A 55,692-nucleotide genomic window follows, 5' to 3' on the forward strand; every position below is an offset into this window, starting at 1 on the left:
TGCTCCATCAGCTGGCGCTCCGAGCGGATCGAGTAGAAGGCCTGCAGCAGCAGCGCCCGCAGCAGCTTCTCCGGCGCGATCGACGGCCGCCCGATCCGCGAATAGAGCTCATCGAAACGCGGCGAGAGAACCTCCAGCGCCTCGTCGACGATCGCCCGGATCCCCCGCAGAGGATGATCCGACGGCACCCGAGCTTCGCAGCTCACGTAAGAGAACAGCTCGCCCGAACCCGCATCCCCGCCGCGCATGCCAAGCCTCCCTCGGCAACACCATGACGGAATCGAATCACCTCCCGCACAGAGCCGGAAGACACTTTTTCAGCAGCCTGCTAGCGGACCAGCGCCAGCGTCCGGTCGTGCGCGGCGGCGAAGCCCTTCAGCGGCACCAGGAAGGCGACCGGATGCCCGGTGTCGCTGGAGGCGACGGTCAGCCTCAGCGTCGTGCCGGCGCGCAGCCTGGCGACGACGTCCTTGCCGAGCATCAGCGGCACCAGGCAGCCGACCGGCAGGCAGGTGCGGAAGGTCAGCGGCTCGCCGACCGGCCTGTCGTCGACCTGCGCCGCAACGCCGCGCCCGAGCAGCAGGCCGAAGGGCAGGACCAGCGTCCCGGCGAGCCCCCCGTCCTCGGCGGGACTCAGCTCGACGAGGAGCAGGCGCTGCCCGTTCTTCGCGACCTGCTGCTGGCTGAGGCTGCAGTGCTTGGCGCCGTCCTTGGTCTGGCAGCCGACCTGCCAGCTCTCGTAGGTCTCGCTCAGCGAAGAGGCGCCGCCCGGCAGGCCGCCGCTGCCGGCGGTCTCGGCGAAGCCGGCGCGCAACGGCAGGACGAGCAACAGGAGGACGATCGCCGTGATCCGGGACACCATTCTGCCGCTAGCCTCCCGCGCAATGTCTTGCCGCCACCGTCGCGGCCGTCATAGCAGAGATGGACGTCGGCTTGATCCCCGGGTCCGCCCTCACGCGGCCAGCAGCCCGACCAGCAGGGTCAGCGGGGTCAGGATGTCCCACCAGAAGATCGGGCCGCAGTTGTTGATCGCGAAGTTGCGCTCCTGGACCATCTCGCGCAGGTGGCCGATCGCCGCACCCCAGAGGAAGCAGGCCGAGACCAGGAAGACCGCCCAGGCGGCCGGCGCGCCCAGCCAGGTCGCGGCGATCGCCGCCGTGCCGATGCCGAGGTTGGCGACGCCGACCTCGTACTGGAAGGGGCTGGTCTCCCAGCCGATCGACCGGGCGACCTGCTCGGCGACGAAGACGTGGCCGAGGAAGGCCCAGAGGCTCATCAGGCCGAGCGAGACCAGCAGCATCCACTGGGCCAGCGGCGCCAGGCCGGGATCGGCGGCCGGCACCCCGACGCCGAGGAGGGCGAGGACCAGGGCGATCGCGTAGAGGATCGCCGGCACGAAGGCCATGATCGGGTTCACGGTGGCGGACTCCTGCCTGGACGAGCGACCGCAACTAGATCGCGCCGCGGCTGTTTCGGCAAGACGCGCCGGCGGCCCGGCAATAACCAAAGGCTAACCCCTCGCCGCTAGACTGCCGGCCAGTGCGCCGCGGCCGGACCCCGCGACGCCGTTCGGTTCCGGCGAACAGCGAGAAAGGCCGACCATGGCGGACAGCGCCCCGTCGATCAGCTCCCCCGGCAAGTCCGCCGCCAAGCCCTCCGGCGGCGGCCGCTCGAAGGCGCAGGCCGAATCGGCCCGCCTGGCAGAGCTGACGCTCGCCTCGATGAAGGAGCGCGGCATCCCCGCCGACCCGATGAACTACGCCGTCTGGTACGCCTACCATTCGGGCCGCCGGCCGGAGCTGAAGCGCGCCATCGACGCGCTGATCGAGAAGGGCGAGCGCTTCACCGCGACGCGCAACGAGGAGCTGTTCTCCGGCTTCTTCAGCGCCGACCGCCAGAGCGAGACCTTCGGCGCCACCGGCATCAAGCTGGAGGCGGCGATGGCGCGCATCCTCGAGCTGGTCAGCGACGCCAGCGGCAACGCCGAGCGCTACGGCGAGCGACTGGAGAACTTCAGCGGCGCCATCGAGCGGGTCGGCGAGCGCAGCGGCGGCGCCGACGGCCAGGCCGACGGCGAGCTGGCCGTGCTGATCCAGGGCATCGTCGAGGAGACCCAGGGCATGCTGGAGCGCTCGCGGGCGCTCGAGACCCGGCTGGCGAGCTCGTCGGAGGAGCTGGCCGAGCTGCGCCACACCCTGCAGGAAGTGCGCATCGAGGCGACGACCGACGGCCTGACCGGCCTCGCCAACCGCAAGCAGTTCGACCTGTCGCTGAAGCTGGCCGCCACGGCAGCCGAGGAGAGCGGCAAGCCGCTCTGCCTGCTGATGACCGACGTCGACCACTTCAAGCGCTTCAACGACTCCTTCGGCCACCGCATCGGCGACCAGGTGCTGAAGACCCTGGCGCACATCCTGAAGAGCGGCGTCCGGGACACGGATACGCCGGCGCGCTACGGCGGCGAGGAGTTCGCCGTGATCCTGCCGGAGATCGACCTGGACGACGCCATCGCCCTGGCCGACCGCCTGCGCCAGGCCCTGGCCGGCAAGCGCCTGACCAACCGCACGACCGGCGCCGACTACGGCACCGTCACCATCTCGGTCGGCGTCGCGCGGCTGCGCCGCGGCGAGACCCTCGACGACCTGATCGCGCGCGCCGACAGCGCGCTCTACCGGGCCAAGGGCGCCGGGCGCAACTGCATCGTCGACGAGCGCGACCAGACCCGGCGCGGCGGTCCCCAGAGAAGCGAGGCGAAGGGCGAGGCGCCGCGGGCCGCCGGCTGAAGCGCCGACGCTGCCGGGACGAACGGCACGACTGACAAGCCGCGGCCACCTCGCCAATATGCGCGCCATGACGATACCGCCCTACCTGCCCTTCACCGACGGCCCCTGGCGCATGACCATGGGCTTGATGGCGATGAAGCCGCGCGACTGGATCGAGATCGACGAGGAGTACGACTTCTACGTCGCCGAGAAGCGCCGTCTGCTGAGCGAGCGGCGGGCCGCGATCTTCGCCGCCCGGCCCGGCTCCGAGGCGGCCTGCCGAGAGCTGCAGGACAACCTGGCCGGCTTCCTGGCCGAGCGCTTTCCCGAGCGCTTCGCGCTCGAGGGCCGGACCCTGACGCGCCTCGCCGACGGCACGGCCTGGGACCTCGACGACGGCCCGGAGAAGGGGGGCGAGCACCCGCTGGCCCGGGCCGGCCTCTGGGTGCAGGAGGACTTCTGCCTGCTGCAGTCGGCGGGCGAGGACGAGCCCTACCTGCTGACCGCCGCCACGCTCTCCTTCCCGACCCGCTGGAAGCTGGCCGAGAAGGTCGGCGTGCCGCTGCTGGCGATCCACGATCCCGTGCCGGGCTACGGCGAGCGGCTCGGCCGGCCGGTCGACCGCTTCTTCCAGAAGCTCTCGCCCGACCGCCCGGTCTGGCGCGCCAACTGGTCGCTGATCGACGAGCCGACGCTGTTCGTCCCCGAGGGCCACGGCCGCAAGGACCGGGATCCCGCGATCACCGCAGAGAACGCCGGCGAGCGGGTCTGGCTGCGCGTCGAGCGCCAGACCCTGCGGCGCCTGCCGGAGAGCGGCGCGGTCGTGTTCGGCATCCGGGTCTACCGCCATCCGCTGTCGAGCCTGGCCGAGGCGCCGGAGGCGGCCGGCCAGCTGGCGCGCTGGCTCGGCGAACTGCCCGAGGACCTGGCCCGCTACAAGTCGCTGCCGGTGTTCGGCGAGGCGGTGCGCAGCTATCTCCAGAAACTGGCTTGTGTTGCAGCGTGACGATTTCCAGGGCCGGAAATGGTCGTTTTCTGGGGATAACCTGCGGGATAAGTTAAAAAGCTCGGGATAAATCGACCGATCCGAGCCGCCCGCGCTCAGGTGTCCGGGCTATTTCGGCGGCATCTTGGCCGCCGCCGCGGCGCTCGCACGCTGCGCGTCGGTCAGCAGCGGCGCGATCTCTGCGACCAGGCCCGTGGCCTCGGCGACGCCGGCCTCGCGGGCCCGCAGCAGCCAGAGATAGGCGGTCTCGGCGTCGGGCGGGCTGCTGCGCAGCGCCAGCAGGCCGCGATTGAGGGCGGCCCGCGCGATGCCGCCGCGGAAGGCCTGCTCGTAGAGCCTGGCGGCCTCGGCATCGTCGGGCGCGACGCCGCGCCCGGCCTCGTAGAAGACCGCGAGATTGTAGGCGGCCTGGGGGATGCCGGCCGCGGCCGCCGCGCGATACCAGTGCGCCGCCCCCGCATCGTCGGGGGGGTCGGCCCGGCTGAGCAGGGCGCCGAGCCGGAACTCGGCCGCCGGCTGGCCGTTCCCGGCAGCCAGCTCGTACCAGTGCTTCGCCTTCGCCAGGTCGACCGGCGTGCCGATGCCGCGCTCGTACATCGCGCCGGCGATCGCCTGGGCCTGGACGTCGCCGCGCTCGGCGCGGTGCACGTACCAGTCGACGCCGAGCCGCTCGTTCCAGGGCAGCAGCTCCCACAGGGGATCGCGTGCGGCACCGGGATCGGCCCGGAACAGCAGGACGAGCAGCGCCAGCGCGCCGAGCAGCCAGCGCCTGGTCAAGGCCGTGCGAAACTCGAAGAGGGTCGGACAGGCTCTCGCGACGCGCGGCCTCTGCCGCCTCCGGACGCCGAATCCGTCAAGCTGGATCGCAATCGAACCCCCATGCCCACCAGTGCGACTTATGCCCCATGCGGCACTTGTGTGACAAGACGGGGCGGCGGGATGCGCGAAAGCGCGCTCTTTCGCGCGCGAGCGGGGGGTCAGCGCCGCCGGAAGGCCTCCGAGCAGCGCAGCGGGCGCAGCACCCGGGCGGGGTTGCCGGCGGCCAGGACGCCCGGCGGGATCGCGGCGGTGACGACCGAGCCGGCACCGACCACCGAGTGGTCGCCGATGGTCACGCCCGGCAGCACGACGACGCCGCGGCCGAGCCAGACGTTGCGGCCGAGGCGGACCGGCGCGACGCCGACCTCGGCGCCCTCCTCGATCTGGTGGAAGTTCGAGTCGTAGAGGGCGGTCATATCGCCGATCTTGCAGTCGTCGCCGATCTCGATCGAGCGCTGCGCCGAGACCACGACGCCACTGTTGAGGAAGACGCGCTCGCCGAGGACCAGCCTGCCCTCAGGCCCGGTCGAGAGGTGCACCGGGACGGTCGTGGCGCGGACGAACAGGCCGCTGCCGACCCGCAGGGTGCCGCGGTTGGTGATCAGGGGCGGCGGACCGTCGACCCGCACGGCCTCGGCGCCGAGCGCGCCGGCCCGGCGGAACAGCCGCGCCGCCCGGCGCGCGCGCAGCCGACGCGCCAGGCGCTCCGCCAGGCCCAAGCCCGGCCCGGGCGGCGGCGTCTCCGCCGCCACCGGTTCGTCGATCACTGCGACCATCGGCCGAGGCTAGCGCCTGCGCCGCCTCCGGCCTGTGACCAAGGCGTGAGAAGAAGCGGGCAGCCCCATACCGCCGGACGTCGATGACCTTTCGGCCCTGGATCTGCCCCGCCAGGATCGCGTCGGCCAGGGCCGGCAGCTCGCCGAGGCCGGCCTCGGAGGTCATGGCCTCGAGCCTGTCGAGCGGCAGGTCGGCGACCAGGCGCTGCCAGGCGGCGACCCGGTCCGCATAGGGCCGGAGCACCGAATCGATGCCGAGCAGCTTGACCCCGCGCAGCAGGAAGGGCAGCACCGTGGTCTCCAGCCTGTTGCCGCCGGCGAGGCCGACCGCGGCAATCGAGCGGCCGTAGCCCATCTGGCTCAGCACATGGGCCAGGGTCGTGCCGCCGACCGCGTCGACGCAGGCGGCCCAGCGTTCCTTGTCGAGCGGCCGGCTCGGCGCCTCGGCCAGCTCGGCGCGCTCGACGATCTCGGCGGCGCCCAGGTCCCTCAGGTAGCCGTGGGTCTCGGCCCGCCCCGTCGAGGCGGCGACCCGGTAGCCGAGCGTCGCCAGGATCGCGACGGCGACCGAGCCGACGCCGCCGGCGGCACCGGTGACCAGCACCGGCCGCTCCTCGCCGGGCGCCAGGCCGTGGCGCTCCAGGTCGAGGACCGCCAGCATCGCCGTGAAGCCGGCGGTGCCGATCGCCATGGCCTGCCTCGTCGTCAGGCCCGCGGGCAGCGGCACCAGCCAGTCGGCCTTGACCCGCGCCTTCTCGGCGTAGCCGCCCCAGTGCCACTCGCCGACCCGCCAGCCGGTCAGCACGACCTTGTCGCCGGCCTTGTAGCGCGGGTCGGAACTGGCCTCGACCGTGCCGGCGAAGTCGACGCCGGGCACGTGCGGATAGCTGCGCACCAGCCGGCCGATGCCCTTGAGCACCATGCCGTCCTTGTAGTTGAGGGTCGACCACTCGACGGCGACCGTGACCTCGCCTTCCGGCAGGCGCGACTCCTCGAGCTCGACCAGGCCGCCGGCGACCTTGCCGTCCGTCTCTTCCAGCAGGTGCGCCCTGAAGCTCATGGCCGGTCCTCCGTTCCGCTCTCGTCGTCCTCCGGCAGCCACTCCTGGAGCACCAGCTCCAGGGTGATGCCGATCGGGTTGGCGCCGCGCACGAAGCGGCCGCCGTAGAGGACCGCGTCGCCGTCGGCGACCGTGCCCTGCAGATGGGCGCGCGGCCGGCCCTCGCGGTCGGCGCGCAGCTCGCCGCTCAAGGTCAGGATCTCGATGCCCGGACCCTCGACCGTGGTGACGCCGGCATGCTCGTCGGCGCCGTAGCCGAGCGCCGCGTCGACCAGCGAGCCGACCGCCGAGCGCACCGTGGCGTAGCCGAGGCCCGCCTCGGCGGCGGCCAGCTCGATGCCCTCGACCAGGTCCTGGTTCGGCTTCAGGCGGATCGCGACCAGGCGGCCGGGACGCCCGGCCTCGAACAGCGTCTCGTGGCTCATGCCTCGCCTCTTGCCGTCTGGGTCCGGGGAATCAGCAGGGTCTCGCCGGTCTCCTCGTCGTGGCCCTCGACGAAGCCGGCGCCGGCCAGGCCGGCCACCATCGCGACCAGACCCTCGGCGCCGGCCCGGACGCTGCCGGCGACCGGGCGGCCGCCGCGCAGCCGGCCGGCGGCGTCCAGAGCGACGATCCGGCAGTCGAAGAGCGGCCCGCCGGCGGCGTCGCGGCCGACCAGGCCGCTGCCGCCGATCAGGGTCAGCGGTCCCTCGAGGGCCTTCGGCGGCGCCTCGCCGAGCGGCCCGCCGCGGCGCAGCTCCAGTCTCTCCAGGCCGCCGCTCAGCAGCTGCACCGCGGCCTGCTCGACGCCGCGGGCGGCCAGGCCCTCGAGCAGCGCGGCGGCGAGCTCGCTGCCCGGCGCCAGGGTGACGCGCCACTCGCCGGCCGAGCGGCCGACGGCGATCTGCCGTCGCGGCTGGGTCGGCCGGCCGGGATGCTTGATCAGCCTCACGGGCGGGCCTCGCCGACCGCGCCTACTTCAGCGGCTCGAGGATCGAGACGTAGTTGGCGACGGCGGCGCCGCCCATGTTGAAGATGCCGCCCAGCGTCGCGTCCCTGACCTGCATGCCCTCGGCCTTGCCGGTCAGCTGCATCGAGGTCATGACGTGCATCGAGACGCCGGTCGCGCCGATCGGGTGGCCCTTGGACTTGAGGCCGCCGGAGGGATTGACCGGCAGCCGGCCGTCCTTCTTCGTCCAGCCCTCGAGCGCCGCCCTGGCGCCCTGGCCGCGCGGCACCAGGCCCATGGCCTCGTACTCCAGCAGCTCGGCGATGGTGAAGCAGTCGTGGGTCTCGACCAGCGACAGGTCGGCGAGGCTGGTGCCGGCCTCGGCATGGGCCTTCTTCCAGGCCTGCTCGCAGCCCTCGAACAGCACGATGTCGCGCTTGGAGAGCGGCAGGTAGTCGTTGACCTGGACGGCGGCGCGGAACTTCACCGCCTTGTCCATCGCGGCCGCGGTCTCCTCGTCGGCCAGCACCAGGGCGGCGGCGCCGTCGGAGACCAGCGAGCAGTCGGTGCGCTTCAGGGGACCTGCGACGTAGGGGTTCTTCTCCGAGACGGTCCGGCAGAAGTCGTAGCCGAGGTCCTTGCGCATCTGCGCCCAGGGGTTCTCGACGCCGTTGGCGTGGTTCTTGGCGGCGATCGCGGCCAGCGCGTCGGACTGGTCGCCGTGGCGCTGGAAGTACTGGTTCGCGATGACGCCGAACACGCCGGCGAAGCCGCCGTCGATCTCGCCCTCCTCCTTGAGGTAGGAGGCCTTGAGCAGGGTCTTGCCGATCTCCGGGCCCGGCAGCGCGGTCATCTTCTCGACGCCGACGACCAGCACGAAGCGGCCCTTGCCGGCGGCGATAGTCTTGAGGCCCTGGTGGATCGCCGCCGAGCCGGTCGCGCAGGCGTTCTCGACGCGCGTCGCCGGCTTGAAGCGGAAGTCCGGCGAGGTCTGCAGCACCAGGGAGGAGGGGAAGCCCTGGGGCGAGAAGCCCTCGTTGTAGGTGCCGAGCACGATCTCGTCGATGTCCTTCGGCTCCAGGCCGGCATCGGCGACCGCCTGGGTCGCGACCTTGCCGATCAGCGATTCGACGTCGTCGTTCTCGTGCTTGCCGAAGGGCGTGTGCGCCCAGCCGACGATGCAGGAGCTGGTCATGGTTCCGGCTCTCCCTCGGGTGTTGGCGTTGTTGCTGTCCTGGCCCCTGATATAGCCGCGCCCGGCCCCGACCGCCAGCCGCGGCACGGTCACAGCTGCGGCGACCGGCGGGCGCGGGTGGGAGGTGACGGGCCCTCACGCCCCTCGACAGGCTCGGGACGAAGCGGACCGCGAGGCAAGCCCCCACCCGGGCTTCGTCCCGAGCCTGTCGAGGGGCGTGGGAGCGCGGACTGCGCCCTACCCCTGCCCGAGCAGCGTCCCGAGGCGCCGGATCGCCATCTCGTAGCCCTGGATGCCGTAGCCGGCGATGACGCCGGTCGCGACGCCCGAGACGTAGGAGTGGTGGCGGAAGGGCTCGCGCCTGTGGACGTTGGAGATGTGCACCTCGAAGACCGGGACCTCGAGCGTGTTGAGCGCGTCGAGGATCGCGACCGAGGTATGGGTGTAGGCCGCCGGGTTGATGACCAGGCCGCTCGCCGTCTCGCGCGCCTCGTGGATCCAGTCGATGATCTCGTGCTCGGCGTTGGACTGGTGGAAGCGGATGTCGAAGCCGAAGGCGCCGCCGGTCTGGCGGCACAGCGCCTCGACGTCGGCCAGCGTGTCGCTGCCGTAGATCTGCGGCTGGCGCTTGCCGAGCAGGTTGAGGTTCGGGCCGTTCAGCACGAAGACGAGCTTGGGGGTGAGCCTGGTCATGACGCCTTTCCGCGGTCGCTGGGGGTTTCCTCGGCTGCCGTTCTACGCGCTGCGGCGCGGCGGCGCGAGCCGCCGCGTGCGCTGCAGCCACTGGCAGAGCATCGCGGCTCGTGCCATCGTTCGTTTGAGAGCGCGGTTACGCGCCGTCACGCAAGGGGGAGGAAAGTCGATGACCCAGTTCGTTACGCGCCGGGCCTTCCTGGCCTCGACCGCGGTCGCCGCCGCGGCCGCTTCCGTCGCCGGCCGGGCCCGGCCGGCCTTCGCCGCCGACAAGGTGACCCTGCGTCTCTCCTCGCCGGCGACCCCGACCGACCAGCGCGCCGTGGCGCTGACCGAGGTCTTCGGCCCCGCCGTCGCCGGCTTCGCCAGCTTCGAGCCGCACTGGAACGCCAGCCTGTTCAAGCAGGGCACCGAGCTGGAGGCGATCGCCCGCGGCAACCTGGAGATGTCGATCACCTCGGCCCAGGAGCTGGCGACCCTGTTCCCCGAGTGGTCGATCTTCACCGCCGGCTACCTGCACCGCGACGCCGAGCACCAGAAGAAGGTCTTCGCCGCCGCCTTCATGGACCCGATGAAGCAGAAGGTCGAAGAGCAGCTGGGCGTCAAGCTGCTGACCGTCATGTACCTCGGCCGCCGCCAGCTCAACCTGCGCATCGAGAAGCACATCGAGACGCCGGCGGACCTCGCCGGCGTCAAGCTGCGCATGCCCGGCACCGACGCCTGGCAGTTCCTGGGCAGGGCGCTCGGCGCCAACCCGGTGCCGATGGCCTTCACCGAGGTCTACACCGGCCTGCAGACCGGCGCGATCGACGGCCAGGACAACCCGCTGCCGACCGACAAGGACTCGAAGTTCTACGAGGTCACCAGGCAGATCGTGCTGACCAGCCACCTGGTCGACCTCAACTACCTCGCCTTCTCCAAGCAGGTCTGGGACGGCCTTTCGGCCGAGCAGCGGGCGACCGTCCAGAAGGCCGCCGACGACGCCGCCGAGCTCGGCCGCAAGCGCCAGCTCAAGCTCGAGGACGAGCTGGCCCAGTTCTTCAAGGACCAGGGCCTGAAGGTCTACGAGCCGAACGTCGAGGCCTTCCGCAAGCACGTCCAGAAGGCCTACCTGGAGTCCGACTTCGCCAAGGACTGGCCGAAGGGCATGGTCGACCAGATCAACGCGCTGTAGCGGGCGGATCATGCGCGGCCCTGCCCACGCGCCCTCCCTCTCCGCCCCGGGGGGCGGAGAGGGCCGGGGAGAGGTGGGGGTCGCGCCCTTGCCGTTCGCGCCGGCGCCGGCCGTTCCGCCCGGATCCCCCACCTCTCCCTGCCCTCTCCCCCCCGAGGGGCGGAGAGGGAGCCTTGAGGGGCAGGAGGCGCCGTGAGCGGACCCCTCGCCCGCCTGCGCGGCGCCGCCGACCGCGCGGCCGAGGCCGTCTCGGTCGCGCTGCTGGCGGCGATGTTCGCGGCCTTCGTGCTGCAGATCGTCTCGCGCTACCTCTTCGACGCGCCGCTCGGCTGGACCCTGGAGCTCTGTCTCACGACCTGGCTCTGGCTGGTCTTCTGGACCTCGGCCTTCGTGCTGGGCGAGCGCGACCACGTCCGCTTCGACGTGCTCTACCTCTCGGGCGGCCGGCGCCTGAGGCGGGCCTTCGCCCTGGCCGCGGCGCTGGCGATCCTGGCGGGCTTCCTGGCCAGCCTGCCGGCGACCCTGGACTACATCACCTTCTACCGGATCAAGCACAGCGCGACCCTGCACATCCGCCTCGACTGGGTGTTCTCGGTCTACGGCCTCTTCGCCGTGGCGATGGTGGTGCGCTACCTGGTCCGGAGCTGGCGGCTGGTCAGGGGCGAAACGACGGACGAGGACGCGGAGGCGGGGGCGTGACGGCGGCCGCCCGCTCCCTTCCTTCCCCTCTCCGCCCCCGGGGGCGGAGAGGCCGGGAGAGGTGGGGGACCGGCCCTGCCGGACCGGCAGCGCCGGCGCCGGCGGCATCGCCCCCACCTCTCCCCGCCCCTCTCCCCCCCGGGGGGCGGAGAGGGAGGACTCGGAAGGCCCCTCCGCCATGACCCTCGGCTTCGGGCTCTGCCTGCTGGCGCTCTTCGTCCTGGCCGGGATCGGCGCGCCGATCGCGCTGTCGATGATCGTCGCGGCGGTCGTCTACCTGGCGCTCAGGGGCCAGGACCTGGGGCTCGCCGCCGAGCAGATCATCCAGGGGCTCTACGACTCCTTCATCCTGCTCGCGGTGCCGCTGTTCATCGTCGCCGCCAACATCATGAACGCCGGCACGATCAGCGAGCGGCTGCTGGCCTTCTGCATCGCCCTGGTCGGCCGCTTCCGGGGCGGCCTCGGCCACGTCAACGTCGTCGCCAGCCTGATCTTCTCCGGCATGTCGGGCTCGGCGGTCGCCGACGCCGCCGGCATCGGCAAGATCGTCATCGAGATGATGACCAGGGACGGCCGCTACCCGCCGGGCTACGCGGCGGCGATCACCGCGGCCTCCTCGACCATCGGGCCGATCATCCCGCCCTCGATCCCGATGGTCATGTACGCCCTCGTCTCGGATTCCTCGATCGGCTACCTGTTCCTCGGCGGCATCGTGCCGGGCCTGCTGATGGGCCTGGTGCTGATGGCGATGAACGCCTGGATGGCGCGCCGCCGGAACTTCGCGACCGACGCGCCGGTCCCGATCCGCGAGCTGCCGCGCCTGACGGTGCGCGCCTTCCCGGCCCTCCTGATGCCGGTCATCCTGCTCTACGGCATCTACGGCGGCGCCACCACCCCGACCGAGGCGGCGGCGGTCGCCGCGGCCTACGCCCTGGTGCTGGCCGCCCTGTTCTACCGGGCGCTGTCCTGGCGCGCGCTCTACGACATCCTGGCCGGCAGCGCCCGCTCCTCGGCCGCGGTCGGCCTGGTCATCGGCGGCGCCCTCATCTTCAACTACATCGTCGCCAGCGAGAACATCCCGGGCCGGGTCGCCGGTGCGCTGGCCGGCCTCGAGATGGACCCGCTGGTCTTCCTGATCGCGGTCAACGTCCTGTTCCTGCTGCTCGGCTGCATCCTCGATGCCACGACCATCATCCTGGTCATCGTGCCGCTGTTCGTGCCGGCCTGCCGCCAGCTCGGCATCGACCTGGTGCACTTCGGCGTGGTCACGGTGGTCAACGTGATGATCGGCCTGATCACCCCGCCCTACGGCATCCTGCTGTTCGTGATCAACGCCACGACCGGCATCCCGCTGCGCGCCATGATCCGCGAGATCGGCCCCTTCCTCGCAGTGCTGGTCCTCGCGCTCGTCGTGATGATCCTCTGGCCGGAGCTGGTACTCTGGCTGCCGCAGCAGTTCGGCTACAAGGGCTGAACGGCCCCGCTTTCGCGAAGGACCCCGACACCGTGACCAGCCAGCTCGCCCCGCACCCCGCCACCCGCAACCGCGTCAAGGCGCTGATCGGCACCAGCGCCGCCCTGGTCACCCCCTTCGAGGCCGGCGGCGCCGTCGACTGGCACCGCTTCGCCGGCCACGCCAAGCACCTGCTGGACCAGGGGCCGCAGGGCGGCGGCATGACGGTGGTCACCGCCTTCGGCACGACCGGCGAGGGCGTCTCGATCCCGCGCGAGGCCCGCGCCGACCTCTACGAGCGCATGGAGGAGCACGGCGTCGCCGCCGGCCAGCTGGTCGAGGGCGTCTACGGGCCGGTCTCGGCCGAGGCCGGCCGCCACCTCGGCCGCTCCCTGGCCGCCGGCGCCGCCGCGATCCTGCTGGCCCCGCCCTTCTACTTCAAGGGCGTGCCGGACGAGGGCCTCTACCGCTGGTTCGCCGAGGCCTTCGAGGCCGCCGGCGGCGCCGCGCGCGACGTCATCCTCTACAACATCCCGCAGCTGACCGGCGTGCCGCTCGGCCCGGCCCTGGTCGGCCGCCTGCGCGACGCCTTCCCCGAGGTCGTCGCCGGCGTCAAGGACAGCGCCGGCGACTGGCCCGCGACGCAGGCCCTGCTCGCCGAGCACCGCGACCTCGCCATCCTCGTCGGCCACGAGGGCCACCTCGCCCAGGCCGTGCGCGCCGGCGCCAGCGGCGCGATCAGCGGCCTCGCCAACGTCGCGCCGGGGCTGGTGGCGAAGCTGGTGAGCGGCGAGGAGGACCCGCGGACGGAGAAGCTGCTGGCCCGGATCCTGGCCCTGGCGGTGGTGCCGGCGGTCAAGGCGCTGACGGCCGGGCAGACCGGGGACCACGGCTGGCTGGCGGTCAGGGCGCCGCTGGTGGCGATGGATGCGGGGGACGCGGAGGGGCTGTGGCGGGAGCTGGGGGAGATGCTGCAGTAGGGCCCCGGACAGAAGGCGGCCATCGCGCGCGCCGATCCCAAGACTACGGACCCCACGTTTCGGAGGCGGAGACAACCGTTAGTGCACTCTTTGGTCCATGGAGAGTGTGCCGTCAGCATAGCCGCCCACGCGTAGCAACATTGAGATGTCGCAATCCCTCATTAGATGTGGCAACCTAAACTGATGAGTTCACTTGACGCGTCGCAGACCTCAGCAATCTCACGCCTATTCTCTTCGGCCGTATTCCGTGAGATGGCCAAGAGGGGTCGCTCTGCCACGTTTGCGCGGCTGTTCGCCCAGTGCGGTATTGAAGGGGCCTGTCCGGCAAACGCAACCGTGGGAGAGGGGTTCGATCGAGCCTTCGCTGTGCTTAAGAAGGCTGGGCTGCGCGACGAGTACATTTACCGGGCCGCCGTTACGCACAAGATCCTGTTGGGCAAGCACTCGCTTAACACAGCGTGCATGCTCACCGAATTTCGTGCCGGCAAGAGCAAGGCGGACCTTGTCATCCTGAATGGCACTGCCACGGTATTTGAAATAAAATCTGAACGAGATTCTCTGGCTCGGCTCGCGAATCAGGTCGAAAACTATAAGAAGGTGTTCGCGGCCGTGAATGTGATCGCGAGCGAAGCCCACGTTGGCGGTGTGCTCGCAACAGTTTCGGACGATGTCGGCGTAATGTGTCTCTCTCGACGCTACAGCATTTCGACCATCCGCGACGCAAGCGACCGACCCGATCGGATTAGTCCTGTAATTGTGTTTGAGTCACTTCGATCAGGAGAGGCACGCAATATTCTCAGGAAGCTTGGAGTGCATGTTCCCGACGTTCCAAACACGATGATGCACGTAGCGATGCGTGAAGCGTTTTCCCACCTTGAGCCAATAGCCCTGCACCGCGCGATGGTAGATGTACTTAAGGGCACTCGAAACCTAGCGCCACTTGGCCGTCTGGTGGATAGACTCCCGCCCTCATTGCATGCAGCCGCACTCTCGATTCAGGTTCGGCCCAGGGAGCACGAACACTTGGTCCAAGCTGTCTCTACACCGCTCCCTAGTGCAATGCTGTGGGCCTAGCGGCACATGTACCATCCGTATTTTCGCGGCAAGCAGTTCGAGCTTCTAACGATCCGAGAGTCGGCGAACGTGCTGGCCAATTCGGGCTTCACTCCCATCATAGAACCAGTCAAAGAATCTCTCGGCGGCCTCCGGCGAACGCTGCAGTCTATCTGCGAAGCTGGCGGCAAAGCGATCGTAGTCGTAAACCCATACCATGGGGACCATCGCGAAGATGGTGGCGGAATATCGGCTCTGCTGAGGGAAGAATATCTCGGGAATGATGCGATTTCCGCTGGCATTCTGCTAAAGAAAGACATGCAAATAGAAGAGGCGCTTGATTCTTGTGGTCAGCACGAGGATCACAATCCAACTCTCATTCACGCTGGTTTTGCCGAGGCGAGAGCACTGGCCGTGGAGCTCGGAGAAGATCTCAATGGGGTTCGGAACATATTTTTCGAGCAGCATTGCGGTAAGCTCTACCGAAGGCACTTCAACAGAGGCGAGCGAGTTTTACTTCGGGACGGTTTCCAACGTCGTCGGAACCGTGACCACCCTTTCCTTGAACCCTTCTCTGATCTACATGTGACGTTTGAAGACGAGGGGATGACAGGCTTTGGAGATTTTCTCGTGGTTGGTGACGATTTTATGGAGTCGGGAGGTCCGGCCTATGCGGTAGCCATTCACTTAACATTCATTGACCCTGACAAAGATGATGAAATGTTGATTTATCATTTTATTTCTAAGCGCCGCGACACCCCTACCGATCCGGCCGGCAAATTCGGAGAGGCCCTTCACAAGATGATCGAGACAATCGACTTGCCTGATTCCAAAGTCCTAGATACTGACGCCGTTAGGGAATTTCGCAATCTCTATGCGCAGAGGCATTTTCCGGGCCTTGGCTATGTCAAGAAGCTCTCAATGAAGCATCATATCGAAACGTTCGCTCATTTCTTTTCCTAGAGATATGCCCTCGCTCTGCTGCCCAGAATGCTTTCGAGATCGAGGCCTGACGAAGAGCATCATCCCAGCATTGTCAAAAGTTCGGGGAAAGTGTTCTTTTTGCGAAACAGACGATATGAATCTAGTCGAACCCGAAGACTTGAGGGAGTACTTCCAGCTTCTAATTAACATCTATGAGCCGAATCCAATCGGAAGATTCTTGGTCGAGTGGCTCAAAGATGACTGGCATCTTTTTACACATCCGCGCATGGATTTGGCCAATGCGAAAGAACTCTTGAGCGAGATCCTCAACGACGGAGATATAGTTCAAAAACCGTTTGCACCCTCTCCATCCTATAGAAGCGAAGCCCTTATTCGGTGGGAAACACTTCGCGAAGAGCTACTTTACAAAAATCGGTTCTTCCTGGATGAAGCGCTGGATACGGATCGCTTGACAGAGCTATTAGGTCATCTACCGGCCGATGATTTGCCAAAGAAATGGTATCGCGCTCGCATTCAAGCTGGGGCAGATCCGTTTTTAATCGGCGCCATGGGTGCACCCCCAAAACGCCTTGCTTCTTATGGAAGAGCGAACCCGGCCGGCATTCCCTACCTCTATTTGGGATCGACCCAGGAGACGGCGGCGTCAGAGATCCGTCCGCATACGGGTGAGATTGTTTGCATTGCTGACTTCGCGATCTCCGGCACAATAAACGTTGTCGACCTTCGAAATCCACGTTACGTTGTGTCTCCTTTCCTGTTGCTCGATGAAGGTGCGATTGGCCAGTTACGTGCAGACATCAACTTTCTCGAAAAACTAGGTAATGAACTGACGCAGCCTGTCCTACCTCAAGGTGCTGCCATCGACTATTTGCCGAGCCAGTATCTCTGCGAATTTATAAAAAAGAGCGACTACGACGGTGTCATCTATCGGAGCTCTGTCAGCAATGGAATAAACTTAGCATTATTTGACCCGACTAAGGCCATTGGCGGTTCTGTCCAACAGTTCTCTGTTAGCCGAGTCCTAGTTGAAGTTGCAGCCATTTAGGTCGGACCTAAGTCTTTCTCCACACGCCCCACCTCACCTCCGCCATTTGCAGATCCGCCGAGCTGTTCCCTCCCATCTGCACCACGAACCTACCCGGCTCCCACACCCGCTCCGGCCCCGCCAACCGTTCCGCCCGCCAGAACGCCAGCTCCGCCGTCGTCACCCGGAACGCGACCCGCGTCTCCTCCCCCGGCTCCAGCTGCACCTTCCGGAATTCCTTCAGCTCGCGCACCGGTCGCGACCGGCTGGCGACGGGGTCGCCGAGGTAGAGCTGAAGGGTTTCCTCGGCGGGCCTGTTGCCGACATTCCGCACCGTGACCGCCACCTCCAGCACGGCGTCCTCGCCCGTCAGCTCCGTCGCGCTCAACTCCAGCGGCCCCATCTCGACCGCCCCATAGGTCAACCCGTGCCCGAACGGATAGAGCGGCGTGTGGGGGCCCTCCAGGCGGCTGGCGGTGGTGAACTTGCGGAAGACGCGGGCGCCGGTGGCGTCGACCTCGCTGTCGCCGGCGACGTCGATGCCGATGCGGTCGCGCGGGCGGCCGGTCGGGGGCTCGGCGTAGTGGATCGGGCACTGGCCGGCGGTGCGCGGGAAGGACATGGCGAGCTTGGCCGTGGGCGCGGCGGCGCCGGTCAGGAGGTCGGCGAGGGCGTGGCCGGCCTCGCTGCCGGGGAACCAGGCGTGGAGGATGGCAGAGGCCAAGCGGTCCTCGGCCTCCAGGGCCAGGGGGCGGCCGGAGAAGGTGACCAGGACCAGGGGCTTGCCGGTCGCGGCCAGGGCCTCGACCAGGCGGCGCTGGCTGCCGGGCAGGCCGAGGTCCGTGCGGGTCGCGGACTCGCCGCTGTGCTCCTTGGCCTCGCCGAGGCAGGCGACGACGAGCTCGCTGTCGCGGGCCAGGGCCACGGCCTCGGCGATCATGACGTCGGTCGGGCGCGGGTCGGGGTCGAGGGTCGGGCCGAAGACGTCGAGGCGCGCGGCGACGTTGGGGTCGTCGACGAGGTTGCAGCCGCGGGCATGGCGGACCCGGTCGCCGAGCGCGGCCCTCAGGCCCTCCAGCACGGTGACGCTGTCCTCGGCCCTGGCGGCGACGGCCCAGGTGCCCTGCATGTTGGCGCGGCTGTCGGCGAGCGGGCCGACCAGGGCGATCCGGCCCTCCCCGGCCAGCGGCAGGACGCCGTCGTTCTTGAGCAGCACGCAGGACCTCACGGCCGCCTCGCGGGCCAGCGCCCGGTGCGCCGGGGTCAGGATCGCGGCGCGGGCGGCCTCGGCGGTCGGCACGCGGGCGCCCGGCTCGAACAGGCCGAGCTTCAGCTTGGCGGCGAGCACGCGGCGGCAGGCGGCGTCGACGGCGGCCTCGGCGATCCGGCCCTCGGCGACCAGGGCCGGCAGGTGGCGCAGGTAGGCCTCGCTGATCAGGTCGATGTCGACGCCGGCGGTGAAGGCCAGGAACGCCGCTTCCTTCTCGTCGGCGGCGACGCCGTGGTGCACCAGCTCCAGGATCGCCGTGTAGTCGGAGATGATCAGCCCCTCGAAGCCCCAGAGCCGGCGCAGCACGCCCTGCAGCAGCTCCTCGTGGGCCGTGCAGGGGATGCCCGAGAGGTCGTGGAAGCCGACCATGACGGCGCCGACCCCGGCCTCGACCGCGGCCTTGAAGGGCGGCAGCACGACGTTGTGCAGGCGGTAGGGGCTGGCGTCGACGGCGTTGTAGTCGCGGCCGGCCTCGGCGAGGCCGTAGCCGGCGAAGTGCTTGGCCGTCGCCATGACGGTCGCGGGCTGCGCGAGATCGCCCTGCTGGAAGCCCTCGACCCAGGCGCGGGCCAGCACGGACCCGAGGTAGGGGGCCTCGCCGGGGCTTTCCGCGCAGCGGCCCCAGCGGGCGTCGCGCGAGACGTCGAGCATCGGCGCCCAGTTGAGCGCGACGCCGGCCGCCGCGGCCTCGCGGGCCGCGACCTCGGCGGTGCGGCGCACCAGCTCGGGGTCGAAGCTGCAGGCCAGCGCCAGGGGCAGCGGGAAGACCGTGCGGAAGCCGTGGATCACGTCCATGGTGAAGAGCAGCGGGATGCCGTGGGGCGACTCCTCGACGGCGAGGCGCTGCAGCTCGGCGAGGCGTTCCGGCTCGAAGCCGGCGGCGAGCAGGCCGACCTCGCCGCGGCGGATCCGGGTCTCGATGTCCAGCACCGCCTCGCCGGCGCCCATCGAGGGCGCGCCCTCGGCGTTGGGGTGGTTCAGCTGGCCGACCTTGTCGGCCAGGCTCATGCGGGCGAGGAGGTCGTCGAGGAAGGCGGTCATGGGTGACGAGGGTGCACCGGCCGGCGGCGGGGGCAAGGGGCAATTCGGGGGCGAGGCCCTTCTCGTCGTCCTCGCGCCCCCGTTCCCCGCCATCCCTCCGTCTTCGCCATACCTCCGTCTTCGCCATACCTCCGTCTCCGTCATCCCGGCGAAAGCCGGGATCCAGAGAACGACGCCGTGAGTGCGGGCCGCGGGCCGTTCGCGCGGGCGGCCCTTTCCTCTGGATCCTCGCTTCCGCGAGGATGACGAGGAGGGGGCGAGGATGACGGGGAGAGGCGGAGGACGACGGAGGAGCGGGCGGGGGACGACGGAGGAGGAGCGAGGACGCCGGTAAGAGGCCCCCCTACCCCAACCTTGCCGCGGCCTCGGACAGCAGGCGCGTCAGGCGCTCGGCCCAGGCCTGCTGCCCGGCCTCGTCGGCGACCAGGTCCTGGCGGATCTCCAGCTCGACGTGGTCGATGCCGCGCTGCTCGCCGTGGACCGGGATGGTGTAGTCGGTCTCGTCGCCGACGGCATAGGGCTCGTTGTCGCCGACCACCAGGTCGCCCTCGGCCTCGAAGAGCGCCATCATGATCTCCGCCAGGCGCCGGTTGCGGTTGTAGAGCACGCCGACGTGCCAGGGCCGCGCGACGCCCTTGAAGACCGGGGTGAAGGAGTGGACGGCGACCAGCAGGGTCGCGGCGCCGGCCTGCGCGCGGCGGTCGAGCTCGGCGACCAGGGTGTCGTGGTAGGGCCGGAAGATCTCGTCGTGGCGGGCGCGCCGCTGCTCCGGATGGATCGCGCGGTTGCCGGGGATCTCGGTCAGCTCGCTGACCTCCGGCATCGAGCCGGGCACCCGGGGGTGGCGGTTGCAGTCGATGACCAGGCGCGAATAGACCTGGGCGACCAGGGGCGCCGCCAGCCGGTCGGCGAGGCCGCGGGCGACGCCGGCGGCGCCGATGTCCCAGGCGATGTGCCGCGCCAGCTCGCTCTCCGGCAGGCCGAGGTCGCCGAGCGCCCGCGGGATGCGCCGGCCGGCATGGTCGCAGGCCAGCAGGAAGCGCGAGCCGGCGCCGAGGTTGCGGACCTCGACCGGATCGGGCTCGCCGGCGGCGAGGAGGCGGTGCGTGGCGGCGGTGTCGGCGGTCATCGGATCAGCTCCTGGGACGGGTGGTGGCGGCTGCGGGCCATTTCGTCTTCCCGTCGTCCCGCCCTCTGCCGTCGTTCCGCCCTCTGCCGTCATCCCCGCTTTCGCGGGGATGACGAAAGAATGGAAGGGGATGGCGAAGGAAAGGGTGGGGACGACGAACGAAAGGAGGGGGAGGACGATGCAAGGGACGGGGACGGCGACGGGAGAGGGGACGGGCCGGGCGAGCGGGCGGCGGCGCGCTGCCACGTCGCTCGACAGGCTCGGGACGAAGCGAACCATGAGCCGGCTCCGACAGTCGCTTCGTCCCGAGCCTGTCGAGGGGCGTGGCAGGAGAACCGGCAACACCGCCCTTACTCCCCCGCCAGCTGGCCGCGCAGCGCCTCGAGGCGCTCCATGCGCTTCTTGATCGGGCCCCAGCGGCGCTCGTGGACGCGGGCGATCAGGGCCTCGTTGACGGCGGAGATGGCCGAGAAGGACTCCCAGCTCGACGGCATGACGGTGCGCACCGGGAAGACGTGGCGGGCGACGGCGGCGAGCGGCGAGACCCAGTGGTCGGTGATCAGCACGACCTGGGCGCCGAGCCCCGCCGCCGCGCGGGCGAAGCGCACCACGTCGTCCTGGTAGCGGCGGATGTCGTAGACCACCAGCACGTCGCGCCGGCCGACGTCGAGCAGGTGCTCGACCCAGGTCGCGGTCTGGCCCTCGACCAGGGCGACGCCGGGCCGGAGCTCGCGCAGGTGCTGGTAGAGGTGCAGGGCCTGGCTGGCGGTGAAGCGGCCGCCGAGCAGCAGCACCTTGCGGCGCTCGTCGGCCAGCAGCTCGACCGCGCCCTCGAACTCCTCGCGCGACAGCTCGGCCAGCGAGCGCTCGACGTTCTCGACGATGGAGCGGCCGTAGGCGGCCAGGAAGTCTCCCGCGCCCTGCCCGTCCTCGCCGGCCGCCACCGCCTTCTCCGGCGCCTTGGCGAGCGGCGTCTGCAGGCGCCGCTCCAGCTCGTCGCGCAGGGCCTGCTGGAAGTCGAGGTAGGACTCGAAGCCGAGCTTGGCGACCAGGCGCAGCACGGTCGGGCCGGAGACGCCGGCGCGCCGGGCGAACTGGGCCACGGTCTCCAGCCCGGCGACGGGATAGTTGTCGAGCAGGATCAAGGCCGGCCGCCGCTCAGTCGGGGTCAGGCGGCCGAGCTGGTTGCGGACCCGCGTCGCGATCGAGCTCTCCATCCGGCCTCTCCTCCGTCCGCGGGGTGCCCGGCGGCCCTTGCCTCGGCCTTGTCCGGAGCCCTCCTGGCGCTCACCAGAATTACAAAATTGACTTGCCCGTCACCCTATGGAAATTTTTGATACAGGAAAGCTGTTCGGGCAAGGGGGTCTCGGGTGCGCAGTCCGGCCATTCGCTCAAGAGGCGCCGCAGGCTCCGCCCCGGGAACGTCCGGCGAAACGGCCGGCGGGGCGGTCCGGACGTGAGCGAGGCGGCGCGCTCCCAGGCTCCGGGCAGCATGGACTCCGCGCCGCTGCTCGAGACCAGCGGCCTCACCAAGTCGTTCCGCAGCCTGGTCGCGCTCAGGGACCAGGCGATCGTCGTCAGGCCCGGCGAGATCGTCGGGGTGATCGGCCCGAACGGCTCGGGCAAGTCGACCTTCTTCAACCTGGTCAGCGGCTTCCTGCGCCCCGACAGCGGCTCGGTGCGCTTCGACGGCCAGCCGATCGAGCGCCGCTCGGCGGCCGAGATCGTGCGCCTCGGCATCGCCCGGACCTTCCAGGGCACGCGCCTGTTCAAGGCCCTGAGCGTCGCCGAGAACGTGCGCGCGGCGGCCCAGCTGCGCCACCCCTCCTCGATGCTCGACGCCCTGGTCGGCACGCCGCGGCTGCGCCGGGCGGCCCGGAGGGTCGACGCGATCACCGGCGAGCTGCTCGGGCTGGTCGGCCTGACCGGCCGCGCCGGGGTGCGCGCCGGCGACCTGCCCTACGGCGACCAGCGCCGGCTCGAGCTGGTGCGCGCGCTGGCGACGCAGCCGCGCCTGCTGATGCTCGACGAGCCGGCGGCCGGCATGGACGCCGCCGAGACCCGCGAGCTGATGGACTTGGTCGACCGCATCCGCCGGCGCTTCGGCGTCGCGGTCATCGTCGTCGAGCACGACATGGACCTGATCATGAACCTCTGCGAGCGCATCCAGGTGCTCGCCCACGGGCAGACCATCTTCGAGGGCGCGCCGGCCGAGGTGCAGGCCCACCCGAAGGTGCGGGAGGTCTACCTTGGCCATGCCTGAGGCCGCCCTGCCCGCATCCGGCGGCGACCCGGCCCTGGCGGTCGCGGGCCTGGAGGTGCGCTACGGCGCGGTGACGGCATTGCGCGGCGTCTCGCTGGAGGTCGCGGAAGGCGAGGTCGTGGCCCTGCTCGGCGCCAACGGCGCCGGCAAGACGACGATGCTGCGCACGATCTCGGGCCTGGTGCGGCCGCGCGCCGGGCGGATCAGCCTGTTCGGCCGGCGCATCGACCAGCTGCGGCCGCCGCGCATCGTGGCGCTGGGCATCGCCCACTCGCCCGAGGGCCGGCGCCTGTTCGGCTCGCTGACCGTCGCCGAGAACCTCCGCCTCGGCTCGGTCAGCCGCAAGGACCGCGAGGCGGTCGCCGGGGACCGCGAGAAGATCTTCACGCTCTTCCCGGTGCTCAGGGAGCGCCGCAACCAGCAGGCCGGCACCCTGTCGGGCGGCGAGCAGCAGATGCTGGCGCTCGGCCGCGCCCTGATGGCGAGGCCCAGGCTGCTGCTGCTCGACGAGCCCTCGCTCGGCATCGCGCCGCTGCTGGTCCAGCAGATCTTCGCGACGCTCGGCGAGCTGAAGGCGATGGGCGTCACCATGCTGCTGGTCGAGCAGAACATCGGGGTCGCCCTCGCGCTCGCCGACCGCGCCTACGTGCTGCGGACCGGCCAGGTCGCGCTCGCCGGCGCCGCCCGCGACCTCAAGGAGCAGTACGAGGAGGTCGCGGCGGCCTACCTGGGCGCCGGCGGGGGCGGGCGATGAGGCACTTGATCATGCTCTCGGACCCGTCGCCCCTCTTTCTGGCGTCATCCGCGCTCTCACTTTCGTCATCCCCGCGAAAGCGGGGATCCAGAGAACGACACCGTGGGCACAGGCCCCGCACCGCTCGCACGGGCGGCGCTTTCCTCTGGATCCCCGCTTTCGCGGGGATGACGAAGAAGAGAGTGGGAATGACGGCGGGACACTGGGCTTCCCTGGTCATGCCGGGAGGCCGCCGATGAACCCGGGCCTCTACATCGCCCAGCAGGTCATCAACGCGATCAGCCTGGGCAGCCTCTACGCCCTGGTCGCGATCGGCCTGTCGATGGTCTTCGGCATCCTCAGGATGACCAACTTCGCCCACGGCGACATGATGATGGTCGGTGCCTTCGGCACGCTGCTGCTCGGCTTCGCCGGCCTGCCCTTCTGGCTGGCCGCGCTCGGCGGCATCGCGATCGGCGCGCTGGCCGGGGTGATCGTCGAGCGGGTCGCCTACCGGCCGGTGCGCGGCGCGCCCGACGTCTCGCTGCTGCTGACCAGCCTCGCCGTCACCTACATCCTGGAGAACCTGGGCATCCTGATCTTCAGCTCCTCGCCGCGGAACTTCCCGCTGCCGGACTGGATGAACGTCGCCCTGCAGTTCTACGATGGCCAGCTGACCTTCACCCAGATCAACGTCGTGACCGTGGTGGCGACCGCCGTCTCGCTGGGCTTCCTCGGCTGGTTCGTGACCCGGACCAACGCCGGCATCGGCATGCGCGCGGCGGCCGAGGACCTGCAGGCGGCACAGCTGGTCGGGCTCGACGTCGACCGGCTGATCGTCGTCGCCTTCGCCATCGCCTCGGCCTTCGCCGGCCTCGCCGGCGTGCTCTGGGCGGCGCAGTCGGGCATCGTCGAGCCGCACATGGGCTTCACGCCGCTGCTCAAGGCCTTCGTCGCGGCGATCATCGGCGGCTTCGGCTCGATCGCCGGCGCCCTCATCGGCGGCTTCGTGCTGGGCGCCCTGGAGATCTTCATCGTCGCCTTCCTGCCCTCGGCGGTCTCGCCCTACCGCGACGCCATCGTCTTCGCGCTGCTGATCGCCTTCCTGCTGTTCCGCCCGAACGGCCTGCTCAACCGCAGCCAGGAGATCAAGCTGTGAGCGCGCCGCGCGGACTGCCACGCGGCCTGCTGGCCGGCCTCGCCGGCATCGCCCTGCTGGCGCTGGTCACCTGGCTGCTGCCGCAGCTGGTCAGCAACTACCTGGTGCGCGTCGTCATCGTGATGTGCATCAACGCCGTGCTGGTCGCCTCGATGGGCCTCGCCAACGGCTTCACCGGCGTCTTCTCCCTGGGCCACGTCGGCTTCGTCGCGGTCGGCGCCTACGTCTCGGGCATCCTGTCGCTCTCGGCCCACGCCAAGGGCGCCTATCTTCCCGACCTGCCGCACTGGCTGGCCGGCATCACCCTGGGCTTCCTGCCCTCGACCCTGGTCGCCGGCCTGGTTTGCGTCGCCCTGGCCTTCCTGGTCGGCGCGCCGCTGATGCGGCTCTCGGGCTACTTCGTCGCGGTCGCGACGCTCGGCTTCCTGATCATCGTCAACGTCGTGCTGATCAACGCCGTCGACTTCACCCGCGGCGCCCGCACCTTCACCGGCGTGCCGCTGGAGACCAGCCTGCCCTGGGCGGTCGGCTGGCTGGCCGTCGCCGTCGCGGTGATCGCGCGCGTCGTCTACTCGCCGGTCGGCCGGCGCTACCGGGCGGTGCGCGAGGACACGATCGCGGCCCAGGCGATCGGCCTGGAGGTGCTGCCGGTGCGCCTCTCCGCCTTCATGCTCGGCGCCTTCTTCGCCGGGGTCGGCGGCTCGCTCTACGGCCACTACCTCGGCTCCTTCTCGCCGGCCGCCTTCTACCTCGCCTACACCTTCACGCTGATCTCGATGCTGGTGATCGGCGGCATGCAGAGCCTGACCGGCGCCCTGGTCGGCGTCGTCGCGGTCAGCGTCGCCAGCGAGGTGCTGCGCAACCTGGAGCGCGGCCTCGACCTCGGCATCTTCACCGTGCCGCCGCTCTACGGCGCCAGCCAGGTCGTGCTCGGCTTCATCCTCATCCTCGTCATGATCTTCCGTCCGAGCGGGATCATGGGCGATCGGGAACTCACGCTCGGGCCACTCGTGAAGCCACGCCAGGAAGGCCCGGGCAGGGAGATAAAGAGATGACACGGACTGCATTGCACAGGCTGCCGCTCGCGCTCGCGGCCGGCCTCCTCGTCTCGACGGCCGGCTTCGCCTCGACTGCCTCGGCGGCCGACACCATCAAGATCGGCGCCCCCTTCAACGTCACCGGCGCGCTCTCCTCGCTCGACGCGCCGGCGCTCAACGGCGCCAAGCTCAAGGTCAAGGAGATCAACGACGCCGGCGGCGTGCTCGGCAAGCAGCTCGAGCTGGAGATCTACGACACCAAGACCGACCCGACGGTGATCGCCAGCGTGGCCAGCCAGCTGGTCAGCCAGGACGTCCCGGTCGGCATGGGCTTCACGGACTCCGACTCGGTGCTGGCCCTCGGCCCGATCTTCCAGCAGGCCGGCATCCCCTTCGTGACGCCGGGTGCCACCTCGCCGAAGCTGCCCGACCAGATCGGCGACATGATCTTCCTGGCCTGCTTCGGCGACAACGTGCAGGCCGCGGCCGGCGACGAGTACCTGATGAACGAGGCCAAGGCCAAGAAGGTCTTCCTGCTGCGCGACAACTCGACCGAGTACACGACGCTGCTGGCCAAGTACTTCGACGAGGCCTTCACGCACGACGGCGGCAGGGTCATCGCGCGCGACGACTACAAGAGCGGCGACAAGACCTTCACCGCCCAGATCACCAAGCTGAAGGCGCTCTCCGAAAAGCCGGACGCGCTCTACGTCTCGGCGATGCCCGACGACATCGGCCTGATCGTCAAGCAGATGCGCCAGGCCGGCGTGACCGAGCCGATCGTCGGCGGCGACGGCTACGACACGCCGCTGCTGATCCAGGTCGGCGGCAAGGCCGCGGACGGCGTCGTCTACTCGACCCACGCCTTCATGGCGACCGACTCCACCCCGGCGATCCAGAAGTTCTACAAGGACTACAAGGCGGCCTACGGCATGGAGCCGGAGAACGCCTTCGCCGCCCTCGGCTACGACACGGTCGGGCTGATCGCCGACGCGATCAAGCGGGCCGGCGCCGCCGATCCCAAGAAGATCCGCGACGCCCTGGCCGCGACCCAGGGCTACAAGGGCATCACCGGGTCGATCTCCTATCCCGAGGGCACCCGCGTGCCGGCCAAGACGGTCGCCATGATCGGCGTCAAGAACGACAAGCTCTACCTCGCCGACGAGGTGACGCCGAAGTGGATCGCGAAGCCGTAGGGGGAAGCTATCGTCGCCTGAAACACCCCTCACCCTCCCACACTTCGTGTGGGCCCCTCCCTCTCCCCCAAGGGGCGAGGGAAGACACGAGCGCCCCCGAAAATCCCTCGCCCCTTGGGGGAGAGGGAGAGGCCCGCGAAGCGGGAGGGTGAGGGGTATCGGACGCAGCCTCCCGCACCAGCCAAGGAAGCCCAAGCGATGTCGAGCGAAGTGGATCCCGTCGGCCGGCTGATGGCCGAGCTGAGCGAGCGGCAGATCGAGTACCTGCGCTTCGAGCTGCCCGACCTGCACGGCGTCTCGCGCTCCAAGACCGTGCCGGTCGACAAGGTCGAGGGCTATGCCCGCCACGGCCTCAACTTCTACGGCGGCGTGCTCGGCCTCGACACGGCCTCCAACGTGGTGCCGGGCAGCCGGCTGCACACCGAGCGCAACTACGCCGACCAGAACCTCTTCCCGGACCCCGACTCGCTGCGCGTCCTGCCCTGGCTGGAGCACACCGCGAGCGTCCTCTGCCTGGGCTACTGGGACGGCGGCGAGCCGCAGCGCGCCGCGCCCCGCTGGGTCTTCTCCGAGCTGGTCAAGAAGGCCAACGCGCTGGGCTACGACGTCATGCTCGGCCACGAGTACGAGTACTACCTGCTCGACGCCCAATCGCTCGACACGCCCGCCCGCGGGCGGATGTTCGAGGGGCTGCACATCTTCAACACGGTGCGCAACCACTGGGCGCCCTTCCTCGATACCCTGGTGCCGACCCTGCGCGCCTACGGCATCGACATCGTCACCCACAACACCGAGTACGCCGGCTCGCAGTTCGAGACGGTCTACGGGCCGGGCATGAACCTGGCCGGCGCCGACAAGGCCTTCGCCTTCAAGAACGGCCTCAAGGAGCTGGCGCACCGCAACGGCCTGATCGCCAGCTTCATGGCCAAGCCCTTCGCCGGGATGGCCGGCAGCGGCTGCCATCTGCACCTCAGCCTCTGGGACCGGAAGACCGGCCGCAACGCCTTCATGGACGCGGAGGCTGCCGCGGGCTTCTCCGACCTCGCCGGCCACTTCATCGAGGGCGTGCTGGCCCACGGCGCCGCCATGATGCCGCTGATCAACCCGACGCCGAACTGCTACCACCGGGTCAAGCCGCACACCTTCGCGCCCTCGAACATCTCCTGGGGCGTGCAGGACCGCTCGGCGATGGTCCGGGTCAAGGCGACCGGCGACGAGCGCACCCACATCGAGATGCGCGGCGGCTCGGCGGCGAGCAACCCCTACCTGCTGGCCTCGGCCGTGCTGGCCGCCGGCCTGCTCGGCCTCGAAGCCAAGGCCCCCCTGCGCGAGCAGGGCCGCGAGACGACCAGCGAGGACAACCCGGACCTGACGCCCTTCCCGCAGTCGCTGCCCCTGGCGCTCGACGCCCTCGAGGCCGATGATGACCTGCGCGTGATCCTGGGCGAGGAGTTCGTCGAGGTCTTCACCGCCGTGAAGCGCTTCGAGCTGGCCCGCTTCGCCGCCCACGTCACCGACTGGGAAACCAACGAGTACCTGGAGCTCTACTGAGCCCCCTTCTGCGCCCCCTCCAGCCCCGGCAGGACCCATGACCGCCTTCGATCCGCCCCCCTTCGATCCGCCCCCCTTCGATCCCCTGCGCCTGAAGCGCGACAAGACACTCGTCCCGGCCGCCACGGCCGTGCTGATCGTCGACGTCCAGAACGCCGAGATCGAGGAGCACTACCGCGCCGAGAAGCCGGAATACTGGCAGGCCGTGCACGAGCGCGCGCTGCCGGCGCTGAAGCGCCTGGTCGAGGGCGCCCGCGCCGCCGGCAGCGAGGTCGTCTACACGGTGATCGAGGCGCTGACCCGCGACGGCCGCGACCGCTCGCTCGACCACAAGCTCTCGGGCATCCTGGTGCCCAGGGGCTCCGAGGGCGCCAGGGTCATCGACGCGGTGGCGCCGCTCGACGACGAGATCGTGCTGCCGAAGACCTCCTCGGGCATCTTCAACTCGACCAACGTCGACTACGTGCTGCGCAACCTCGGCGTCGAGAACCTGATCGTCGCCGGCTTCCTGACCGACCAGTGCGTCGACATGGCGGTGCGCGACGCCGCCGACCGCGGCTACTACGTGATCTGCGCCGCCGACGGCTGCGCCAGCCACACCGACGAGCGCCACCGCACGGCGCTCAAGGCCTTCGGCGGCTACTGCCGGGTCCAGAACGTCGAGGAGATCCTGGCCGACCTCGGCGTGACGGCCGCCATCGAGGCCTAGGTGAAGGCGGTCCTGCTCGAGGGCTACGGCGGCTCGGAGGTCCTGCGCCTCGGCGAATTGCCGCGGCCCGTTCCCGAAGGCCGGCAGGTACTGGTCGAGGTCCTGGCGACCAGCGTCAACCCGATCGACTGGAAGCTGCGCAAGCACGGCGGCGACTGGGCGCCCGAGCCCGGCGGCGTGCTGCACGGCGACCTCGCCGGCCGGGTCGCCGCGGTCGGCCCGCAGGCCACCCGCTTCCAGGTCGGCGACGCGGTCTACGGCTGCGCCGGCGGTCTGCGTGGCTACGACGGCGCGCTGGCCGAATTCATGCGCTGCGACGAGGAGCTGCTCGCCGCCAAGCCCGAGACGCTCGACTGGCGACAGGCCGCGGCGCTGCCGCTGGTCACGCTGACCGCCTGGGAGGGCCTGATCGACCGGGCGCGCCTGCAGCCCGGCGAGCGGGTGCTGGTCCAGGGCGGCGCCGGCGGCGTCGGCCATGTCGCGATCCAGCTCGCCAAGGCGGCCGGCGCCTGGGTCGCGGCGACCGTCTCCAGCGCGGCCAAGGCCGAGGTCGCGCGGCGCTGCGGCGCCGACGCGACGATCGACTACCGCCGCGAGGCGCCGGCCGACTACGCGGCGCGCCTGACCGGCGGCGCCGGCTTCGACCTCGCCTTCGACACGATCGGCGCCTCGGCCTTCGCCGCCTCGATCGAGGCGCTGCGCCCCGGCGGCCGGCTGGTCACCATCGCCGCGACCGAGGCGTTCGTGCTGGCGCCGGCCCACGCCCGCGGCCTGGACATCCAGATCGTGCTGATGCTGCTGCCGATGCTGACCGGCCGCGGCAAGGCACGCCAGGGCGAGCTGCTGGCACAGGCGGCGCGGCTCGCCGACATGGGCCGCCTGGCGCCGGTCCTGGACCCCCGGGCCTTCACGCTCGCCGAGGCGGCGGCGGCCCACGACCGCCAGGAGTCCGGCGAGGCGCTCGGCAAGATGGTGATCACCGTGGGGCCGGCGTAGCCTCCGCCTGGCCGAGGTAGACCTTCTGCAGCCACTCGTTGCCGAGCAGCTCGCTGGCCGTGCCGTGCAGCATGACCTCGCCGGTCTGCAGCACGTAGCCGCGGTGCGCGATCGAGAGCGCCATGTTGGCGTTCTGCTCGACGACGAAGATCGTCGTGCCCTGCCTGTTGATCTCCTGGATGATCTCGAAGACCTGCTCGACGTAGGCCGGCGACAGGCCCATCGAGGGCTCGTCCATGCACAGCAGGCGCGGCCGCGCCATCAGCGCCCGGCCCATGGCGACCATCTGCTGCTCGCCGCCGGACAGCGTGCCGGCCGACTGGGCGAGCCGCTCCTTGACCCGCGGGAACAGCTCGTAGACCCGCTCGAGGTCCTCGGCGATGGCCGCCTTGTCCTTGCGGGTGTAGGCGCCCATCATCAAGTTCTCGTAGACGGTCATGCGCGGGAACAGGCGGCGCGCCTCGGGCACCGGGGCGATGCCGCGGCGGACCCGCTCGGCGGTCGACAGCCGGCTGATGTCCTCGCCCTCCAGGACCACCGCGCCGCGCTTCGGCTGCACGACGCCCAGCACCGTCTTCATCGTCGTCGACTTGCCGCAGGCATTGCCGCCCAGCAGGCAGACGATCTCGCCCTGCTCGATCTTGTAGTTGACGGCCTTCAGGACGTGCAGCTCGCCGTAGAAGGTGTCGACGTCGCGGAACTCAAGCATGGGCCACCGCCTTGCGCCCGAGGTAGGCCTCCAGCACCTGCGGGTCTGCGTGGACCTCGGCCGGCGTGCCCTCGGCGATCTTCTCGCCGTGGTCCAGCACCACGATCCGGTCGGCGAGGTCGTTGACGACGTTGAGCTTGTGCTCGATCAGGAAGACCGTCAGCCCCATGTCCTTGAGGCTGCGGATCTGCTCGGCGAGCTCCAGGGTCTCGCCGGGGTTCATGCCGGCCGCCGGCTCGTCGAGCAGCAGGATCTTCGGCTGCGAGGCCAGGGCGCGGGCGATCTCGACGCGCCGCCGGTTGGCGTAGGACAGCTCGCTGACCGTCTGGTCGAGCCGCGGCAGCAGGCGGTTGCCGAAGACCGACAGCACCTCGATCGCCCGCTCGCGCGCCTCGCGCTCCTCGACCGCGACCGACGGCGGGCGCAGCACGGCGCCGAGGGCGCCGGTCGTGGTGCGCGAGTGCATCCCGACCAGGACGTTCTCCAGCACCGTCATGTTGTTGAACAGCCGGAGGTTCTGGAAGGTCCGCGCGATGCCGAGCCGGGCCAGCTCGTGGGGCGGCAGGCCGGTGACGTCCCTGCCCTGCAGCAGGATCTTGCCGCCGGTCGCCGGGTCCAGGCCGGTGATCACGTTGAACATCGTCGTCTTGCCCGAGCCGTTCGGCCCGATCAGCGCGACGATCGTGCCGGCCGCGATCTTCAGGTCGACCTCCTTGACCGCGATGATGCCGCCGTAGCGCTTGACCAGGCCGCGGATCTCCAGCAGCGGGCCGGGCGTCTCGGCCGCCTCCCGGGCGAGCACGCGCAGCTGCCGCCTGATGCCGCCGCGCTCGACGTTGGCGGTCTGCTCGGCGAGGCTGAGGGCGCGGGTCGCCCGGCGTGCCGGGATCAGGCCCTGGCGGCGGTAGAGCATGGTCAGCACCAGGACGATGCCGAAGATCAGCTCGATCGCCTGGGTCAGGTCGATGGTCTGCAGCCAGTCGTTGTCGAGCAGCTCGCCGAGGTCGTGCAGCCAGCCCGAGACGTCCTGCAGCACCCAGGACTGCAGGATCTGCAGGATCAGCGCGCCGGCGACGACGCCGTAGGGGCTGCCCATGCCGCCGAACACGACCATGACCAGGATCATCGCCGAGACCGGGAACATGAACATGTCCGGGGTCGCGGTCTGCAGCTTAGCGACGTAGAAGGTACCGATCATCCCGGCGAAGCCCGCGCCGACCGCGAAGGCGAGCAGCTTGAGCCTGACCCGGTTGACGCCCATCGCCGCCGCCGCGATCTGGTCCTCGCGGATCGCCATCCAGGCCCGTCCGATCCGCGAGGTCGTCAGCCTGAGGCTGACGAAGATGAAGAGGGCGACCAGCGCGACGCCGACGTAGTAGTAGGGCGTCGAGGTGACGCCGAAGTTGTAGCCGAACAGCGAGGGCGCCTGGACGCCGTTGAGGCCCATCGCGCCGTTGGTCAGGCTCGGCGTGTTGCGCACCACGACCGGCACGATCTCGCCGAAGCCCAGGGTCACGATCGCCAGGTAGTCGCCCTTGAGCCTGAGGGTCGGCGCGCCGAACAGGATGCCGAAGAAGGCGGCGATCAGGCCCGACAGCGGCAGCATGATCCAGAATGACACCGTCAGGTGCGCGACGTCGGGCACGCCGTCGACGTGGAAGCGCTCGACCAGCCCGAGCCAGGCGAAGGGCTGCCAGAACGAGCTCCAGGCCGGCTCCAGCTGCCAGGACGCGAAGATGCCGTAGGTATAGGCGCCGATCGCGAAGAAGGCCGCATAGCCGAGGTCGAGCAGGCCGGCGAGGCCGACCACGATGTTGAGGCCGAGCGCCAGGGCCGCGAAGGCGGTGGCGTTGGCCGCCGCGTCGAGATCGCCGGCGTTGCCGTCGATCACCGGCAGCAGCAGCGCGAAGGCCGCGAAGGCCGCTACGGCCGCGCGCCCGCGGACCTTCGGCGGGACGCGCTTCAGCGGCGCCGCCAGCGCTGCGAGCAGGCCGGCGGCCGGATTGGTGGTTGCATCCATGTCCATGAGCCGATCAGGACCTCTGTGCCAGGGACCGCCCGAGCAGGCCGGTCGGCCGGAAGACGAGAACCAGGACCAGGATCGAGAAGATGATCACGTCGGTCCAACGCACGGCGATCAGCTGCCCGCCGACCGACTCGATCAGCCCGATCAGCAGGCCGCCGAGCATCGCGCCGGGGATGTTGCCGATGCCGCCGAGCACCGCGGCGGTGAAGGCCCTGAGCCCCGCGGTGTAGCCGATCTGGAAGTCGACGACGTTGTAGTAGAGCCCGAAGATCAGGCCCGCCGCCCCGGCCAGGGCCGAGCCCAGGAAGAAGGCGGTCAGCACGACACGGTCGACGTCGACGCCCATCATCCGGGCCGCCTCGGCATCCTGGGCCGTCGCCTGCATGGCCTTGCCCAGCTTGGTGTGGTGCACGAAGAGCTGCAGGCCAAGCATCAGGACCGCGGCGACGACCCAGACCAGGACCTCGCGCAGGTGCACCGTCGCCCCCCCGAGGTGCCAGGTCAGGTTCGGCAGCGGGTTCGGATAGTTCTCCTGCTGGGCGCCGACCAGCAGGAGGACCAGGTTGGTCAGGATGTAGGCGAGGCCGATCGTCGTGATCATCGCCGCCGTGCCCGGCACGTTGCGCAGCGGCCTCAGGGCCGTCCGCTCGATCACCACGCCCAGGGTCCCGGTCGCCAGCATCGTGACGACCAGGGCGAGCAGCAGGACGGCCACCAGCGGCAAGCCGGTGAGGATCACGGACTGGCCCGAGAGCCCCACGGCGAGCAGGACGGCCATGGCGATGAACGAGCCGACCATGAACACGCTGAAATGCGTGAAGTTGATCAGCTCGATGATGCCGTAGACCATGGTGAACCCGAGCGCGAGCAACGCGTACATCGCGCCCAGGCTCACCCCGTTGATGACCTGCTGCAGCAGCACATCAGAGAAAGTCATCGATCTGACTTCCGGCCACCGGCCGTCGATCGATCAGGAGGACGGCGCTTCTGGCGCGTCGCCCAGGTATTTGAACTGATGGATGACGTCGTCGTCCGGGTACTGCTTGTTGTGGGCCACCTGGAAGACCGCGATCGTCTTCTGCAGGATGTCGCCGTTGCCGTCGAAGGCGACCGGGCCCTGGAAGGTGTCGACCTTGGAGCTGGCGATCGCGTCGTGCACCGCCGCGCGCGTCACCTTGGCACCGCTGTCGGCGACCTTCTTGATCGCGGCGATGATCACCTTCGCGCCGTCGTAGGCGGTCACCGAATAGTCGCTCGGCGTGCGCCCGCCGCACATCTTGGAGAACTTCTTGACCCAGTCCGCCAGCTTCGGGTTCTCGGTCAGGTGCGGCGAGGCGTTGGTCACGTACCAGCCCTCGGACGCCGGGAAGCCGGCGCCCTTCAGCAGGTCGCCGGTGAACATGCCGTCGCCGCCCGCCTTGACCATCTTCGGCACGGTCTCGTAGGCCTGCTTGGCGAGCTTCACGCCGGCCTGGGCGACGCCGCCGTAGTAGATCGCGTCGGGGTGCATCCCCTTGATCTTGGTCAGAATGGTCGTGTAGTCGGCCTCTTTCGGGTTGAGCTCGTCATGGCCGAGCACCGTCATCCCGATCTTCTTGGCCTGCGCCTCGAAGAGGTTGGCCATGCCGACACCGTAGGCGCCGGAATCGTCGAGGATGTAGACCGTTTTGACCTTCAGGGTGTCCCGCATGTAGTTGGCCATGTTCGGGCCCTGGTACTTGTCGGTCGTCACGGTCCGGAAGTAGACCGGCTTGCCGGCAGGCCGGTACTGGCCGGCATAGCGCGGATCGGTGATGTCCGGGTTGGTCGAGGCCGGCGTGATGGTCGCCAGATCGCCCTGCGACAGGATCGGCGACATCGCCTTGCCGTCGCCGCTCATCTCCGGTCCGACGTTCGCGACGACCGAGGGATCGGCGACCAGCTTCTTGGCGTTGGTCGCCGCCTGGGCCGGGTCGTAGGCGCCGGCCGTGGCGGTCGCGTTGTTGAGAATCACGGTCTTGAGCTTGTAGCCGCCGACGCCGCCCATCTTGTTGGCCTCGTCGATGGCCATCTGGGCGCCGCACTTGATGCGGGTCGCGCCGTCCGCGTCGGCGCCGGTCAGCGGCAGGGTGATGCCGATGCTGACGGACTTGGCGGCCGCCTGGGCCGGCACCGGTCCGGCCGTCGCGACCAATCCGGCCACGAGGCCCACCCCGACAGTTGCAATCAGGAATCGATGGTAGCCTTGGTACGAGTCTCCCGACATGTTCGACCTCCATGCGCCCCGGTGAAGCCCGGGTGCGTCATTGCTTGAATGCAGGCCTCGCGGCCCTGGAAGTCCGACCCGATGAAAGCAGTGACCGATTGAAGAGACGCAGTTACCGACTGTAGGGACGAAGAATTCCCCATAATTTCCCCGCAAAAAACGTGCCATGGTCGGCGGCCGCGGCAAAGCCGGAATCCGGGGCGCAAACTGCGTAACAACGTCGCGACTCGCCTGCCGCCGGGGGCGGGCAGCGCGCTCAAGACCTGGGCAGCTCGGGACCGGACCGGCCGCGGCCGCGGGCTCGGCGTGCGCCTCTGCGGGCGGGGCTCGCGGGGCCTCGTCAGAGAGCTACGGCAGCCGGAACAGGGCAGGTGAAATCCTGCCCCGCGGCCGGCACAGCGGCAGGCCGCGGGCAGGCGCGGGATCGGCTTCCGGGGCGCGTGGGCGGCGTCAGCTCCGCAGCCGCCACCTGTCGGCGACCTTGCGCACGAGCTCGTCGAAGGAGGCGAAGCGCGTCCCGTCGAGCCCGGCCAGTTCCTGGCGCGCGGTGTAGAAGATCTGCGCGGTGCCCAGCGACACCGCGATGCCGGCCTTGACGCCCTGCACCAGCACGTCCGCCGACTGGACGTCCGTGAAGAACTGCGTGGTCCCAACCATGCGCGCCTCCCTGCTTCTTCGTTTCGAGTGGAAGCGGACGGGGAAAGGGTCCTAGATCCTGCGCAGAAGCCGCTCTGCCTCCCTGGTCGCCGCGGTCACGCTGGGAAAGACCTTCCGGTCCAGTGCCCAGGCCTCCAGGCAGCCGGCGTGAAAGGTGAAGCCGAAGGGCTCCGGCACCAGCAGGCCGACCGGCCTGTCGTCGGCCCGGACCAGCAATGCGCCGCCCTCTCGCTCCATCCTCGCCATCCCCGCTGCCGGACAAGGCACCGTTGCACCCCTGCCTTCTCGCAGCTCGCGGGGGAACTGTCGTTGACGCACATCAATCGGCGCGACAGGCGGTCAGCCCTGGTGCACGTAGCTGCCGGGCGCCGGGCAGATCGGCACGTAGCCCTTGGCCGGGTTGCCGAGCGGCGGCGGCGCGACCGGCTCGCCTGAGCGGGCATCCAGCCAGGCCAGGTATTCCGGCCACCAGGAGCCCTGGCGCACCGGCGTCTCCAGGCGCCAGCGGTCGGGATCGACGTAGCGCTCGTGGTCGCGCACCTGGCTGACCTGGTAGATGCGCTTCGGGTGGCCCGGCGGCGTGACGATGCCGGCGTTGTGGCCGCCGCTGGTCAGGAGGAAGGTCAGCTCGGTGTCGGTCAGGATGCGCAGCTTGTAGACCGAGCGCCAGGGGGCGACGTGGTCCTTGGCCGTGGCAACCGCGAAGATCGGCAGGTCGATGTCGGTCAGCGCGACCGGCCGTCCCTCGACCTCGTAGTGGCCCTGGGCCAGCTGGTTCTTCAGGAACAGCCGCTCCAGGTACTCGGCGTGCATGCGATAGGGCATGCGCGTCGCGTCGCCGTTCCAGGCCATCAGGTCGATCTTCCTGCTGCGCTGGCCAAGCAGGTACTCGCGCAGCAGCCGCGACCACAGCAGGTCGTTGGAGCGCAGCATCGTGAAGGCGCCGGACATCTGCTTGGTGTCCAGGTAGCCCTGGCTCCACATCAGGTCCTCGAGCCAGTCGAGCTGCCCGGCGTCGATGAACAGGGTCAGCTCGCCGGCCTCGACGAAATCGGTCTGGGCGGCCAGCAGGGTCATCGAGGCGAGCCGCTCGTCGCCCTCGCGCGCCATGGCGGCCACCGCGATCGACAGCAGCGTGCCGCCCAGGCAGTAGCCGAGGGCGTGGACCTTCGGCGCCCGGCCGTCCGCGCCCGCGCAGATCGCCTCGACCGCGTCGAGGGCGGCCATGACGCCGAGCCGCCGGTAGTCCTCCATGCCGAGGTCGCGGTCCTCGGCGTCGGGATTGCGCCAGGAGATCACGAAGACCGTGTGCCCCTGCCCGACCAGGTAGCGGACGAAGGAGTTCTCCGGCGACAGGTCCAGGATGTAGTACTTCATGATCCAGGCCGGCACGATCAGGATCGGCTCGGGCCGCACCGTCTCCGTCGCCGGGCGGTATTGGATCAGCTCGATCAGCCGGTTGCGGTAGACCACCTCGCCGGGGGTGACCGCGACCTGCTTGCCCGGCTGGAAGTCCTCGCTGCCGGCCGGCGGCTTGTGCAGCAGCTGGCGCTCGGCGTCCTCCAGCAGGTTGCCAAAGCCGCGGAGCAGGTTCTGGCCGCCCTCCTCGCGGGTCGCTTCCTGCAGGACCGGGTTGGTCGGCAGGAAGTTCGAGGGCGAGAAGACGTCGAGCCACTGGCGCGCGGCGAAGGAGACCATGGCCTCGTGGTGCTGCGAGACGCCGCGCACGCCGTTGGTCGCGTTGTGCCACCACTGCTGGGTCAGCAGGAAGCTCTCGACGAGGAGGTTGTAGGGCGGCTTGCGCCAGCCTTCGTCCGCGAAGCGCTTGTCGTGGGCCTGCGGCTCGATCAGCGGCTCGCTGGCCTGGCCCGCCAGGGCATGGCCGGCGCTGACGCCGAGCGCCATCGCCCCCTTCCAGGCGGCCTCGGCCAGCTCGGCCCGCTTGCCGGGCGACAGCGCCAGGTTCATCGCCCAGTCGCCGTAGGCCTGGGCCAGGGCGACCGGCGAGACCGCGCTGGTCATGCGGGCGAGGCCGCCGCGCACCACGCGGTCGAGGTTCCGGGCGCCGACGTCGGCCGGATAGTCCAGGTGCCAGCGCTCCGGCTGGAACGGCCGCTCCTCGCAGCTCAGCCGTTCGGCCGGCAGCGGCGCCCCGGCGCCGGCGCGCTTGGGCAGCCTGTGGACCTTGGCCTCGATCGGCTCGCCCGGCTGCCTTGCCGCCGGCTGCCCTGCGGCCCGCCGCCTGCCGGTCGCCGGCTTGACGTCCGCCTTGTCGCCACTCGCCTCGTCGCTCATCCGCCGGCTCCGCTCCTTGTGCTGCGCTGCACAATAGATAGGAAGCCGACGGGCCGCCTTTGAGGCAGCTCAATCGCCCGATGAAGCTTTCACGACGCTTTGCCGCGGCCGGCCGGCTCGTCGAGGGCCTCGAACTCGTCGATCAGGCCGGAAACGACCGACAGGCCCTTCCTCCGGAAGGCCGGATCCGAGGCGTCGAGGCCGAAGGGCGCGAGCAGCTCCCGGTACCGCTTCGAGCCGCCGGCCCTGAGCGGGTCCAGGTACTTCTCGGCGAGGCCGGCCTGGCGATTCGTTCGCCCCGCCCGCGACCCGCGACCGGCATGCTCAGGGGCGCGGCAGCCGCGTAACCGGGAACCCGACGGCATCGAGGAAGCCGAGCAGCCGGGGCGAAAAGCCGCTGCGGCTGAGCGCCGGGCTGCGCGGATCGGCCTCGTCGAACATCCAGAGCCTGCCGCCACGCCCCACCACCAAGAGGATCGCGTGCTGGTTGCCGCGCCGGTCGAAGCCCATCGCGACGGCGGCCTTGTCCGCCGGCACGCCGGCCGCCAGCGCGACGTAGAGGCCGAGGATGGCCTGATCTTCGCAGTCACCGGTGCCGCGCGCCGCCGTCTCCGCCGGGTCGGCCCAGGCATCCACTCGGCCGTCCGGGACGTAGCGGATGTTGCTGGTGACGAAGCGACGGATCGCCATGACCAGCTCGCGCGCGGAACGGCCCTCGTAGCGCTCGCCGAGCCGCTTCGCAGCCGCCAACGGTGCGGGGGTCTCCTGCAATTGTCCGCGCAGTTGCTGGGCCACAGCATCCCAGCGGGCGAAGGCGCTGCTCGGCCCGACCACGACGGCGGGGACGACCGATCCGTTTCCGAACTGGCGGATTTGCGCCTGGCCGAATGCCGCGTCCGGTGCAAGACCGACCCAAGCGTCGATCAGCATCAGGATTCCGATCAGAAGTTGCCGCCGCGATCCTTCCACCGGCACCGCCGCTCCGTACGCGCCCACCTTGTCCCTGGCGCCCCTCGCCGACCGCCCAAATTTCAGCGGACCGGAAACGATCTATAGTTTTTTTTCTTGGCAGATATTCTATCGTAAATCTGCCTCACCGCAAGCGAACGCATGCATATGGCGGGTATTCACATCAGTAAACTGACGCAAGAATTGTACGCCGGTCATCGCCTCACGGTGACGACGGCGCAGATGATGGCCGTTGCCGGGGCGGTCTTGCTGCGCGGGGCCGCCGCGGTCGTGGGCCTGCCGGCCCGGGCAGGGGCCGACGGCTGCGCAGGCGTCACGCAGCTGCCCGCCGGTCGCACGCTTTCCGACGGCGGCATCCTGACGGGGCAGCCGCTCGGACGCAGCGGTACGGAGCGATGGTTCGGGTTCGGCCTTCATCAGGACGAGCCGCGGCTCGATGCCCTCCTCCGGGGCCGGGATCGAGCGGTTCCGGTCGAGCTGTTCGGCGTCATGGTCCCCGAGCTCGACCAGGCGGAGGGCAATGCGCCGGGCACGAAGGCGCGCGCCGCGCTCGACGGGATGAGCGCGGCCGGACGGCATCCTTCTGGTCACCGACCGCGCCCGCCGGCCTCGTGAGCCCGGCCCCGCGACCGACGACCCAGCGTCGAGGCGGAGGCACGCAGCCGGCGTTGCGGACAGCGAGGGAGCTGCCCGATGCTCGCGGCGGCTGACCCGGCCTCGGCCGTCGCCAGCAGCAGCCGGGCGTCCTTCGCCGGCCGGCCCCGGCCCGGGACCGGCCGCGTGTCCGTGTTCTAGTCGAGCTGCTCCAGCTCGTCGATCAGGCCGGAAACGACCGACAGGCCCTTCTTCCAGAAGGCCGGGTCCGAGGCGTCGAGGCCGAAGGGCGCGAGCAGCTCCCGGTGCCGCTTCGAGCCGCCGGCCCTGAGCATGTCCAGGTACTTCTCGGCGAAGCCGGCCTCGGCCTCCTGGTAGACCGCGTAGAGCGAGTTCACCAGGCAGTCGCCGAAGGCGTAGGCATAGACGTAGAAGGGCGAGTGGACGAAGTGCGGGATGTAGGCCCAGTAGACCCGGTAGTCCTCGTTGAAGCCGAAGGCCGGGCCCAGCGCCTCCGTCTGGGTCGCCATCCAGATCTCGGCCAGCTCGTCGGACAGCAGCTCGCCCTCGTGCCGCCGGTCGTGGACCTGGGTCTCGAAGCGGTGGAAGGCGATCTGCCGGACCACGGTGTTGAGCATGTCCTCGACCTTGCCGGCCAGCATCGCCTTGCGCCTGGCCGGCTCGCTCGTCTGCTTCAGCAGGCGCCGGAAGGTCAGCATCTCGCCGAACACGCTGGCGGTCTCGGCCAGGGTCAGGGGCGTCCCGGCCAGCAGGTGGCCCTGGCCGCCGGCCAGCACCTGGTGGCAGCCGTGGCCGAGCTCGTGGGCCAGGGTCATGACGTCGCGCAGCTTGCCCTGGTAGTTGAGCAGCAGATAGGGGTGCGCGCTCGGCACGGTCGGGTGCGCGAAGGCGCCCGACTGCTTGCCGGGCCGCGCCGGCGCGTCGATCCAGGGCCGCTCGAAGAAGCGCCGGCCGACCGCGGCCAGGTCCTCGGAGAAGTCCGCATAGGCGGTCAGCACGGTCCGCTGCGCCTCCTCCCAGGGCACCTCGCGCTCGTCGCTGGTCGGCAGCGGCGCGTTGCGGTCCCAGTAGGAGAGCTTCTCGAGGCCCAGCCACTTCGCCTTCAAGGCGTAGTAGCGGTGCGAGAGCTGCGGATAGGACTCGACGACCGCCCCGACCAGGGCGTCGACGACCTCGTCCTCGACCCGGTTGGCGAGGTTGCGCGAGGAGACCGGCCGCGGAAGGCCGCGCCAGGAGTCCTCGATCTGCTTGTCCTTGGCCAGCGTGTTGGTGACCAGGGAGAACAGCGGCAGGCGCTGCCTCAGGCCGGCCGCGAAGGCTTCGCCGGCCCGCTGGCGCAGCGCCCGGTCGGGCTCGCTCATGCGGTTGAGGACCTGCATCGAGGTCAGCTCCTCGCCGTCGAGGCGGAAGCGCAGGCCGGCCATGGTCTCGTCGAACAGGCGGGTCCAGGCGGCCGAGCCGGCGACCTGCTTGTCGTGCAGCAGGCGCTCCAGCTTCTCCTCGAGCTGATAGGGCCGGAAGGCGCGGCTGTCGCGGATCCAGGGCCGGTAGCGCGCCAGCAGCGGGTCCTTCAGCTTCTGCTCGAGCGCCTGGTCCTCGATCTCGTTGAGCTCCAGGGTGAAGAAGATCAGCTCGGCGGCGATCGTGCTGACCGCCTCGTGGATGCGCTGGTAGAAGCGGCCGTTGCGCGGGTCGCTCATGTCGCCGGCATAGACCAGCTGGGCGTAGCTCATCAGCTTCGAGAGGATCTCGTCGATCGCCTCGTAGTCGGCGAGCGCGGTGCCGAGCTCGGCACCGCTCAGCGCCGCAAGCCGCCCGGCGCAATTCTTGCGCAGCCTGCCGGCGCGTTCGCGCGCCGTCGCGAGGTCCTGCTCGATGGCCGGCGCGTCCGGTCCGCCGTAGAGGTCGGCGAGGTCCCACTCGGGCAGCCGGCCCAGATCGTCGGCTGCCTTGCTCTTCGCGGCGTCGCTCATGCTGCTCCTTTCGCTTGACCTTCCCGCATATAGGCCGCATTCCGCTGCTCGCCAAAGAAAGAAGCGGCCCCGCGGAGGACTCGCCGGAGCGCCCCCGCAGGCCGCTGCATCGGGGGAGGCACGCCGCCTTGGAGGCCGCACACGACTATCTCGCCGTCCGCAACCTGCCGGCGCTGTTCTTCGAGCAGGCCGCCCGCCTGGGCGACAAGCCGCTGCTCTGGACCAAGAGCGACGGCAGCTACCGGCCGCTGAGCTGGCGCGAGGTCGCCGGCCGGGTCCGGGACCTGGCGCGTGGCCTCCGGGCGCTCGGCGTCGCTCCCGGCGACCGCGTGCTGCTGGTCTCCGAGAACCGGCCCGAGTTCTTCATCGCGACCTTCGCGATCATGGCGGCCCGCGCGATCGTGGTGCCGGCCTATACGACCAACACGCAGCGCGACCACGCCCACGTGCTGCGCGACAGCGGCGCCAAGGCCGCCCTGGTGACCGGCGCGGCGCTGGCCGAGCGCCTGCTGCCCGCGCTCGTCGAGGTCGGCAGCTGCCGCATCGCGGTCGGCCTGGATCCCCTGCCCGCGAACGCCGGCCTGGCGCCGCACGACATCGCCGGCTACGACTGAGCCGAGGTCGAGGGCCTGGGCAGCACGGTCGAGGAGGACCTCGAAGCCGTCGCGGCGGTCGCGCCGCGCGACGAGATCTGCTGCTTCATCTACACCTCGGGCACCGGCGGCACGCCCAAGGGCGTGATGCTCAGCCACGGCAACATCCTGTGCAACTGCATGGGCGCCTTCGACCTGCTTCGCGAGTTCGGCCTGGGCGACGAGGTCTTCCTCTGCTTCCTGCCGCTCTCGCATTCCTACGAGTTCACCTGCGGCATGGTCTTCCCGGTGACCATCGGGGCGCAGATCTACTACGCCGAGGGCGTCGAGCAGCTCGGCCGCAACATGGTCGAGGCGAAGCCGACGATCATGACCGCGGTGCCGCGGCTCTACGAAACCATGCAGGCGCGCATCCTGCGCGGCGTCGACAAGCAGTCGCCGCTCAAGCGCTGGCTGTTCCACAGCGCCGAGCGGCTCGGCCGCAAGCGCTACCACGACGCGCGCAGCCTCGGGCCCGGCGAGCGGCTGCTCGACCTGCTCTGCGAGAAGCTGGTGCGCAGCAAGGTGCGCGAGCGCTTCGGCGGGCGCCTGAAAGGCATGGTCTCCGGCGGCGGCCCGCTCAATCCCGACGTCGGGCTGTTCTTCGTCGCGCTCGGCGTGCGCCTGCTGCAGGGCTACGGCCAGACCGAGGCGGCGCCGGTGATCTCCTGCAACCGGCCCTTCGCCTACCGCATGCACACCGTCGGCCCGGCCCTGGAGGGGGTCGAGCTGAGGATCGCCGAGGACGGCGAGATCCTGGTGCGCGGCGAGCTGGTCATGAAGGGCTACTGGAACCAGCCCGAGGCGACGGCGGCGGTGCTGCGCGACGGCTGGCTCTACACCGGCGACATCGGGCGGCTCGACGAGCAGGGCTACCTGATGATCACCGACCGCAAGAAGGACATCGTCGTGCTGTCCGGCGGCGACAACGTCTCGCCGGCGCGCGTCGAGGGCTTCCTGACCCTGCAGCCGGAGGTCGGTCAGGCCATGGTCTTCGGGGACAAGCGGCCCCACCTGGTCGGGCTCATCGTGCCGGACCCGGACTGGCTGCGCGACTGGGCCGCGGCCAACGGCAAGCGCGACGACCTGGCCGAGCTCAGCCGCGACGAGGCGCTGCGCAAGGCGGTCGGCGAGGCGGTCGACCGGGTCAACCGCGAGGTCAGCGGCCTGGAGCGGATCCGGCGCTTCGCGATCCTGCCCGAGCCCTTCTCGATCGAGAACCAGATGATGACGCCGAGCCTGAAGGTGCGCCGGCACGTCGTGCGCCAGCACTACGGCGCGCTGATCGAGAGCCTCTACGGCTGAGCGCCTGGAGCGGCGGCGGCCAGGGGATCGCGGTCTTGGGATCGCGGTCAGGGGGTCGCGGTCAGGGGGTCGCGGTCAGGGGACGGCGCGAACCGGGCTGGCGCCGCTCGTGCCGGGCTTGCCGGTACGCATCAGCATCGCGATGTGGTTGCGCAGGCTCTCGGGGCTCGGCGGCTTGACCAGCAGGGCGCTGCGCCGGATCGCACGGACCTCGCTGACCTGCGGCTCGGTGGCGTGGGGCGTGAGGAAGATGATCGGCACGTTCCGGATCGCCGGCTGCGCTGCCGAGCGGATCGTGCGGGCCAGCGCCAGGCCATCGAGCGGCTCGACGTCGACGGCGAGGATCAGCAGGTCGGGCGTCAGCTCGTGCAGGTCGGCGAAGGCCGTGGCACTGTCGACGCCGACCCAGACGTGGTCGAAGCCCATGCCGCGCATCAGGTCGGAGGTAAAGCGCGCCTGACCGGCGCTCGCCTCGACCACGAGGGCGCTGGGAAAGCGTTCCCGACCGACTCCGATGGACACCAATCCCCGCACCTCGCGCCGTCCTCTGGCCGTGCCCGCGCCAGGACATCATATACGCGAAGACTTAAGGGTCAGTTCACGATCAGCGAAATAAATTTTTCGGCGGCCCGGCCGATCGCCCGGCCCGGCCTCACAGGCCGCGCCACTCGCGGAACCAGGCGACGAATCGGCCGAGGCCCTCGTCGATCGTCGTCGCCGGCTCGAAGCCGAGGTCGCGGCGCGCGGCCGCAATGTCGGCGAAGGTCTCCTTGACCTCGCCGGGCTGCATCGGCTTCTCGACGATCCGCGCCGGCCGGCCGCAGTGGCGCTCCAGCACCTCGAGGAAGCGGCGCAGCGGCTCGGGTCGCTCGTTGCCGATGTTGTAGACCCGGTGCGGCGGCGCCTCGGCGCCCGGCGGCCGGTCGAGCGCCGCCAGCACGGCGCCGACGACGTCGTCGATGTAGGTGAAGTCGCGGCGCATGTCGCCGCCGTTGAACAGCTCGATCGGCTGGCCGCTCAGGATCTTCTCGGTGAAGCCCCAGTAGGCCATGTCGGGCCGGCCCCAGGGACCGTAGACCGTGAAGAAGCGCAGGCCGGTCTGCGGGATGCCGAACAGCCGGGCATAGGTCTCCGACAGCAGCTCGCCGGCCCGCTTGGTCGCGGCGTAGACCGAGACCGGCGTGTCGACCCGGTCGGCCTCGGAGAAGGGCTGCTTCTCGTTGGCGCCGTAGACCGACGAGGAGCTGGCGTAGACCAGGTGGCTCAGCCGCGGCAGCGCCTTGGCACCCTCCAGGACCGCGAGGTGGCCGGTGACGTTCGACTCGACATAGCTGAAAGGATGGGTCAGCGAGTAGCGCACGCCGGCCTGGGCGGCAAGGTGCAGCACCTGCTCGATCTCGGGATGGGCGCGGAACAGCGCGGCGACGGCCCCGGTGTCGCCCAGCTCCAGCGCCTGGAAGCGGAAGCCCGGCACGCCTTCGAGCCTGGCCAGACGCGCCCGCTTCAGCGCCGGATCGTAGTAGCTGTTGAGGTTGTCGACGCCGAGGACCGTCCGGCCCCGGTCGAGCAGGGCGCGAGTCATGTGCGAGCCGATGAAGCCGGCGGCTCCGGTGACGAGAACGGTCATCGTTTCCAGGCAATCGAGGAATGCGCAGCGCGAGCCGCGGTTATAGCCAGTGGACGGCCGCGCCGCACGCTTTTTGCCGCGGGCGCGACGCCGCGGTGCCGGCTTGCCCTCTGGACAAATAGGTCAGTATTAGTTACCTTTTTTCCGCAGGCATCGAGCCCCACCTCGACAGCAAAGCCCCCTGCCCGCGCTGACCGGCGCGACCGCAGGGTGTAGGCTGCCGGATGGGACGCGGTGCAGGCCCGGGTCCCGCCGGGACCCCAAGAGCAAGAAGGCGCCGGCCGCAGCGGTCGCGGAGCGCCCGGCACGACGGACGGCCCGCCCGGCGAAGGCGGCCGACCGGAAAGGGAGAACAAGGAAACCATGCCCGACGCCGCAGTCAGCCTCGACGACAAGTACACGCTCGAGTCCGGTCGGATCTTCCTGACCGGCACCCAGGCGCTGGTGCGCCTGCCGATGATGCAGCGCCACCGCGACCAGGCCGCCGGCCTGAACACCGCCGGCTTCATCTCCGGCTATCGCGGCTCGCCGCTCGGCGGCTTCGACCAGCAGCTCTGGAAGGCGCGGCGCTACCTCAAGGACAACCACATCCACTTCCAGCCGGGCGTCAACGAGGACCTGGCCGCGACCGCGGTCTGGGGCACCCAGCAGGCGTCGATCTTCGGCGACTGCCGCTACGACGGCATCTACTCGATCTGGTACGGCAAGGGCCCCGGCGTCGACCGCTCCGGCGACGTGTTCCGCCACGGCAACTTCGCCGGCTCGTCGAAGCACGGCGGCGTGCTGCTGCTGGCCGGCGACGACCATGCCGCCAAGTCCTCGACCACCGCGCACCAGTGCGAATACACCTTCATGGACGCCCTGATCCCGGTGCTCAGCCCGGCCGGCGTCCAGGAGTTCCTCGACCTCGGCCTCTACGGCTGGGCGATGAGCCGCTACTCGGGCTGCTGGGTCGGCTTCAAGACGGTCACGGAGACGGTCGACGCGACCGCCTCCTGCTACATCGACCCGCACCGCATCGAGACCGTCCTGCCCGAGGACTTCGAGATGCCCGAGGGCGGGCTGAACCTGCGCTGGAACGGCGCGCTCGACATCCTGGAGCAGGAGGAGCGCCACCACCGCTACAAGATCTACGCGGCGCGCGCCTTCGCCCGCGCCAACAAGCTCGACAAGGCGGTCATCGACGGCCCGAGCCGGGCGGTCGGCATCGTCACGGTCGGCAAGTCCTACCTGGACGTCCGGCAGGCGCTCGACGACCTGCACATCGACGAGGCCGAGGCGCAGCGCCTGGGCCTGTCGGTCTACAAGGTGGCGATGCCCTGGCCGCTCGAGCCGTCGGGCGTGCGCAGCTTCTGCGAGGGCCTGGACGAGGTCCTGGTCGTCGAGGAGAAGCGCGCGGTCATCGAGAACCAGCTGAAAGAGCAGCTCTACAACTGGCACACCGACAAGCGCCCGCGCATCGTCGGCAAGTTCGACCGCGACTATCCCGACGAGGCCGGCCAGACCCTGCTGCCGTCCTACGGCGAGCTGACCCCGGCGATGATCGCCCGGTCGATCGGCCGCCTGCTGAAGCGCCACGGCCGGACCACCGAGGCGATCGAGGCGCGCCTCAAGTTCCTCGACGAGAAGGAGCAGGCGCTGTCGCGCGCCGCGGCGCCGATGAAGCGCGTGCCGCACTTCTGCTCGGGCTGCCCGCACAACACCTCGACCCGGGTGCCCGAGGGCAGCCGCGCCATGGCCGGCATCGGCTGCCACTACATGGTCCAGTGGATGGACCGCAACACCCAGACCTTCACCCAGATGGGCGGCGAGGGCGTGCCCTGGGTCGGCCAGGCGCCCTTCAGCACGACGAAGCACGTCTTCGTCAACCTGGGCGACGGCACCTACTTCCACTCCGGCCTGCTGGCGATCCGCCAAGCGGTCGCGGCCAAGGTCAACATCACCTACAAGATCCTGTTCAACGACGCGGTCGCAATGACCGGCGGTCAGCCGCACGACGGCCCGCTCGATCCGGCGGCGATCAGCCGCCAGGTCTGGGCCGAGGGCGTCAAGCGCGTCGTCGTCGTCTCCGACGAGCCGGACAAGTACCCGCTCGGCGTCGAGTGGGGCGGTCCCAGCTCGGTGCGCCACCGCGACGACCTCGACGAGATCCAGCGCGACCTGCGCGAGCTCGAGGGCACGACGGTACTGATCTACGACCAGACCTGCGCGGCCGAGAAGCGGCGCCGGCGCAAGCGCGGCACCTTCCCCGACCCCGATCGCCGGGTCTTCGTCAACGATGCGGTCTGCGAGGGCTGCGGCGACTGCTCGGTCCAGTCGAACTGCGTCTCGGTCGTGCCGGTCGAGACCGAGTTCGGCACCAAGCGGGCGATCGACCAGTCGTCCTGCAACAAGGACTTCTCCTGCCTCAAGGGCTTCTGTCCCTCCTTCGTCACGGTCGAGGGCGCCAAGCTGCACAAGTCGAAGGCGGTCGAGCCGGCCGCCGGCAAGGACTCCGGGCGCCCCTGGCCGGTGCTGCCCGAGCCGACGCTGCCGGGCCTCGACGAGCCCTACGGTATCCTGGTCACCGGCGTCGGCGGCACCGGCGTCGTGACGATCGGCGCCCTGCTCGGCATGGCCGCGCACATCGAGGGCAAGGGCTGCTCGGTGCTCGACATGGCCGGCCTCGCCCAGAAGGGCGGTGCGGTGCTGAGCCACATCCGCATCGCCCGGCGGCCGGAGGATCTCCACGCCGTGCGCATCTCGGCGGGCGGCGCCGACCTGCTGCTCGGCTGCGACCTGGTCGTGGCGGCGGCGGCCGACACCCTGTCGAAGGTCCGCGAGGGCCACACCCGGGCGATCGTCAACGACCAGGAGTCGATCACCGGCGACTTCACCCGCCACTCGACCGACTACCGCTTCCCGAAGCAGCCGCTCGAGGACCTGATCGCCGAGGCGGTCGGCAAGGATGCCGCGGACTTCGTCTCGGCCAGCCGGATCGCCACCGGCCTGCTCGGCGACTCGATCGCCAGCAACCTCTTCATGCTCGGCTTCGCCTGGCAGAAGGGCCTGGTGCCGATCAGCCGCGACTCGATCGACAAGGCGATCGAGATGAACGGCGTCGCCGTGGCCTTCAACAAGCAGGCCTTCCTCTGGGGCCGCCGTGCCGCCGAGGACCTGCCGGCGGTCGCCAGGCTGGCCCTGCCGGAGTCGGCGCCGGCCACCCACACGCTCAGCCGGAGCCTGGACGAGCTGGTCGAGCGGCGCCGCGCGTTCCTGGTCGGCTACCAGGACGCGGCCTACGCCGAGCGCTACCTCGCGGCCGTGGCCAGTGCGCGCAAGGCCGAGGCCGAGCGCACCCCGGGCATGACCGGCCTCGCCGAGGCGGTCGCCCGCTACGCCTTCAAGGTCATGGCCTACAAGGACGAGTACGAGGTCGCGCGGCTCTACAGCGACCCCGAGTTCGAGGCCAAGCTGCGCAACCAGTTCAGCGGCGACTTCAAGGTCAAGCTGCACCTGGCGCCGCCGCTGCTGGCCGACCGCGACCCGCGCAGCGGCCACCTCAAGAAGCGCGAGTACGGCCCCTGGATCTTCACGGCCTTCCGCCTGCTGACCCGCATGAAGGGGCTGCGCGGCACGGCCCTCGATCCCTTCGGCCGGACCGCCGAGCGCAAGGCCGAGCGCGCCCTGCGCGACGACTACCTGGCGCTGGTCGACGATCTGGCCGCCGGCCTGACGCCGGAGAACCACGCGATCGCCGTCGAGCTGGCCTCGGTTCCCGACCAGATCCGCGGCTACGGCCACATCAAGGAGGCCAGCCTGGCCAAGGGCCGGGCGCGCTGGACGGCGCTGCTCGAGGCCTTCCGCAACCCTGCGGCCCAGAAGACCGCGGCGGAATAGCACGCGACACCGACCGCCGCCGGCTACGGCCGGCGGCGGCTCTGTCGGGTCCCGATCGGAAGAGGCGTCAGATCAGCGAGGGCGTCGGCTGCATGCCGCCGAGCAGCATCTCGACGCTGCCGTTCTCGCCGGCCAGCGGCATCAGCAGGCACTGGTAGGAGCCGTGGCGGCCCTGCTTGTTCGGCGCGTAGAGGCGGTCGTAGGACGCCCGGCCGGTCTCCGCGACCTCCCGGTAGCGCCAGACCTGGGCCTCCTCGACGTACTGCCCCGTCATGTCGCGGCCGAACCAGGAGACCACGCGCGTCCCGACCAGGCGGAAGCGGAATCGCAGGGGCTGCCGCTCGACATCCACCAGATAGATCATCGGCAGCAGCGCGGGCATGTCCAGCGGATCGATGTCGGCACGCGTCGGCATGTAGGGCCCGTGCCACTTGTCGGCCCAATAGAGATAGAGATCCCGGAGCAGGGGGTTGGCGATCTGGGCCGCACCGAAACCGGTGGCGGAGACCTCCGGATTCCCGGAAACGACGACCCGCTCAAGCGCCATTCCATGCCTCCCGCATGACGGGAATATTGACATCTATTCGACCGGCGTCAAGTCAGGATAAGACCTCCATGTGTAAACATTCCATAATGGTTAATATTATTCCGTAAGGCCGACCGCAGCCTTGTAAAGATCAAGTAACGCTTCCTGCTCCTGGCGGTCGTTTTGATCCATCTTCCGCAGCTTGATCACCTGCCGCATGATTTTAGTATCAAAACCGGCAGATTTTGCTTCCGAATAGACTTCACGAACATCGTTCGCCAACGCAGCCTTTTCTTCTTCCAGACGCTCGATACGCTCGATGAACGAACGCAACCGTTCGGCCGCGACGCCGCCGATGTCGGACATTATGCACTCCCGGGTAGTAAATTGGATTCCAGCGGCCAGACGCTAGCCCGCCCCCAGCGCCAGGGCAACGCCGGGAAAGCCGGGATTGTGGGGATAACTCGGCCGCGCCGCGACGGGGCGGCTCAGCCGCCGTGGACGTGGCTCTTCGCGAAGGCCGCCTTCTGTTCCGCCGTCGCCTCGGTCTGGTGCTTCGCCCGCCACTCCTCGTAGGGCATGCCGTAGACGATCTCGCGCGCCTGCTCCTTGTCCAGCGCCAGGCCGCGCTCGCTGGCCGCCTCCTGGTACCAGCGCGACAGGCAGTTGCGGCAGAAGCCGGCCAGGTTCATCAGGTCGATGTTCTGCACGTCGCTGCGCTCGCGCAGGTGCTCGACCAGCCGACGGAAGGCGGCCGCCTCGAGCTCGGTCTCTGTCTTGCTGTCCATCTCGTCCTCCGCAAGCGTTGTGCCTGGCTCGGCCGGCGCCGGCCGGCGGAACTCCCGCTAGATATCGGTCGGCTCGTCGAGGCCCGCAACCGTCTCCTCGATCAGGAAGTCGACGACCGCGTTCAGCGCCTCGCGCGGCGCGGCGCCGGCGTCGCGGGCGGCGCGATAGGCCGCGAGCTGGCGGTGCGCGCTGGTGCCGCGCCGCACGATCTCGCGCGCCCACTCGATCTCCGCCCGGCAGCCGAAGTGCTCGGCGTCGGTGGCGGTGAGGGCGACGATCTCCTCGAGCAGCTCGGGATAGGGCACGATCTCGCCGCGGCCGAAGTCGACCAGGCCCGAATCGAAGCCGTAGCGCTGCGCGCGCCAGCGGTTCTCGTTGACCAGCAGGTTCGAGTAGCGGCGCCAGCGCTGGTTGTCGCGCTTGAGCCGCCAGAGCATGCGCAGCAGGCAGAGATAGATGGCGGCCACGGCGAAACCGTCCCTGACCGTCGTGCAGACGTCGGGAATGCGCAGCTCCAGGGTCGGGAAACGCGCCGAGGGCCGCACGTCCCACCACAGCTTCGAGGCGTCCTCGAAGAGGCCGGCATCGACCAGCACCCGGATGTGGCGCTGGTATTCGCCCCAGGAATCGAAGTGCTCCGGCAGGCCGGTGCGCGGCAGCTCGTCGAAGACCGCCAGGCGGTAGGACTTGAGGCCGCTGTCCTGGCCGCGCCAGAAGGGCGAGGAGGTCGAGAGCGCCAGCAGGTGCGGCAGGAAGTAGGCGACCTGGCTCAAGAGGTCGATGCGCAGGTCGTCGTCGTCGAGCCCGACGTGGACGTGCATGCCGCAGATCACCAGGCGGCGCGCCGGCGCCTGGATGTCGCGGGCCAGCACGTTGTAGCGCTCCTTGTCGGTGTGCTTCTGCAGGTCCCAGCTCGCGAAGGGATGGGTCGAGGCGGCGATCGGCGCCAGGCCGTATTCCCGCGCGACCCGCGCGACGCCGCGCCGGAAGCTGCGGATCTCGCCGCAGGCCTGGCCCAGGCCGTCGCACTTGCTGGTGCCGACCTCGATCTGCGACTGCAGGAACTCCGGGCTGACGTGGCCCTCGAGCTCGGCCTCGCAGCGGCTCAGCAGGCTGTCGGGCGGATCGACGACCAGCTCCCGGCTCTGCCGGTCGACCAGCAGGTACTCCTCCTCGATGCCGATGGTGAAGGGGGGCTCGGCACGGGTCATGGGCGGCCTCCGCCGGCAGGGCGGCCGGCGAGCTGGGCCTCGCGGAACACCGCCGGGTCCTCGAGCAGCGGGCCGACGACCTCGGCGAGCAGCTGCGCCCAGCGCTCGGCGCCGGCGGCGGTGTCGATCAGGTCCTGGCGGATCTCGATCAGCGCGGCCGGCAGGCGGCGCGCCTCGGCATGGGCGTGCAGCGAGTAGTCGACCGGCGAGGCGCCGGAATAGGGCTCGTTGTCGCCGACCGTGAGGCCCCTGGCCCTGAGCCCGCGGATCAGCGGCACCGCGAGACGCGGGTCGCGGTCCCAGAGCACGCCGATCTCCCAGGGCCGCTCGAAGCCCTCCATGACCGGCGTGAAGGAGTGCATGAACAGCAGCGCCGGCGTCCGCCCGGAGGCCAGGACCGCCTCGATCAGCCGCGCGACCGCGCCGTGGTAGGGCATGAACAGGCCGTTGCGGCGCAGCGCCAGGGCCGCCGCATCGAGATCGCGGTTGGCCGGCACCGCCGTGCCGTCGCTCTCCTCCGGCACCGAGTTCGCGACGCCGAAGCGGCGGTTGGGATCGATGATCAGGCGCGAGAAGCCGGACAGCACGGCCGGCGCGTCGAGCAGCGGCGCCAGGCGGCGCGTCACCTCGGCCGCGCCGATGTCCCAGGCGATGTGCCGGGCCAGCTCGGCGCGCTCCAGGCCGAGCTGGCCGAGCGCGCGCGGCAGCCGGTTGCTGGCGTGGTCGCAGGTCAGGATCAGCGGCGCCGCGCCGCCGAGGTTGCAGAAGGCGAAGGGCGGCGGCTCGTCGCGCGCCAGCAGGCCCGGCTCGGGCGGGCAGCCGCGCAGCAGGTCGGCGAGACGCGGCTCGAAGGCGGAGGGATCGGTTCGCTCGGACATGGCGGGCGACTATAGGGCCTCGCCGTGCGCGGCGGAATCGGCGGATCGGCGGAGCGCCACGGTCAGGTTGTTGGCCGGCATCTCGATGATCTCGGCGAGCTCAAGGCCCTGCGCCAGAGCCGCCTCGGCGACGGCCTCGAGCGAGCGCAGGCCCCAGCGCCGGTCGCGGCCGCGCAGGCTGCGGTCGAAGGCCTCGTTGCTCGGCGCGGTCGCGATCCCGGCGCGCCGGAACGGACCGTAGAGGATCAGCGGCCCGCCCTCGGGCAGCAGGGTCGCGGCACCGGCCAGCAGGCCCAGGCAGGCCTCCCAGGGCGCGATGTGGATCATGTTGAGGCAGAGCACCGCCGAGACCGGCGCCAGCTCCGCCGCCCAGCCCGGCGCGGCGGCATCGAGCGCCAGGACCGGCCTGAGATTGCCCAGGCCCGCCGCCGCCCGCCAGGCCTCGATCGAGGCACGCGCCGCCGGGTCCGCGTCGCTCGGCTGCCAGGTCATCCAGGGGAAGCGCTCGGCGAGGTAGACCGCGTGCTGGCCGCTGCCGCTGGCCAGCTCCAGCACCGTCGCCTCGCCGGGCAGCAGGCGCTCCAGCACGGCGGCCAGCGGGGCTGCGTTGCGCGCGGCGGCCGGCGCGAACAGCCGGCCGTCCCGCCCGGTCTCCGCCCCGCCGGGCGCCTCGAACATCCAGCCCTCGGACCTATCGGCCATGCGCAGCGCCCCCCTGCTTCCGCAGCCGTTGACCGGCGGCGGGCGACGGGCCTAGATCGCTGTCCATGGAGACCAGACCCAACACCTTCTTCTGCATCGACGGGCACACCTGCGGCAACCCCGTGCGGCTGGTCGCCGGCGGCGGGCCGGCACTGGCCGGCGCCAGCATGAGCGAGAAGCGCCAGGACTTCCTGAAGCGCTACGACTGGATCCGCACGGCCCTGATGTTCGAGCCGCGCGGCCACGACATGATGTCGGGCTCGATCCTCTACCCGCCGACCCGGCCCGACTGCGACGTCGCGATCCTGTTCATCGAGACCTCGGGCTGCCTGCCGATGTGCGGCCACGGCACGATCGGCACGGTGACCTTCGCCATCGAGCGCGGCCTGGTCCAGCCGGCCGAGGAGGGCCTGCTGCGGCTCGACGCGCCGGCCGGCCGGGTGCTGGCGCGCTACCGGCGCGACGACCGCGGCTTCGTCGAGGCGGTGCGCATCACCAACGTGCGCTCCTATCTCGCGGTCGAGGGCCTGACCGTCGACTGCCCGACGCTCGGCCCGCTGACCCTGGACATCGCCTACGGCGGCAACTTCTACGCCATCGTCGAGCCGCAGGAGCGCTTCGGCGGGCTGGAGACGATCACGCCGGGCGAGGTGCTGCGCCTTTCGCCGCTGCTGCGCCGGGCGGTCAACGAAGCCGTCGAGGTCGCCCATCCCGAGGACCCGACGATCCGCGGCGTCAGCCATGTCATGTGGACGGGAAAGCCGACGCAGGACGGCGCCCACGCCCGCAACGCCGTGTTCTACGGCGACAAGGCGATCGACCGCAGCCCCTGCGGCACCGGCACCTCTGCGCGCATGGCCCAGCTCCACGCCAAGGGCCGCCTCGCGGCCGGCGACGACTTCGTCCACGAGTCGATCATCGGCAGCCTGTTCCGCGGCCGGGTCGAGGAGGAGACGCGCCTGGGCGACAAGGCCGCCATCGTGCCCTCGATCGAGGGCTGGGCCCGCATCACCGGCCTCAACACCCTCTTCGTCGACGAGCGCGACCCCTTCGCCCACGGCTTCCAGCTGGTCTGAGGGGGAGCGGCCCGCTCCTACCCGCCGCCCAGCAGGTGGCGGTTGGGCAGGCGGGCGGCCTCGGCCAGCTCGGGGATCTCGACGATCGCGACGCCGAAGCGCTGGAGGCGGTCGATGGCCTCGTTCTCGACGAACTTCGGCGGCTCGCGCAGGGCCAGCACGACCCGGCGGATGCCGGCCTCCAGGATGTGGTCGGCGCAGGGCTTGCGGCCGGACAGGCGCAGGCCGCAGGGCTCCATCGAGGCGTAGATCGTCGCGTCGGCGAGATCGAGGCCGGCCTGCCGCGCCTTGTGCAGCGCGACCTCCTCGGCGTGCCAGGCCGGCCCCAGCTCGCGGCTGAACCCGGTCGCCAGCACGCGGCCGGCGGCATCGGCGATCACCGAGCCGACGGAATAGGCTGTCTGCGACGGCTCGCAGCAGCCGGCCAGCGCGACCGCCTGCTCCAACAGCGCCCGGTCCCGGGGCTCGCGCGCGGCGGCCCCTCGGGGGGCAGGGGATGACGCCACGGCTACTCCGCGGCGAGCTTCGGCCGTGCGTCGAGCCCCGCCTGGACGATCGCCGTCACGCGCGCCCGCTCGGCGCCCTCGAGCTTGCGGCGCGGCGCGCGCACCGTCTCGCTGCCGTGGCCGCAGAGCGCCTGGGCCAGCTTGATGTACTGGACCAGCTTGCTGTGCACGTCGAGGTGCAGCAGCGGGGTGAACCAGCGGTAGAGCGCACGGGCCTCGGCCCAGCGCTCCTCGCGGATCAGCCGCCAGAGCCGCACGCTCTCCTCCGGGAAGGCGTTGACCAGCCCGGCGACCCAGCCGCTGGTGCCGAGCAGCGCCGTCTCCAGGGCCAGGTCGTCGACGCCGCAGAACAGGGTGAAGCGGTCGCCGACCGCGTTGACGATGTCGGTGATCCGGCGCGGATCGTCGGAGCTCTCCTTGATCGCGATCAGCGTCTCCTCGTCGGCGAGCTCGGCGAACATCTCCGGCGTGACGTCGACGCCGTAGGTCACGGGGTTGTTGTAGACCATGATCGGCAGGTCGCTGGCCCGGGCGACGGCGCGGAAGTGCGCCATCGCCTCGCCGGCGTCGGCCTTGTAGATCATCGCCGGCAGCACCATCAGGCCGCTGCAGCCGAGGGCCTGCATGTCCGCGGCGAAGCGGCAGGCAGCCCGCGTCGAGTTCTCGGCGACACCGGCCAGCACCGGCACGCGGCCGTCGACGGCCTCCAGGGTCGCGCGGATCACCTCGCGCTTCTCCTCCGGCTCCATGGTCGTCGCCTCGCCCAGGGTGCCGAGCATGATCAGGCCGTCGACGCCGGCCTCGACCAGGGTCCGGACGTGGGCCTGGCTGGCCTCCAGGTCGATCGTCTCGTCGGAGGCGAACTGGGTGGTGACCGCCGGAAAGACGCCGGTCCAGTCGCCGGCCGTGACGCTGCTCATGACATACTCCCGCCTGCCGAGTGAAGGTCCTGGCAGCGAGGTATAGCGCGCCCCGCACCGGGCACCCAAGGGCCTTTCGGCGACCAGCCGGGGCCCCCCGCCGGCAGGCCATGCCGCTGGCGCGGCGCAGCCGTGCAGGCCTCAGGCTTGACGCTCCGCGGCCCGGCTGGGCACGGTGCCGCTGGTCGTACCACAGGACCAGAGCCCAAGGGAGGCCGGCGCCCCGGCGCCGGAGGCTGCAGGATGCCCCGCACCGCGCCGCTGGCCAACGATCCGCGCTTCCACTCGATCCAGCGCGAGCGCGTCTCCGACCGCGTCGCCCAGGAGATCCTGCGGCTGATCGCGTCCGGCGAGCTGGCGCCCGGCGAGCGCCTGCCCGGCGAGCGCCAGCTGGCCGAGATGATGGACGTCAGCCGGGTCTCGGTGCGCGCCGCGCTGCAGCAGCTCAAGACCCAGGGCTTCGTCAGCGCGGTCCAGGGCGGCGGCACGCGGGTCGTCGCCTCG

At 70.3% G+C, this 55,692-nt stretch carries 54 protein-coding genes and 2 pseudogenes (1 of these 56 only partly in view); 23 read left to right on the forward strand and 33 right to left on the reverse strand.

All coding sequences use genetic code 11. From position 1 onward, the window contains the following. The 3 genes from B9O00_RS18080 to B9O00_RS18090 all read right to left on the reverse strand — a co-directional run. Window positions 1-248: transposase (locus tag B9O00_RS18080; protein ID WP_143596268.1), on the reverse strand; the 248-nt coding region annotated here is incomplete at its 3' end. A gap of 80 nt (window positions 249-328) precedes the next feature. Next, entirely contained in the window at window positions 329-862 is a 534-nt protein-coding gene (locus B9O00_RS18085) for an invasion associated locus B family protein (protein ID WP_085124111.1), read from the reverse strand. Window positions 863-952: 90 nt separating this feature from the next. After that, window positions 953-1,417, reverse strand: coding sequence for a DUF6790 family protein (locus tag B9O00_RS18090; RefSeq protein ID WP_085124112.1), 465 nt, complete (start codon window positions 1,415-1,417; stop codon window positions 953-955). A gap of 184 nt (window positions 1,418-1,601) precedes the next feature. On the opposite strand from B9O00_RS18090, the gene B9O00_RS18095 reads away from it, so the two are divergent. Beyond that, entirely contained in the window at window positions 1,602-2,780 is a 1,179-nt protein-coding gene (locus tag B9O00_RS18095; RefSeq protein WP_085124113.1) for a GGDEF domain-containing protein, read from the forward strand. A gap of 67 nt (window positions 2,781-2,847) precedes the next feature. Beyond that, window positions 2,848-3,765 (forward strand): heme-dependent oxidative N-demethylase family protein, encoded by a 918-nt coding sequence (locus tag B9O00_RS18100; protein ID WP_159460250.1) that lies wholly within the window; start codon window positions 2,848-2,850, stop codon window positions 3,763-3,765. Between the two features lie 108 nt (window positions 3,766-3,873). On the opposite strand, the gene B9O00_RS18105 is transcribed toward B9O00_RS18100, so the two are convergent. From B9O00_RS18105 to aroQ, 7 genes are all read right to left on the reverse strand, one after another. Then, a complete protein-coding gene (locus B9O00_RS18105; protein ID WP_085124115.1) occupies window positions 3,874-4,542 on the reverse strand; it encodes a tetratricopeptide repeat protein in 669 nt (222 codons plus the stop codon). A 200-nt stretch (window positions 4,543-4,742) separates the two neighbouring features. Continuing rightward, entirely contained in the window at window positions 4,743-5,123 is a 381-nt protein-coding gene (locus tag B9O00_RS34160) for an acyltransferase (RefSeq protein ID WP_280523332.1), read from the reverse strand. Further along, window positions 5,101-6,420 carry an MDR family oxidoreductase gene (locus B9O00_RS18115; protein WP_089229736.1) on the reverse strand — a complete coding sequence of 440 codons (1,320 nt, stop codon included), beginning with the start codon at window positions 6,418-6,420 and terminating at the stop codon, window positions 5,101-5,103. The genes B9O00_RS34160 and B9O00_RS18115 overlap by 23 nt, the downstream gene beginning before the upstream one ends. Beyond that, the gene (locus B9O00_RS18120) at window positions 6,417-6,845 is read right to left on the reverse strand and encodes a PPC domain-containing DNA-binding protein (protein WP_085124117.1); all 429 of its coding nucleotides are present in this window, start codon (window positions 6,843-6,845) and stop codon (window positions 6,417-6,419) included. The genes B9O00_RS18115 and B9O00_RS18120 overlap by 4 nt, the downstream gene beginning before the upstream one ends. Next, on the reverse strand, window positions 6,842-7,351 hold the full coding sequence (locus B9O00_RS18125) for a PCC domain-containing protein (RefSeq protein ID WP_085124118.1): 510 nt from the start codon (window positions 7,349-7,351) through the stop codon (window positions 6,842-6,844). Before B9O00_RS18125 ends, B9O00_RS18120 begins: the two co-directional genes overlap by 4 nt. Window positions 7,352-7,373: 22 nt before the next feature. After that, entirely contained in the window at window positions 7,374-8,543 is a 1,170-nt protein-coding gene (locus B9O00_RS18130; RefSeq protein ID WP_085124119.1) for an acetyl-CoA acetyltransferase, read from the reverse strand. A 237-nt stretch (window positions 8,544-8,780) separates the two neighbouring features. Then, window positions 8,781-9,236: a type II 3-dehydroquinate dehydratase gene (gene aroQ, locus B9O00_RS18135; protein ID WP_085124120.1), complete on the reverse strand. Its 456-nt coding sequence runs from the start codon at window positions 9,234-9,236 to the stop codon at window positions 8,781-8,783. A 169-nt stretch (window positions 9,237-9,405) separates the two neighbouring features. On the opposite strand from aroQ, the gene B9O00_RS18140 reads away from it, so the two are divergent. The 7 genes from B9O00_RS18140 (at window position 9,406) to B9O00_RS18170 (ending at window position 16,585) form a co-directional block, all read left to right on the forward strand. After that, window positions 9,406-10,410 carry a sialic acid TRAP transporter substrate-binding protein SiaP gene (locus B9O00_RS18140; RefSeq protein WP_085124121.1) on the forward strand — a complete coding sequence of 335 codons (1,005 nt, stop codon included), beginning with the start codon at window positions 9,406-9,408 and terminating at the stop codon, window positions 10,408-10,410. A gap of 192 nt (window positions 10,411-10,602) precedes the next feature. After that, complete coding sequence (locus B9O00_RS18145; RefSeq protein WP_200808556.1) at window positions 10,603-11,109, forward strand: TRAP transporter small permease; 507 nt, start codon at window positions 10,603-10,605, stop codon at window positions 11,107-11,109. 178 nt (window positions 11,110-11,287) lie between these two features. After that, window positions 11,288-12,583: a TRAP transporter large permease gene (locus B9O00_RS18150; RefSeq protein ID WP_085124122.1), complete on the forward strand. Its 1,296-nt coding sequence runs from the start codon at window positions 11,288-11,290 to the stop codon at window positions 12,581-12,583. Between the two features lie 32 nt (window positions 12,584-12,615). Continuing rightward, window positions 12,616-13,542 carry a dihydrodipicolinate synthase family protein gene (locus B9O00_RS18155; RefSeq protein WP_085124123.1) on the forward strand — a complete coding sequence of 309 codons (927 nt, stop codon included), beginning with the start codon at window positions 12,616-12,618 and terminating at the stop codon, window positions 13,540-13,542. Between the two features lie 183 nt (window positions 13,543-13,725). Then, window positions 13,726-14,616, forward strand: coding sequence for a sce7726 family protein (locus tag B9O00_RS18160; RefSeq protein ID WP_085124124.1), 891 nt, complete (start codon window positions 13,726-13,728; stop codon window positions 14,614-14,616). A gap of 6 nt (window positions 14,617-14,622) precedes the next feature. Beyond that, on the forward strand, window positions 14,623-15,558 hold the full coding sequence (locus tag B9O00_RS18165; protein ID WP_085124125.1) for a sce7725 family protein: 936 nt from the start codon (window positions 14,623-14,625) through the stop codon (window positions 15,556-15,558). 199 nt (window positions 15,559-15,757) lie between these two features. Continuing rightward, a complete protein-coding gene (locus tag B9O00_RS18170) occupies window positions 15,758-16,585 on the forward strand; it encodes an RES family NAD+ phosphorylase (protein WP_200808557.1) in 828 nt (275 codons plus the stop codon). A gap of 7 nt (window positions 16,586-16,592) precedes the next feature. Here the strand turns inward: B9O00_RS18170 and bglX are convergent, their stop codons facing one another. From bglX to B9O00_RS18185, 3 genes are all read right to left on the reverse strand, one after another. Beyond that, window positions 16,593-18,875 carry a beta-glucosidase BglX gene (gene bglX / locus B9O00_RS18175; protein ID WP_159460251.1) on the reverse strand — a complete coding sequence of 761 codons (2,283 nt, stop codon included), beginning with the start codon at window positions 18,873-18,875 and terminating at the stop codon, window positions 16,593-16,595. Between the two features lie 343 nt (window positions 18,876-19,218). Then, the gene (locus B9O00_RS18180; RefSeq protein ID WP_085124128.1) at window positions 19,219-20,004 is read right to left on the reverse strand and encodes an N-formylglutamate amidohydrolase; all 786 of its coding nucleotides are present in this window, start codon (window positions 20,002-20,004) and stop codon (window positions 19,219-19,221) included. A gap of 350 nt (window positions 20,005-20,354) precedes the next feature. After that, complete coding sequence (locus tag B9O00_RS18185; RefSeq protein WP_085124129.1) at window positions 20,355-21,221, reverse strand: MurR/RpiR family transcriptional regulator; 867 nt, start codon at window positions 21,219-21,221, stop codon at window positions 20,355-20,357. A gap of 275 nt (window positions 21,222-21,496) precedes the next feature. Here B9O00_RS18185 and B9O00_RS18190 point away from each other — a divergent pair, with 275 nt between their 5' ends. From B9O00_RS18190 to B9O00_RS18225, 8 genes are all read left to right on the forward strand, one after another. Continuing rightward, complete coding sequence (locus B9O00_RS18190) at window positions 21,497-22,267, forward strand: ABC transporter ATP-binding protein (protein WP_085124229.1); 771 nt, start codon at window positions 21,497-21,499, stop codon at window positions 22,265-22,267. Then, entirely contained in the window at window positions 22,260-23,021 is a 762-nt protein-coding gene (locus B9O00_RS18195) for an ABC transporter ATP-binding protein (RefSeq protein WP_085124130.1), read from the forward strand. The genes B9O00_RS18190 and B9O00_RS18195 overlap by 8 nt, the downstream gene beginning before the upstream one ends. 235 nt (window positions 23,022-23,256) lie before the next feature. Continuing rightward, complete coding sequence (locus B9O00_RS18200; protein WP_085124131.1) at window positions 23,257-24,159, forward strand: branched-chain amino acid ABC transporter permease; 903 nt, start codon at window positions 23,257-23,259, stop codon at window positions 24,157-24,159. Beyond that, the gene (locus tag B9O00_RS18205; protein WP_235017147.1) at window positions 24,156-25,214 is read left to right on the forward strand and encodes a branched-chain amino acid ABC transporter permease; all 1,059 of its coding nucleotides are present in this window, start codon (window positions 24,156-24,158) and stop codon (window positions 25,212-25,214) included. Before B9O00_RS18200 ends, B9O00_RS18205 begins: the two co-directional genes overlap by 4 nt. After that, window positions 25,211-26,392 (forward strand): ABC transporter substrate-binding protein, encoded by a 1,182-nt coding sequence (locus B9O00_RS18210; RefSeq protein ID WP_085124132.1) that lies wholly within the window; start codon window positions 25,211-25,213, stop codon window positions 26,390-26,392. Before B9O00_RS18205 ends, B9O00_RS18210 begins: the two co-directional genes overlap by 4 nt. 198 nt (window positions 26,393-26,590) lie before the next feature. Continuing rightward, complete coding sequence (locus tag B9O00_RS18215) at window positions 26,591-27,943, forward strand: glutamine synthetase family protein (protein WP_085124133.1); 1,353 nt, start codon at window positions 26,591-26,593, stop codon at window positions 27,941-27,943. Between the two features lie 37 nt (window positions 27,944-27,980). Beyond that, window positions 27,981-28,652, forward strand: a complete 672-nt coding sequence (locus tag B9O00_RS18220) for a cysteine hydrolase family protein (protein ID WP_085124134.1) — start codon at window positions 27,981-27,983, stop codon at window positions 28,650-28,652. Continuing rightward, entirely contained in the window at window positions 28,653-29,648 is a 996-nt protein-coding gene (locus B9O00_RS18225; RefSeq protein WP_085124135.1) for a zinc-binding dehydrogenase, read from the forward strand. Here the strand turns inward: B9O00_RS18225 and B9O00_RS18230 are convergent. The 9 genes and pseudogenes from B9O00_RS18230 to B9O00_RS18265 all read right to left on the reverse strand — a co-directional run bounded on the left by B9O00_RS18230 (window position 29,629) and on the right by B9O00_RS18265 (window position 38,510). Continuing rightward, entirely contained in the window at window positions 29,629-30,357 is a 729-nt protein-coding gene (locus B9O00_RS18230; protein WP_085124136.1) for an ABC transporter ATP-binding protein, read from the reverse strand. The genes B9O00_RS18225 and B9O00_RS18230 overlap by 20 nt on opposite strands. Continuing rightward, entirely contained in the window at window positions 30,350-32,383 is a 2,034-nt protein-coding gene (locus B9O00_RS18235) for a branched-chain amino acid ABC transporter ATP-binding protein/permease (RefSeq protein ID WP_218822890.1), read from the reverse strand. The genes B9O00_RS18230 and B9O00_RS18235 overlap by 8 nt, the downstream gene beginning before the upstream one ends. A 7-nt stretch (window positions 32,384-32,390) precedes the next feature. Beyond that, complete coding sequence (locus B9O00_RS18240; RefSeq protein ID WP_085124137.1) at window positions 32,391-33,320, reverse strand: branched-chain amino acid ABC transporter permease; 930 nt, start codon at window positions 33,318-33,320, stop codon at window positions 32,391-32,393. 33 nt (window positions 33,321-33,353) lie between these two features. Further along, complete coding sequence (locus B9O00_RS18245; protein ID WP_218822889.1) at window positions 33,354-34,565, reverse strand: branched-chain amino acid ABC transporter substrate-binding protein; 1,212 nt, start codon at window positions 34,563-34,565, stop codon at window positions 33,354-33,356. A 513-nt stretch (window positions 34,566-35,078) separates the two neighbouring features. Next, on the reverse strand, window positions 35,079-35,285 hold the full coding sequence (locus B9O00_RS18250) for a hypothetical protein (protein WP_085124139.1): 207 nt from the start codon (window positions 35,283-35,285) through the stop codon (window positions 35,079-35,081). A 51-nt stretch (window positions 35,286-35,336) separates the two neighbouring features. Beyond that, window positions 35,337-35,522, reverse strand: coding sequence for a hypothetical protein (locus B9O00_RS32560; protein ID WP_143596269.1), 186 nt, complete (start codon window positions 35,520-35,522; stop codon window positions 35,337-35,339). A 102-nt stretch (window positions 35,523-35,624) separates the two neighbouring features. Beyond that, on the reverse strand, window positions 35,625-37,580 hold the full coding sequence (locus B9O00_RS18255) for a PHA/PHB synthase family protein (RefSeq protein ID WP_085124140.1): 1,956 nt from the start codon (window positions 37,578-37,580) through the stop codon (window positions 35,625-35,627). An 89-nt stretch (window positions 37,581-37,669) separates the two neighbouring features. Next, window positions 37,670-37,858: pseudogene (locus B9O00_RS18260) on the reverse strand (hypothetical protein); the annotation flags it as partial. A 46-nt stretch (window positions 37,859-37,904) separates the two neighbouring features. Further along, the gene (locus B9O00_RS18265; RefSeq protein ID WP_085124141.1) at window positions 37,905-38,510 is read right to left on the reverse strand and encodes a transglutaminase domain-containing protein; all 606 of its coding nucleotides are present in this window, start codon (window positions 38,508-38,510) and stop codon (window positions 37,905-37,907) included. Between the two features lie 186 nt (window positions 38,511-38,696). On the opposite strand from B9O00_RS18265, the gene B9O00_RS18270 reads away from it, so the two are divergent. Then, window positions 38,697-39,164: a hypothetical protein gene (locus B9O00_RS18270; RefSeq protein WP_085124142.1), complete on the forward strand. Its 468-nt coding sequence runs from the start codon at window positions 38,697-38,699 to the stop codon at window positions 39,162-39,164. A 176-nt stretch (window positions 39,165-39,340) separates the two neighbouring features. Here the strand turns inward: B9O00_RS18270 and B9O00_RS18275 are convergent, their stop codons facing one another. After that, complete coding sequence (locus tag B9O00_RS18275; RefSeq protein ID WP_085124143.1) at window positions 39,341-41,137, reverse strand: M3 family oligoendopeptidase; 1,797 nt, start codon at window positions 41,135-41,137, stop codon at window positions 39,341-39,343. Window positions 41,138-41,265: 128 nt separating this feature from the next. Between B9O00_RS18275 and B9O00_RS18280 the strand changes: the two are divergent. Both B9O00_RS18280 and B9O00_RS34355 read left to right on the forward strand, forming a co-directional pair. Beyond that, window positions 41,266-42,549: pseudogene (locus tag B9O00_RS18280) on the forward strand (AMP-dependent synthetase/ligase); the annotation flags it as partial. Window positions 42,550-42,648: 99 nt separating this feature from the next. After that, window positions 42,649-43,074: a hypothetical protein gene (locus B9O00_RS34355; protein WP_437123445.1), complete on the forward strand. Its 426-nt coding sequence runs from the start codon at window positions 42,649-42,651 to the stop codon at window positions 43,072-43,074. A gap of 75 nt (window positions 43,075-43,149) precedes the next feature. Here B9O00_RS34355 and B9O00_RS18285 read toward each other — a convergent pair whose 3' ends face one another. Both B9O00_RS18285 and B9O00_RS18290 read right to left on the reverse strand, forming a co-directional pair. Then, the gene (locus tag B9O00_RS18285) at window positions 43,150-43,596 is read right to left on the reverse strand and encodes a response regulator (RefSeq protein ID WP_159460252.1); all 447 of its coding nucleotides are present in this window, start codon (window positions 43,594-43,596) and stop codon (window positions 43,150-43,152) included. Between the two features lie 130 nt (window positions 43,597-43,726). Beyond that, window positions 43,727-44,701, reverse strand: a complete 975-nt coding sequence (locus B9O00_RS18290; RefSeq protein ID WP_085124145.1) for an NAD-dependent epimerase/dehydratase family protein — start codon at window positions 44,699-44,701, stop codon at window positions 43,727-43,729. A 363-nt stretch (window positions 44,702-45,064) separates the two neighbouring features. Between B9O00_RS18290 and B9O00_RS18295 the strand changes: the two genes are divergently transcribed. After that, window positions 45,065-48,580 carry an indolepyruvate ferredoxin oxidoreductase family protein gene (locus B9O00_RS18295; RefSeq protein ID WP_085124146.1) on the forward strand — a complete coding sequence of 1,172 codons (3,516 nt, stop codon included), beginning with the start codon at window positions 45,065-45,067 and terminating at the stop codon, window positions 48,578-48,580. Window positions 48,581-48,647: 67 nt separating this feature from the next. Here the strand turns inward: B9O00_RS18295 and B9O00_RS18300 are convergent, their stop codons facing one another. The 6 genes from B9O00_RS18300 to B9O00_RS18325 all read right to left on the reverse strand — a co-directional run bounded on the left by B9O00_RS18300 (window position 48,648) and on the right by B9O00_RS18325 (window position 52,686). Next, window positions 48,648-49,127, reverse strand: coding sequence for a PAS domain-containing protein (locus tag B9O00_RS18300; RefSeq protein WP_159460253.1), 480 nt, complete (start codon window positions 49,125-49,127; stop codon window positions 48,648-48,650). A 96-nt stretch (window positions 49,128-49,223) separates the two neighbouring features. After that, on the reverse strand, window positions 49,224-49,472 hold the full coding sequence (locus B9O00_RS18305; protein ID WP_085124148.1) for a DUF2312 domain-containing protein: 249 nt from the start codon (window positions 49,470-49,472) through the stop codon (window positions 49,224-49,226). A gap of 122 nt (window positions 49,473-49,594) precedes the next feature. Continuing rightward, on the reverse strand, window positions 49,595-49,894 hold the full coding sequence (locus B9O00_RS18310; RefSeq protein ID WP_085124149.1) for a DUF1244 domain-containing protein: 300 nt from the start codon (window positions 49,892-49,894) through the stop codon (window positions 49,595-49,597). A 57-nt stretch (window positions 49,895-49,951) separates the two neighbouring features. Next, window positions 49,952-51,106, reverse strand: coding sequence for a carboxylate-amine ligase (locus B9O00_RS18315; protein WP_085124150.1), 1,155 nt, complete (start codon window positions 51,104-51,106; stop codon window positions 49,952-49,954). Then, window positions 51,103-51,984 (reverse strand): N-formylglutamate amidohydrolase, encoded by an 882-nt coding sequence (locus B9O00_RS18320; RefSeq protein ID WP_085124151.1) that lies wholly within the window; start codon window positions 51,982-51,984, stop codon window positions 51,103-51,105. The genes B9O00_RS18315 and B9O00_RS18320 overlap by 4 nt, the downstream gene beginning before the upstream one ends. A 9-nt stretch (window positions 51,985-51,993) precedes the next feature. Further along, window positions 51,994-52,686, reverse strand: a complete 693-nt coding sequence (locus B9O00_RS18325) for a DUF938 domain-containing protein (RefSeq protein WP_085124152.1) — start codon at window positions 52,684-52,686, stop codon at window positions 51,994-51,996. Window positions 52,687-52,751: 65 nt separating this feature from the next. Here B9O00_RS18325 and B9O00_RS18330 point away from each other — a divergent pair, with 65 nt between their 5' ends. Beyond that, window positions 52,752-53,762 (forward strand): 4-hydroxyproline epimerase, encoded by a 1,011-nt coding sequence (locus B9O00_RS18330; protein WP_085124153.1) that lies wholly within the window; start codon window positions 52,752-52,754, stop codon window positions 53,760-53,762. 17 nt (window positions 53,763-53,779) lie between these two features. On the opposite strand, the gene B9O00_RS33520 is transcribed toward B9O00_RS18330, so the two are convergent. Beyond that, window positions 53,780-54,208, reverse strand: coding sequence for a cytidine/deoxycytidylate deaminase family protein (locus tag B9O00_RS33520; RefSeq protein WP_200808560.1), 429 nt, complete (start codon window positions 54,206-54,208; stop codon window positions 53,780-53,782). Window positions 54,209-54,270: 62 nt separating this feature from the next. After that, window positions 54,271-55,188, reverse strand: a complete 918-nt coding sequence (locus B9O00_RS33525; RefSeq protein ID WP_085124155.1) for a dihydrodipicolinate synthase family protein — start codon at window positions 55,186-55,188, stop codon at window positions 54,271-54,273. A 243-nt stretch (window positions 55,189-55,431) separates the two neighbouring features. On the opposite strand from B9O00_RS33525, the gene B9O00_RS18345 reads away from it, so the two are divergent. After that, window positions 55,432-55,692, forward strand: partial view of a FadR/GntR family transcriptional regulator gene (locus B9O00_RS18345; RefSeq protein ID WP_085124156.1) — the 5' end (the start) only. 519 nt of this gene lie beyond the right edge of the window; only the first 261 of its 780 coding nucleotides appear in the window; its start codon is at window positions 55,432-55,434; its stop codon lies beyond the right edge, outside the window.

The sequence above is a fragment of the Tistlia consotensis USBA 355 genome, assembly GCF_900177295.1.
Lineage (GTDB): Bacteria > Pseudomonadota > Alphaproteobacteria > Kiloniellales > DSM-21159 > Tistlia > Tistlia consotensis.

Bases quoted from the DNA above. Each gene is read 5' to 3' on its own strand.
- B9O00_RS18085 (WP_085124111.1), bottom strand. From the start codon at position 862: ATGGTGTCCCGGATCACGGCGATCGTCCTCCTGTTGCTCGTCCTGCCG.
- B9O00_RS18095 (WP_085124113.1), top strand. From the start codon at position 1,602: ATGGCGGACAGCGCCCCGTCGATCAGCTCCCCCGGCAAGTCCGCCGCC.
- B9O00_RS18100 (WP_159460250.1), top strand. From the start codon at position 2,848: ATGACGATACCGCCCTACCTGCCCTTCACCGACGGCCCCTGGCGCATG.
- B9O00_RS18115 (WP_089229736.1), bottom strand. From the start codon at position 6,420: ATGAGCTTCAGGGCGCACCTGCTGGAAGAGACGGACGGCAAGGTCGCC.
- B9O00_RS18120 (WP_085124117.1), bottom strand. From the start codon at position 6,845: ATGAGCCACGAGACGCTGTTCGAGGCCGGGCGTCCCGGCCGCCTGGTC.
- B9O00_RS18130 (WP_085124119.1), bottom strand. From the start codon at position 8,543: ATGACCAGCTCCTGCATCGTCGGCTGGGCGCACACGCCCTTCGGCAAG.
- aroQ (WP_085124120.1), bottom strand. From the start codon at position 9,236: ATGACCAGGCTCACCCCCAAGCTCGTCTTCGTGCTGAACGGCCCGAAC.
- B9O00_RS18140 (WP_085124121.1), top strand. From the start codon at position 9,406: ATGACCCAGTTCGTTACGCGCCGGGCCTTCCTGGCCTCGACCGCGGTC.
- B9O00_RS18150 (WP_085124122.1), top strand. From the start codon at position 11,288: ATGACCCTCGGCTTCGGGCTCTGCCTGCTGGCGCTCTTCGTCCTGGCC.
- B9O00_RS18160 (WP_085124124.1), top strand. From the start codon at position 13,726: ATGAGTTCACTTGACGCGTCGCAGACCTCAGCAATCTCACGCCTATTC.
- B9O00_RS18165 (WP_085124125.1), top strand. From the start codon at position 14,623: ATGTACCATCCGTATTTTCGCGGCAAGCAGTTCGAGCTTCTAACGATC.
- bglX (WP_159460251.1), bottom strand. From the start codon at position 18,875: ATGACCGCCTTCCTCGACGACCTCCTCGCCCGCATGAGCCTGGCCGAC.
- B9O00_RS18180 (WP_085124128.1), bottom strand. From the start codon at position 20,004: ATGACCGCCGACACCGCCGCCACGCACCGCCTCCTCGCCGCCGGCGAG.
- B9O00_RS18185 (WP_085124129.1), bottom strand. From the start codon at position 21,221: ATGGAGAGCTCGATCGCGACGCGGGTCCGCAACCAGCTCGGCCGCCTG.
- B9O00_RS18190 (WP_085124229.1), top strand. From the start codon at position 21,497: ATGGACTCCGCGCCGCTGCTCGAGACCAGCGGCCTCACCAAGTCGTTC.
- B9O00_RS18195 (WP_085124130.1), top strand. From the start codon at position 22,260: ATGCCTGAGGCCGCCCTGCCCGCATCCGGCGGCGACCCGGCCCTGGCG.
- B9O00_RS18200 (WP_085124131.1), top strand. From the start codon at position 23,257: ATGAACCCGGGCCTCTACATCGCCCAGCAGGTCATCAACGCGATCAGC.
- B9O00_RS18210 (WP_085124132.1), top strand. From the start codon at position 25,211: ATGACACGGACTGCATTGCACAGGCTGCCGCTCGCGCTCGCGGCCGGC.
- B9O00_RS18215 (WP_085124133.1), top strand. From the start codon at position 26,591: ATGTCGAGCGAAGTGGATCCCGTCGGCCGGCTGATGGCCGAGCTGAGC.
- B9O00_RS18220 (WP_085124134.1), top strand. From the start codon at position 27,981: ATGACCGCCTTCGATCCGCCCCCCTTCGATCCGCCCCCCTTCGATCCC.
- B9O00_RS18230 (WP_085124136.1), bottom strand. From the start codon at position 30,357: ATGCTTGAGTTCCGCGACGTCGACACCTTCTACGGCGAGCTGCACGTC.
- B9O00_RS18235 (WP_218822890.1), bottom strand. From the start codon at position 32,383: ATGGACATGGATGCAACCACCAATCCGGCCGCCGGCCTGCTCGCAGCG.
- B9O00_RS18240 (WP_085124137.1), bottom strand. From the start codon at position 33,320: ATGACTTTCTCTGATGTGCTGCTGCAGCAGGTCATCAACGGGGTGAGC.
- B9O00_RS18250 (WP_085124139.1), bottom strand. From the start codon at position 35,285: ATGGTTGGGACCACGCAGTTCTTCACGGACGTCCAGTCGGCGGACGTG.
- B9O00_RS32560 (WP_143596269.1), bottom strand. From the start codon at position 35,522: ATGGAGCGAGAGGGCGGCGCATTGCTGGTCCGGGCCGACGACAGGCCG.
- B9O00_RS18255 (WP_085124140.1), bottom strand. From the start codon at position 37,580: ATGAGCGACGAGGCGAGTGGCGACAAGGCGGACGTCAAGCCGGCGACC.
- B9O00_RS18265 (WP_085124141.1), bottom strand. From the start codon at position 38,510: ATGCTGATCGACGCTTGGGTCGGTCTTGCACCGGACGCGGCATTCGGC.
- B9O00_RS18270 (WP_085124142.1), top strand. From the start codon at position 38,697: ATGGCGGGTATTCACATCAGTAAACTGACGCAAGAATTGTACGCCGGT.
- B9O00_RS18275 (WP_085124143.1), bottom strand. From the start codon at position 41,137: ATGAGCGACGCCGCGAAGAGCAAGGCAGCCGACGATCTGGGCCGGCTG.
- B9O00_RS34355 (WP_437123445.1), top strand. From the start codon at position 42,649: ATGATCACCGACCGCAAGAAGGACATCGTCGTGCTGTCCGGCGGCGAC.
- B9O00_RS18290 (WP_085124145.1), bottom strand. From the start codon at position 44,701: ATGACCGTTCTCGTCACCGGAGCCGCCGGCTTCATCGGCTCGCACATG.
- B9O00_RS18295 (WP_085124146.1), top strand. From the start codon at position 45,065: ATGCCCGACGCCGCAGTCAGCCTCGACGACAAGTACACGCTCGAGTCC.
- B9O00_RS18300 (WP_159460253.1), bottom strand. From the start codon at position 49,127: ATGGCGCTTGAGCGGGTCGTCGTTTCCGGGAATCCGGAGGTCTCCGCC.
- B9O00_RS18305 (WP_085124148.1), bottom strand. From the start codon at position 49,472: ATGTCCGACATCGGCGGCGTCGCGGCCGAACGGTTGCGTTCGTTCATC.
- B9O00_RS18310 (WP_085124149.1), bottom strand. From the start codon at position 49,894: ATGGACAGCAAGACAGAGACCGAGCTCGAGGCGGCCGCCTTCCGTCGG.
- B9O00_RS18315 (WP_085124150.1), bottom strand. From the start codon at position 51,106: ATGACCCGTGCCGAGCCCCCCTTCACCATCGGCATCGAGGAGGAGTAC.
- B9O00_RS18320 (WP_085124151.1), bottom strand. From the start codon at position 51,984: ATGTCCGAGCGAACCGATCCCTCCGCCTTCGAGCCGCGTCTCGCCGAC.
- B9O00_RS18325 (WP_085124152.1), bottom strand. From the start codon at position 52,686: ATGGCCGATAGGTCCGAGGGCTGGATGTTCGAGGCGCCCGGCGGGGCG.
- B9O00_RS18330 (WP_085124153.1), top strand. From the start codon at position 52,752: ATGGAGACCAGACCCAACACCTTCTTCTGCATCGACGGGCACACCTGC.
- B9O00_RS33525 (WP_085124155.1), bottom strand. From the start codon at position 55,188: ATGAGCAGCGTCACGGCCGGCGACTGGACCGGCGTCTTTCCGGCGGTC.